At 65.5% G+C, this 57,671-nt stretch carries 48 protein-coding genes and 2 pseudogenes (1 of these 50 running past the window's edge); 24 read left to right on the forward strand and 26 right to left on the reverse strand.

Annotated elements, in window-relative coordinates; translation table 11 throughout:
* The 7 genes and pseudogenes from QQ25_RS25295 to rpmF form a co-directional block, all read right to left on the reverse strand.
* Positions 1 to 188: pseudogene (locus QQ25_RS25295) on the reverse strand (MspA family porin); the annotation flags it as partial.
* A 385-nt stretch (positions 189 to 573) separates the two neighbouring features.
* Positions 574 to 732: a hypothetical protein gene (locus tag QQ25_RS31140; protein ID WP_169748651.1), complete on the reverse strand. Its 159-nt coding sequence runs from the start codon at positions 730 to 732 to the stop codon at positions 574 to 576.
* A 146-nt stretch (positions 733 to 878) separates the two neighbouring features.
* On the reverse strand, positions 879 to 1,373 hold the full coding sequence (locus QQ25_RS25300; RefSeq protein ID WP_039324636.1) for a MogA/MoaB family molybdenum cofactor biosynthesis protein: 495 nt from the start codon (positions 1,371 to 1,373) through the stop codon (positions 879 to 881).
* An 80-nt stretch (positions 1,374 to 1,453) separates the two neighbouring features.
* A complete protein-coding gene (locus QQ25_RS25305) occupies positions 1,454 to 2,860 on the reverse strand; it encodes a S1C family serine protease (RefSeq protein ID WP_039381827.1) in 1,407 nt (468 codons plus the stop codon).
* Positions 2,861 to 3,054: 194 nt separating this feature from the next.
* Positions 3,055 to 4,578: a HAMP domain-containing sensor histidine kinase gene (locus QQ25_RS25310; protein ID WP_234711979.1), complete on the reverse strand. Its 1,524-nt coding sequence runs from the start codon at positions 4,576 to 4,578 to the stop codon at positions 3,055 to 3,057.
* 4 nt (positions 4,579 to 4,582) lie between these two features.
* Positions 4,583 to 5,269 carry a response regulator transcription factor gene (locus QQ25_RS25315; RefSeq protein ID WP_039381828.1) on the reverse strand — a complete coding sequence of 229 codons (687 nt, stop codon included), beginning with the start codon at positions 5,267 to 5,269 and terminating at the stop codon, positions 4,583 to 4,585.
* A 146-nt stretch (positions 5,270 to 5,415) separates the two neighbouring features.
* Positions 5,416 to 5,589 (reverse strand): 50S ribosomal protein L32, encoded by a 174-nt coding sequence (gene rpmF / locus QQ25_RS25320; protein WP_003885704.1) that lies wholly within the window; start codon positions 5,587 to 5,589, stop codon positions 5,416 to 5,418.
* A 245-nt stretch (positions 5,590 to 5,834) separates the two neighbouring features.
* Here rpmF and QQ25_RS25325 point away from each other — a divergent pair, with 245 nt between their 5' ends.
* The 6 genes from QQ25_RS25325 (at position 5,835) to QQ25_RS25350 (ending at position 14,289) form a co-directional block, all read left to right on the forward strand.
* Positions 5,835 to 7,577: an acyclic terpene utilization AtuA family protein gene (locus QQ25_RS25325; RefSeq protein WP_039381831.1), complete on the forward strand. Its 1,743-nt coding sequence runs from the start codon at positions 5,835 to 5,837 to the stop codon at positions 7,575 to 7,577.
* Positions 7,574 to 8,722, forward strand: coding sequence for an acyl-CoA dehydrogenase family protein (locus tag QQ25_RS25330; protein ID WP_039381832.1), 1,149 nt, complete (start codon positions 7,574 to 7,576; stop codon positions 8,720 to 8,722). Before QQ25_RS25325 ends, QQ25_RS25330 begins: the two co-directional genes overlap by 4 nt.
* On the forward strand, positions 8,719 to 10,314 hold the full coding sequence (locus QQ25_RS25335; RefSeq protein ID WP_039381833.1) for an acyl-CoA carboxylase subunit beta: 1,596 nt from the start codon (positions 8,719 to 8,721) through the stop codon (positions 10,312 to 10,314). Before QQ25_RS25330 ends, QQ25_RS25335 begins: the two co-directional genes overlap by 4 nt.
* A gap of 91 nt (positions 10,315 to 10,405) precedes the next feature.
* Entirely contained in the window at positions 10,406 to 12,343 is a 1,938-nt protein-coding gene (locus QQ25_RS25340) for an ATP-binding protein (RefSeq protein WP_039381835.1), read from the forward strand.
* 2 nt (positions 12,344 to 12,345) lie between these two features.
* Entirely contained in the window at positions 12,346 to 13,503 is a 1,158-nt protein-coding gene (locus QQ25_RS25345) for an acyl-CoA dehydrogenase family protein (RefSeq protein WP_039381842.1), read from the forward strand.
* Between the two features lie 15 nt (positions 13,504 to 13,518).
* Entirely contained in the window at positions 13,519 to 14,289 is a 771-nt protein-coding gene (locus QQ25_RS25350; protein WP_039381844.1) for an enoyl-CoA hydratase family protein, read from the forward strand.
* Between the two features lie 3 nt (positions 14,290 to 14,292).
* On the opposite strand, the gene QQ25_RS25355 is transcribed toward QQ25_RS25350, so the two are convergent.
* Positions 14,293 to 14,766, reverse strand: a complete 474-nt coding sequence (locus QQ25_RS25355; RefSeq protein WP_110812358.1) for a nitroreductase/quinone reductase family protein — start codon at positions 14,764 to 14,766, stop codon at positions 14,293 to 14,295.
* Between the two features lie 10 nt (positions 14,767 to 14,776).
* Positions 14,777 to 15,379 (reverse strand): TetR/AcrR family transcriptional regulator, encoded by a 603-nt coding sequence (locus QQ25_RS25360; protein WP_039381848.1) that lies wholly within the window; start codon positions 15,377 to 15,379, stop codon positions 14,777 to 14,779.
* Between the two features lie 61 nt (positions 15,380 to 15,440).
* On the opposite strand from QQ25_RS25360, the gene QQ25_RS25365 reads away from it, so the two are divergent.
* Genes QQ25_RS25365 through QQ25_RS25375 form a run of 3 tightly spaced genes read left to right on the forward strand, consistent with a single transcriptional unit; the run spans position 15,441 to position 18,997 of the window.
* On the forward strand, positions 15,441 to 17,636 hold the full coding sequence (locus QQ25_RS25365; protein ID WP_082017682.1) for a molybdopterin-dependent oxidoreductase: 2,196 nt from the start codon (positions 15,441 to 15,443) through the stop codon (positions 17,634 to 17,636).
* A complete protein-coding gene (locus tag QQ25_RS29845; protein WP_052236070.1) occupies positions 17,626 to 18,024 on the forward strand; it encodes a nuclear transport factor 2 family protein in 399 nt (132 codons plus the stop codon). Before QQ25_RS25365 ends, QQ25_RS29845 begins: the two co-directional genes overlap by 11 nt.
* A gap of 28 nt (positions 18,025 to 18,052) precedes the next feature.
* The gene (locus QQ25_RS25375) at positions 18,053 to 18,997 is read left to right on the forward strand and encodes an NADP-dependent oxidoreductase (protein WP_039381850.1); all 945 of its coding nucleotides are present in this window, start codon (positions 18,053 to 18,055) and stop codon (positions 18,995 to 18,997) included.
* A 7-nt stretch (positions 18,998 to 19,004) separates the two neighbouring features.
* Here the strand turns inward: QQ25_RS25375 and QQ25_RS29850 are convergent.
* Together QQ25_RS29850 and QQ25_RS25385 are read right to left on the reverse strand one after the other, a co-directional pair.
* A pseudogene (locus QQ25_RS29850) lies at positions 19,005 to 20,470 on the reverse strand (FAD-dependent monooxygenase).
* Between the two features lie 2 nt (positions 20,471 to 20,472).
* The gene (locus QQ25_RS25385; protein ID WP_039381852.1) at positions 20,473 to 21,021 is read right to left on the reverse strand and encodes a methyltransferase family protein; all 549 of its coding nucleotides are present in this window, start codon (positions 21,019 to 21,021) and stop codon (positions 20,473 to 20,475) included.
* A gap of 332 nt (positions 21,022 to 21,353) precedes the next feature.
* Between QQ25_RS25385 and QQ25_RS29860 the strand changes: the two genes are divergently transcribed.
* From QQ25_RS29860 to QQ25_RS25405, 4 genes are all read left to right on the forward strand, one after another.
* Positions 21,354 to 21,797: an ester cyclase gene (locus QQ25_RS29860; RefSeq protein ID WP_052236073.1), complete on the forward strand. Its 444-nt coding sequence runs from the start codon at positions 21,354 to 21,356 to the stop codon at positions 21,795 to 21,797.
* A 492-nt stretch (positions 21,798 to 22,289) separates the two neighbouring features.
* On the forward strand, positions 22,290 to 24,356 hold the full coding sequence (locus QQ25_RS25395; protein WP_234711980.1) for an alpha/beta hydrolase family protein: 2,067 nt from the start codon (positions 22,290 to 22,292) through the stop codon (positions 24,354 to 24,356).
* Positions 24,357 to 24,396: 40 nt separating this feature from the next.
* Positions 24,397 to 25,158: an SDR family oxidoreductase gene (locus tag QQ25_RS25400; protein ID WP_039381854.1), complete on the forward strand. Its 762-nt coding sequence runs from the start codon at positions 24,397 to 24,399 to the stop codon at positions 25,156 to 25,158.
* A gap of 97 nt (positions 25,159 to 25,255) precedes the next feature.
* Positions 25,256 to 25,837 carry a DUF1707 SHOCT-like domain-containing protein gene (locus tag QQ25_RS25405; RefSeq protein ID WP_039324661.1) on the forward strand — a complete coding sequence of 194 codons (582 nt, stop codon included), beginning with the start codon at positions 25,256 to 25,258 and terminating at the stop codon, positions 25,835 to 25,837.
* Positions 25,838 to 25,856: 19 nt separating this feature from the next.
* Here QQ25_RS25405 and QQ25_RS25410 read toward each other — a convergent pair whose 3' ends face one another.
* From QQ25_RS25410 to QQ25_RS25440, 7 genes are all read right to left on the reverse strand, one after another.
* Positions 25,857 to 26,186 (reverse strand): hypothetical protein, encoded by a 330-nt coding sequence (locus QQ25_RS25410; RefSeq protein WP_101906462.1) that lies wholly within the window; start codon positions 26,184 to 26,186, stop codon positions 25,857 to 25,859.
* 158 nt (positions 26,187 to 26,344) lie between these two features.
* A complete protein-coding gene (locus QQ25_RS25415) occupies positions 26,345 to 26,896 on the reverse strand; it encodes a hypothetical protein (RefSeq protein ID WP_131546225.1) in 552 nt (183 codons plus the stop codon).
* Positions 26,897 to 27,144: 248 nt separating this feature from the next.
* Entirely contained in the window at positions 27,145 to 28,746 is a 1,602-nt protein-coding gene (locus tag QQ25_RS25420) for a hypothetical protein (RefSeq protein WP_052236074.1), read from the reverse strand.
* Between the two features lie 727 nt (positions 28,747 to 29,473).
* Positions 29,474 to 30,937, reverse strand: a complete 1,464-nt coding sequence (locus tag QQ25_RS25425; protein WP_052236075.1) for a hypothetical protein — start codon at positions 30,935 to 30,937, stop codon at positions 29,474 to 29,476.
* 656 nt (positions 30,938 to 31,593) lie between these two features.
* The gene (locus QQ25_RS25430) at positions 31,594 to 32,271 is read right to left on the reverse strand and encodes a hypothetical protein (protein ID WP_039324667.1); all 678 of its coding nucleotides are present in this window, start codon (positions 32,269 to 32,271) and stop codon (positions 31,594 to 31,596) included.
* Positions 32,272 to 32,319: 48 nt separating this feature from the next.
* Positions 32,320 to 34,311: a vWA domain-containing protein gene (locus QQ25_RS25435; protein ID WP_039324670.1), complete on the reverse strand. Its 1,992-nt coding sequence runs from the start codon at positions 34,309 to 34,311 to the stop codon at positions 32,320 to 32,322.
* A gap of 50 nt (positions 34,312 to 34,361) precedes the next feature.
* Entirely contained in the window at positions 34,362 to 35,777 is a 1,416-nt protein-coding gene (locus tag QQ25_RS25440; RefSeq protein ID WP_407661824.1) for a sigma 54-interacting transcriptional regulator, read from the reverse strand.
* Positions 35,778 to 35,934: 157 nt separating this feature from the next.
* Between QQ25_RS25440 and QQ25_RS25445 the strand changes: the two genes are divergently transcribed.
* From QQ25_RS25445 to QQ25_RS25455, 3 genes are all read left to right on the forward strand, one after another.
* Positions 35,935 to 37,821: an LpqN/LpqT family lipoprotein gene (locus QQ25_RS25445; protein ID WP_039381858.1), complete on the forward strand. Its 1,887-nt coding sequence runs from the start codon at positions 35,935 to 35,937 to the stop codon at positions 37,819 to 37,821.
* 49 nt (positions 37,822 to 37,870) lie between these two features.
* Positions 37,871 to 38,884, forward strand: a complete 1,014-nt coding sequence (locus tag QQ25_RS25450) for an alpha/beta hydrolase (protein ID WP_039381860.1) — start codon at positions 37,871 to 37,873, stop codon at positions 38,882 to 38,884.
* 260 nt (positions 38,885 to 39,144) lie between these two features.
* Positions 39,145 to 40,011 (forward strand): type IV toxin-antitoxin system AbiEi family antitoxin, encoded by an 867-nt coding sequence (locus tag QQ25_RS25455; RefSeq protein WP_039381862.1) that lies wholly within the window; start codon positions 39,145 to 39,147, stop codon positions 40,009 to 40,011.
* A 145-nt stretch (positions 40,012 to 40,156) separates the two neighbouring features.
* Here the strand turns inward: QQ25_RS25455 and purH are convergent, their stop codons facing one another.
* The 5 genes from purH to sfnG form a co-directional block, all read right to left on the reverse strand.
* Positions 40,157 to 41,719, reverse strand: a complete 1,563-nt coding sequence (purH, locus tag QQ25_RS25460; RefSeq protein ID WP_039381863.1) for a bifunctional phosphoribosylaminoimidazolecarboxamide formyltransferase/IMP cyclohydrolase — start codon at positions 41,717 to 41,719, stop codon at positions 40,157 to 40,159.
* Positions 41,716 to 42,345, reverse strand: coding sequence for a phosphoribosylglycinamide formyltransferase (purN, locus tag QQ25_RS25465; protein ID WP_039381864.1), 630 nt, complete (start codon positions 42,343 to 42,345; stop codon positions 41,716 to 41,718). Before purN ends, purH begins: the two co-directional genes overlap by 4 nt.
* Positions 42,346 to 42,355: 10 nt before the next feature.
* Positions 42,356 to 43,861: a cell division protein PerM gene (locus QQ25_RS25470; protein WP_039381866.1), complete on the reverse strand. Its 1,506-nt coding sequence runs from the start codon at positions 43,859 to 43,861 to the stop codon at positions 42,356 to 42,358.
* Between the two features lie 60 nt (positions 43,862 to 43,921).
* On the reverse strand, positions 43,922 to 44,764 hold the full coding sequence (locus QQ25_RS25475) for a DUF5336 domain-containing protein (RefSeq protein WP_039381867.1): 843 nt from the start codon (positions 44,762 to 44,764) through the stop codon (positions 43,922 to 43,924).
* 134 nt (positions 44,765 to 44,898) lie between these two features.
* On the reverse strand, positions 44,899 to 46,029 hold the full coding sequence (sfnG, locus tag QQ25_RS25480) for a dimethylsulfone monooxygenase SfnG (RefSeq protein WP_039381869.1): 1,131 nt from the start codon (positions 46,027 to 46,029) through the stop codon (positions 44,899 to 44,901).
* A 129-nt stretch (positions 46,030 to 46,158) separates the two neighbouring features.
* On the opposite strand from sfnG, the gene QQ25_RS25485 reads away from it, so the two are divergent.
* The gene (locus tag QQ25_RS25485) at positions 46,159 to 47,007 is read left to right on the forward strand and encodes an LLM class F420-dependent oxidoreductase (protein ID WP_039381871.1); all 849 of its coding nucleotides are present in this window, start codon (positions 46,159 to 46,161) and stop codon (positions 47,005 to 47,007) included.
* Between the two features lie 107 nt (positions 47,008 to 47,114).
* Here QQ25_RS25485 and QQ25_RS25490 read toward each other — a convergent pair whose 3' ends face one another.
* Positions 47,115 to 48,641, reverse strand: coding sequence for an acetyl-CoA acetyltransferase (locus QQ25_RS25490; protein WP_039381873.1), 1,527 nt, complete (start codon positions 48,639 to 48,641; stop codon positions 47,115 to 47,117).
* 103 nt (positions 48,642 to 48,744) lie between these two features.
* Between QQ25_RS25490 and QQ25_RS25495 the strand changes: the two genes are divergently transcribed.
* From QQ25_RS25495 to QQ25_RS25525, 6 genes are all read left to right on the forward strand, one after another.
* Positions 48,745 to 49,038, forward strand: a complete 294-nt coding sequence (locus QQ25_RS25495) for a type VII secretion target (protein WP_131546227.1) — start codon at positions 48,745 to 48,747, stop codon at positions 49,036 to 49,038.
* Between the two features lie 15 nt (positions 49,039 to 49,053).
* Complete coding sequence (locus QQ25_RS29865; protein ID WP_052236076.1) at positions 49,054 to 50,517, forward strand: hypothetical protein; 1,464 nt, start codon at positions 49,054 to 49,056, stop codon at positions 50,515 to 50,517.
* 535 nt (positions 50,518 to 51,052) lie between these two features.
* Positions 51,053 to 51,538, forward strand: a complete 486-nt coding sequence (locus QQ25_RS25510) for a hypothetical protein (RefSeq protein ID WP_131546229.1) — start codon at positions 51,053 to 51,055, stop codon at positions 51,536 to 51,538.
* Positions 51,526 to 52,122, forward strand: coding sequence for a hypothetical protein (locus tag QQ25_RS25515; RefSeq protein WP_131546231.1), 597 nt, complete (start codon positions 51,526 to 51,528; stop codon positions 52,120 to 52,122). The genes QQ25_RS25510 and QQ25_RS25515 overlap by 13 nt, the downstream gene beginning before the upstream one ends.
* Before the next feature lie 332 nt (positions 52,123 to 52,454).
* Positions 52,455 to 53,069 carry a TetR/AcrR family transcriptional regulator gene (locus QQ25_RS25520; RefSeq protein WP_201774277.1) on the forward strand — a complete coding sequence of 205 codons (615 nt, stop codon included), beginning with the start codon at positions 52,455 to 52,457 and terminating at the stop codon, positions 53,067 to 53,069.
* Between the two features lie 42 nt (positions 53,070 to 53,111).
* The gene (locus QQ25_RS25525; RefSeq protein WP_039381891.1) at positions 53,112 to 54,980 is read left to right on the forward strand and encodes a S9 family peptidase; all 1,869 of its coding nucleotides are present in this window, start codon (positions 53,112 to 53,114) and stop codon (positions 54,978 to 54,980) included.
* Positions 54,981 to 55,095: 115 nt separating this feature from the next.
* On the opposite strand, the gene sucD is transcribed toward QQ25_RS25525, so the two are convergent.
* Together sucD and sucC are read right to left on the reverse strand one after the other, a co-directional pair.
* Positions 55,096 to 55,998 carry a succinate--CoA ligase subunit alpha gene (gene sucD / locus QQ25_RS25530; RefSeq protein WP_039324698.1) on the reverse strand — a complete coding sequence of 301 codons (903 nt, stop codon included), beginning with the start codon at positions 55,996 to 55,998 and terminating at the stop codon, positions 55,096 to 55,098.
* Between the two features lie 14 nt (positions 55,999 to 56,012).
* On the reverse strand, positions 56,013 to 57,176 hold the full coding sequence (gene sucC / locus QQ25_RS25535) for an ADP-forming succinate--CoA ligase subunit beta (RefSeq protein WP_039381892.1): 1,164 nt from the start codon (positions 57,174 to 57,176) through the stop codon (positions 56,013 to 56,015).
* A gap of 283 nt (positions 57,177 to 57,459) precedes the next feature.
* On the opposite strand from sucC, the gene QQ25_RS25540 reads away from it, so the two are divergent.
* Positions 57,460 to 57,671, forward strand: partial view of a M23 family metallopeptidase gene (locus tag QQ25_RS25540; protein WP_039324702.1) — the 5' portion only. It continues 904 nt past the right edge of the window; the window shows 212 of its 1,116 coding nt (coding positions 1-212); the start codon lies at positions 57,460 to 57,462; the stop codon falls past the right edge of the window.

Below are 57,671 nucleotides of genomic sequence, written 5' to 3' on the forward strand. Positions count from 1 at the left end.
AGCCGGTTGCGGTCCAGCGGAAACACACCATTGAGGAACGTATCCCACTGCTGAACGGTCAGAGTCCGGTCCTGACCATCGACCAGGCTCAGTTCATTGTCCAGACCCGCATGAGAAGTGCCCGTGCTCGTAAAAAGCGCCGCAATGGTTGCCACCATCGCGACCAGCACCCGACTGAATGCCTTCATGTTCTCCCTAGCTATATCGCCGGTAGCCCGAAGGCTCACCGTTTGTGGTCGGCGTCCCGGCCCCCGCAGACCGTATCGCCCCGCAAGACCCACATGTGACGCGGATTAGAAACCCCACACGTTGCTCTTACGTAATGCTCATCGTTGACACGAGGAACATAACGGGAGCCCACTGGGGCGGCAACGCAAGCACATATCGGCGGGGCTGCATACGATCGCTCGATCAAAATTTGCTGGAAACCGGCTGGGAGTTTGGGTACCACGCCACGACGCTGCGATTTGAGTCACGCGGCAATGCTGTGACGTCGTTCGCCTCGATAACAAACTGAGGTCAGGACCACACCGCAGGCCACACCTTTCCGGGCCTTACAGGCCATTCACCTATTCATTGGTGGTGCGGCGGAATGTTGTTCCTCAACCAGCTGTCGCGGTCGGCATCGTCGTCCGGCGAAGCGGTGTCGCGTTCGTCCGGGGCGATGTCCGGGAGGGCGTCCCCGAAAATCTTGTTAACTGCGTGGCGGGACATTTTGTTCGCTTCAGCCATCGTCCATTCCCTTTGTGACGAAGATCACAACTCATCCTAGTCGGCGCTACAACTACCGTTAACCTGCTCTTAACCAGCAGCGTCGCTCGTTGTGGCGCCCGTCTGAAACAAGAAACGGCGGCCGTTGGCCGCCGTTTCTTTGTTCGTCAGATCTCCAAACTTGATAGCTGGCCTATGACCTGGGCGGCCAGTGGCCCGAGGGTCGCCATACCGTCGCGGACCGCGGCGCGGGACCCGGCGATGTTCACCACCAACGTGCTGCCGGAGACGCCGCACAGGCCGCGGGAGAGCCCCGCATCCGGGATCCCGGCCGAAAGCCCCGATGCCCGCAGCGCTTCGGCGATACCGAGCAGCTCGCGGTCGAGGATGTCGAGAGTGGCCTCCGGCGTCACATCGCGCGGCGTCACCCCCGTCCCGCCCACCGACACCACCAGATCGACGCCGCCGATCACTGCGGTGTTCAACGCGTTACGGATCTCGACCTCGTCAGCGGCCACGACCACGACTCCGTCGACGACGAAACCGGCCTCGCCCAACAATTCCGTGACCAACGGACCGCTGTGGTCTTCCTCGCCATGTGCGGTGCGATCGTCCACCACGACGACGAGCGCCCGGCCCACCAACTCCCCTGGTTGTTCCATGCCTGCAACCGTATATCCGGCGGCAGACAACGGTGTAGCCAGACGGAGAGTGGGGATCCTGTCGGGCCCGGTCACCGTGCTCACTGCTCGGCCCTGCCCAGAGTCACCTCGACGGTCTGCGGCTTGCCGCCCTGGTCAAGGAAGGTCAACGTGACCTTGTCACCAGGAGCCTTCGACCGCACCGCCGCCACCAGCGCGTCGGCGCTGCCTATCACCCGGTCGTCGACCTTGGTGACCACCACGCCGCTGGGCAGACCGGCCGCCGCTGCGGCCCCGCCGTTGGTGACCTCGACGATCTTGGCGCCGTCACTGGTCTTGTCATTGGCCACCTGCACGCCCAGCGAGGCATGGGAGGCCGTGCCGTTCTGGATCAGCTCGTCGGCGATGCGCTTGGCCTGGTCCACCGGGATCGCGAAGCCCAGTCCGATCGAGCCGCTCTGCGCCTGAGCCGAATCCCCGCCCATGGTGGCGATCGCCGAGTTGATCCCGACCAGTTCGCCGTTCATGTTGACCAGCGCCCCGCCGGAGTTGCCGGGGTTGATCGCGGCGTCGGTCTGGATGGCGTCGAGCACGGTGTTCTGGTTGCGGGTGTCGCCGCCGGCGGCGACCGGACGGTTCAACGCGCTGATGATGCCGGTGGTGACGGTGCCCTCCAGCCCCAGTGGCGACCCGATCGCGACGACATCCTGGCCCACCCGCAGGTTGGCCGACGAGCCAAGGCTGATGGGGGTGAGACCTGAGACGTCCTGCGCCCGCACGACGGCGATGTCACTGCTGGGATCGGTGCCGACGACGGTGAACGGCTTGGTGGTTCCGTCGGAGAACGTCACTTTGGTCTGGGCGCCGGTCGGGGCGGCCCCGCCGGGGATCGGCGCCGGCCCGGGCCCGCCCGGCTTGGCGGCCTGCACGACGTGGTTGTTGGTCAGGATGAGGCCGTCGGCGGTGAGGATGATGCCCGACCCCTCCTCCGAAGCGCGGCCGAGATCGGTCTCGAGCTTGACCACACTCGGCACCACCTTGGCCGCCACCTGCTCCACCGAGCCGGGGGGCAATGCGGCGGCAGGGACGGTCGGCGCGGCGCCGAAGCCCTGGGTGCCCAGGCGCGGGTGGTCGTCGTGCACGACCGTCGCGACACCGCCGCCGATGCCCGCCGACACCACGGCCACGGCGAGCGCGCCGGCGGCCAAGCCTGCTCTGGAGCGCTTCTTGGCCGGGACGGGCTGCGGGCTGGCCGGAATCCGGTACGGGTCATACGGCGCGCGGTACGCCTGCTGCTGGGTCTGATGCTGCTGCGTCTGGTGCGTCTGCGTCTGGTGCTGCTGGGTCTGGTGTGTCGAGTGCTGCTGAGTCTGCTGCGGCTGCTGACGTGCGTAGCGCCAGTCGTATGGCTGTTGCTGGTATGGATCAGGACGCGCACCGGCGTATCCGGGGGCAACGCCGCCGGGATGCTGCTCCGGCTGCTGGGGGTACCTCGGGTGGTTCGTCATTGTGCTGCGTGCTCTTCTCTTGTAAAAGGTCCGCCGGCCGCTGACGCCGGCCCGGTCCGACCCGTTTGTCCAACCCTCGTATCTCTCACTCCGTCAAACGAAGCTGTGCTCACTCAGGTTGCCCAGATGGGCTGAGAATCCACTTAGAGATTTCCGATCCATCCATGACTGGTCCCCCGACCGATTTAACTGTCTCACCTTTTCTCCGCGCCGACAGCGTGCCCATTGCCCATCTGAGGCATATGTGCCGCATCGCCATTGGGTATCGGCTGCCCAGGCAACACCATGTGGAACGACGCCCCCGGCGGTGTGCCCCCCGGCACGGTCTCGTCAATCCGCAGTGCGCCACCGTGTTTGAGCACCACCTGCTGGACGATAGCCAATCCGAGGCCGGATCCCGGCATCGCCCTCGCGGCATCCGAGCGGTAGAAGCGCTCGAACACCAACCCGCGTTCGTGCGGCGGGATGCCTGGCCCGTGGTCCGACACCACCAGTTCGGCATGTGTCGGGTCGATCTGATGCAACCGCACGCCAACCTGTCCCCCGGCCGGACTCCACTTGGCCGCGTTGTCGAGCAGGTTGAGCACGGCACGGCCCAGCCCGGGCGCGTCGCCGAACACCTGCCAGCCATCGACATCGACATCGAATTCGATGTCGTTGCGGCGGCGTCGGACCCGTTCGAGGCTGCGGTCGACGACCTCGGACATGTCGACGGGCTCCGGCGTGATGCCGCCGGCGTCGTCGCGGGTGAGGTCGACGAGGTCGCCGACCAGAGTGGAGAGCTCTTCGATCTGGGCGATCACATCCTGCTGCAGCCCGATCATCTCGTCCTTGGGCAGCGGCGGCGCCCCGGGCGCCTGTGAGGCCATCAGCAGTTCGACGTTGGTGCGCAGCGAGGTCAGCGGCGTTCGAAGCTCGTGCCCGGCGTCCGAGACCAGCCTGGACTGTCGTTCCCTCGATTCGGCCAGCGCCCGGAGCATCATGTTGAACGCCTCGGTGAGCCGGGCCAGCTCGTCGCTGCCGATCACCGGGATGGGCCGCAGGTCGTCGGTGCGGGCCACCCGCTCGGCGGCCTCGGTGAGTCTGCCCACCGGTCTGAGCCCGGCCCGGGCCACCGCACCACCGGCCATGGCGGCCACCGCCACTCCGACGCCGCCGACGATGAGCAGCACCGTGCCCAGCCGTCTGAGCACTTGGACAGTGGGTGCCAGGCTCTTGGAGATCAGTAGCGAGCTGCCGTTGGCCAGGTGCACCGCGAGCACCCGCTGGTGGTTGGCGGTGCGCAGCGACATCAGTAGCTCGCCGGAGATGACGTCTTTCTCGGGCTTGCCCAATGGCAGCATCTGGCCCTGCTGGTTGGCCGTGTAGATGGATCGGCCCGGGATCACCAGCATCGCGTTGACGTCGGAGTAGGCCGTGCCCTCGATCGCCTTGCCGGGGTCGGCGGCCAGCGATCCGCTCTCGATGAGCAGCCGGGCGCGACTGTGCAGCTGGTTGTCGAGATCGTCGTACAGCGCGCGTGAGACGACGGCGTAGACGGCGACGGCCATCAGGACCACCACCATGGCCACCATCGACATCGCGAGCATCATCACGCGCCAGCGCAATGACAGCGAGCTGGTGTTGCGGAGGTTGGTGGCGGTTCGCCACGTGTTCACGACGGCGGGCCGTTCAGGGTTCGCGTCGGTGGGCCGTCCAGGGTTCGGGGTGAGCGCCATCAAATCAGGGGGGCGTTTCGCGCAGCACGTAACCGACGCCGCGCACGGTATGGATCAACCGAGGCTCGCCTTCGGCCTCGGTCTTGCGGCGCAGGTAGCCGATGTACACCTCGAGGGCGTTGCCGGAGGTGGGGAAATCGAAACCCCACACCTCTTCGAGGATGCGGCTACGGGTCAGCACCCGCCGCGGGTTGGCGATGAGCATTTCCAGTAGCGAGAACTCGGTGCGGGTCAGGCTGATCTGACGCTCACCGCGGGTCACCTCGCGGGTCACCGGGTCCAGCGTCAGGTCCGAGAAAGACATCTTCTGGGAATCGGTGCCGTCGTCGTTGACGGTCCGGCGCAGCAACGCCCGCATCCGGGCCAGCAGCTCCTCGAGCGCAAACGGTTTGGGCAGGTAGTCATCCGCTCCGGCGTCCAGCCCGGCGACCCGCTCGGAGACCGAGTCGCGGGCCGTCAGGACCAGGATCGGCAGATCGTCACCGGTGCTGCGTAGCTGCCGGCACACCTCCAGGCCGTCCAGCCGCGGCATCATCACATCAAGAACCACAGCGTCAGGCCGGTCATTGGAAATCGCTTCGAGTGCTTCGACCCCATCTTGGGCGAGCTCGACCGAATAACCATTGAATGAAAGCGACCGGCGCAGGGATTCGCGCACAGCGCGATCGTCGTCAACGACAAGTATGCGCACACGCCCAGTTTCAACCCGCTGTCTGAGAGAGGGCTGAGAGGCGCGCCGCAAATTCACCGAGGGTTTTGCGGGGCTCAAATGACCCTGAGCACGACAAAAAGCGCTATCACGAGTGATAGCGCTTTTTGAAGAAGTGTCCTGGGGGTCTAGCGCTTGTCGAGGTCGACAAGGCCCAGACGGGCGGCCTTGAGCAGACGGCGCGGCACCTTGTGCTGCTGACCGGCGACATTGACGCCGACGAGACCGGTGGCCTCGGCCTTCCACTGCGCGCGCCGGCTACGGGTGTTCGCGCGCGACATTCTGCGCTTGGGCACAGCCATGACGTGCATCTCCTTGCTTTGGGGGTTGCCGCGCGCATCGCAGCGGCAGACGACTGCCCTACAGAGTAGCGGTTGACCTGCGTCGGCTCCAAAACGGTCCGGCCCGGGGTTACAAAACGCCGCCTGATTCTGTCCCTGGATGCAATCTGGTTGCGTGGCCGGGGTCACCCCTTGACGTGGGACCGGCGGTACCCGCTAACCTACCGGTTGGTTGGGTGTCCCTTACGGCGTTGACGGGAGTACGTGTGCCACCAGTAGTACGGATCGGCAACTGTTCGGGTTTCTACGGTGACCGGCTCTCCGCGATGCACGACATGCTCGCCGGTGGCGAACTGGATTATCTGACCGGGGATTATCTCGCCGAACTGACCATGCTGATTCTGGCCCGCGACCGGGCCGAGAACCCCGACCGCGGTTACGCCAAGACCTTTCTGATCCAGCTTGAGCAGTCACTCGGGCTGGCACGGGAGAAGGGCGTGAAGATCGTGGCCAACGCCGGCGGGCTGAACCCCGCGGGCCTGGCCGCCGCAGTGCGGGCCCTGGCGGAGCGCCTCGGTCTCGACGTCAACGTCGCCCATGTCGAGGGTGACGATCTGGTAGCCCGGGCTTCCGAGCTCGGCTTGGGATCTCCACCGGCGGGCAGGAGCGAAGCGACCGGGGGATCAATTCTGGCGGCCAACGCCTATCTGGGCGCGTGGGGCATCGTCGACTGCCTGAATTCGGGTGCCGACGTTGTCGTCACCGGCCGCGTGACGGACGCTTCGGTGATCGTCGGTCCCGCGGCGGCGCACTTCGGCTGGTCGCGCACCGACTACGACGCACTGGCCGGCGCCGTGGCCGCCGGTCACGTGATCGAGTGCGGCACGCAGGCCACCGGCGGCAACTACTCATTCTTCGCGGAGGTCCCGGACCTGGCCCGACCCGGCTTCCCGATCGCAGAGATCTCCGCAGACGGCTCCTCGGTGATCACCAAACACCAGGGCACGGGCGGGCAGGTCAGTGTCGGCACCGTCACCGCACAACTGCTGTATGAGATCACCGGTGCCAGGTATGCCAATCCCGATGTGACGCTGCGGGTGGACTCGCTGCGGTTGTCCCAGGACGGTCCCGATGGCACAGACCGGGTTCGGATATCCAACGTGACGGGCGAGGCCCCGCCGCCGACACTGAAGGTGTCGTGCAACAGCATCGGCGGGTTCCGCAACGCCGCGACCTTCGTGTTGACGGGTCTCGACATCGAGGCCAAGGCCGAGCTGGTGCGCAGCCAGCTGGAGGCCGGCCTGAAAGTCCGCCCGGCCGAACTGGATTGGACGCTGGCCCGCACCGACCATCCCGATGCCGAAACTGAGGAGACCGCCAGTGCGCTGCTGCACTGTGTGGTCCGCGATCCCGATCCCAACGTCGTCGGACGCCAATTCTCTTCGGCGGGTGTGGAACTCGCCCTGGCCAGCTATCCGGGCTTCACCACCACCGCACCGCCGGGGGACGGTCAGGTCTACGGCGTGTTCGTACCCGGCTACGTCGACGCCACCGAAGTGCCACACGTCGCGGTGCACGCCGACGGCACCCGGATCGACATCTCCCCCGCCACCGATACCCTGGAACTGTCACCGGTTTCCGATCCGGACCTGCCCGAGCCACTTCCTGCGGGGCCCACTCGCCGGGCACCGTTGGGCACCATCGCCGGCGCCCGCAGCGGCGACAAGGGCGGCTCGGCCAATGTCGGGGTGTGGGTGCGTGACGACGAGCAGTGGCGCTGGCTGGCCCACACGCTGACCGTCGACAAGCTTCGTGAATTACTGCCCGAGGCAGCCGATCTGCCGGTCACCCGGCACCTGCTGCCGAACCTGCGGGCCGTCAACTTTGTGATCGAAGGCATTCTCGGCCAGGGCGTCGCGTATCAAGCCCGTTTCGATCCGCAGGCCAAGGGGCTGGGCGAATGGTTGCGCAGCCGTCATCTCGACATCCCGGAGGAACTTGTCAAGTGAGCATCTGGACTTCGCCCGAGCGTGAGGCACTGCGCAAGACCGTGCGCAGTTTCGCCGAGCGCGAAGTGCTGCCCCACGCAGCCGAGTGGGAGCGCACCGGTGAGCTGCCGCGCGAGCTGCACCGCAAGGCCGGCGAGGCCGGTCTGCTCGGCGCCAATTTCCCCGAGTCGGCCGGCGGTGGCGGCGGCGACGGGGCCGACGCCGTGATCATCTGCGAGGAAATGCATTACGCGGGTGCACCCGGCGGTGTGTTCGCGTCGCTGTTCACCTGCGGTATCGCAGTGCCGCACATGATCGCCTCCGGCGATGAGCGGCTCATCGAGACCTATGTGAAGCCCACGCTGCGCGGAGATCTCATCGGATCGCTGGCCATCACCGAACCCGGTGGCGGCTCCGACGTCGGACACCTCACCACCCGCGCAGTTCGAGCCGGCGATGACTACATCCTCAACGGCGCCAAGACCTACATCACCTCCGGCGTCCGCGCCGACTACGTCGTCACCGCATCGCGTACCGGCGGTCCCGGTGCGGCCGGCGTCTCCCTGATCGTGGTGGACAAGGGTGCCCCGGGTTTTGAGGTCAGCCGCAAGCTCGACAAAATGGGTTGGCGCTCAAGCGATACCGCCGAGCTGTCCTACACCGATGTGCGCGTTCCGGTGGCCAACCTGATCGGCGCGGAGAACTCCGGCTTCTTCCAGATCGCGGCCGCGTTCGTGTCGGAGCGGGTGGGCCTGGCCGTGCAGGCCTACGCAAGTGCGCAGCGCTGCCTGGACCTGACCGTCGAATGGTGCCGCAACCGTGAAACCTTCGGAAAGCCACTGATTTCCCGGCAGTCGGTGCAGAACACTCTCGCCGAGATGGCCCGGCGGATCGACGTGGCCCGGGTGTACACGCGCCATGTCGTGGAGCGGCAGCTCGCGGGTGAGCAGGGGTTGATCACCGAGGTGTGCTTCGCCAAGAACACCGCTGTGGAAACCGGCGAGTGGGTGGCCAACCAGGCCGTGCAGCTGTTCGGCGGAATGGGCTACATGGCCGAATCCGAGGTCGAGCGCCAATACCGCGACATGCGCATCCTGGGTATCGGCGGTGGAACCACCGAGATCCTGACCTCGCTGGCCGCAAAGACATTGGGGTTCCAGTCATGACCACTCTGAAATCGACCATCGACCCGGGCTCCACCGCATTCGCCGAGGCCGCCGAGGTGATGACCACCAAGCTGGCCGAGCTCGACACCGAGCACGCCAAGGCCCTGGCCGGCGGCGGGCCCAAGTATGTGGACCGCCACCATGGCCGCGGCAAGCTCACCGCCCGCGAGCGGGTCGAGCTGCTGCTGGATCCCGACGCACCGTTTCTGGAGCTGAGCCCGCTGGCGGCGTGGGGCAGCGATTTCACCGTGGGTGCCAGCGTCGTCTGCGGTATCGGCGCCGTCGAAGGCGTCGAATGCCTGATCGTCGCCAACGATCCGACCGTCAAGGGTGGCACCAGTAACCCGTGGACGCTCAAGAAGATCCTGCGCGCCAACCAGATCGCGATGGAGAACCGGCTGCCGGTGGTCTCCCTCGTGGAGTCGGGCGGCGCCGATCTGCCGACGCAGAAGGAGATCTTCATCCCGGGCGGGCAGATGTTCCGCGACCTGACCCGGCTCTCAGCTGCAGGCATCCCGACCATCGCGCTGGTGTTCGGCAATTCGACCGCCGGCGGCGCGTACGTGCCGGGCATGTCCGATCACGTGGTGATGATCAAGGAACGCTCCAAGGTGTTCCTGGCCGGGCCGCCGCTGGTCAAGATGGCCACCGGCGAGGAGTCCGACGACGAGTCGCTGGGCGGGGCCGAGATGCATGCCCGCACTTCGGGTCTCGGCGACTACCTGGCCAATGACGAGCTCGACGCGATCCGGATCGGGCGGCGCATCGTGGCCCGGCTGAACTGGCGCAAGAAGGGACCTGCTCCCGCACCGGTGGTCGAGCCCCTGTTCGACCCCGAGGAGCTCATCGGCATCGTGCCCGCCGATCTGCGAATCCCGTTCGACCCACGCGATGTGATCGCCCGCATCGTCGACGGCTCGGATTTCGACGAGTTCAAACCGCTGTACGGGTCGTCGCTGGTGACGGGATGGGCCACGCTGTACGGCTACCCGGTCGGGATCCTGGCCAATGCCCGCGGCGTGCTGTTCAGTGAGGAATCGCAGAAGGCCACCCAGTTCATCCAGCTGGCGAACCGGTCCGACACCCCGCTTCTGTTCCTGCACAACACCACCGGCTACATGGTGGGTAAGCAGTACGAAGAGGGCGGCATGATCAAGCACGGCTCGATGATGATCAATGCGGTGTCCAACTCGACGGTGCCGCACATCTCGCTGCTCATCGGCGCCTCCTACGGCGCAGGCCACTACGGCATGTGCGGGCGGGCCTATGACCCCCGCTTCCTGTTCGCCTGGCCGTCGTCGAAGTCCGCGGTGATGGGCGGCGCCCAGCTGGCGGGTGTGCTCTCGATCGTCAGCCGTGCCGCGGCCGAGGCCCGGGGCCAGGCGGTCGATGAGGCCGCCGACGCCGCACTGCGCGCTGCCGTGGAGGCGCAGATCGAAGCCGAGTCGCTGCCGATGTTCCTGTCCGGCCGGTTATACGACGACGGGGTGATCGACCCCCGCGACACTCGCACCGTGCTGGGAATGTGCTTGTCCGCCATCGCCAATGGCCCGATCGAGGGGACGTCGAACTTCGGCGTCTTCAGGATGTGAGCACCGTCATGACCTCCAAATCCCGCGTCGAAACTGAGCTTATGAGCGAGATTTCGACGATTCTTCGACCACAAGCTCAGGTTCGGTGACAATGATTACCAAGGTTCTGGTTGCCAACCGCGGCGAGATCGCCCGCCGGGTGTTCTCCACTTGCCGCCGCCTGGGCCTCGGCACGGTCGCGGTGTACACCGACCCGGACGCCGCGTCCCCGCATGTCGCCGAGGCGGATGCCCGTGTGCGGCTGGAGGGCAACAACGGCTACCTCGATTCCGCGCAGATCATCGCTGCTGCCAAGGCGTCCGGGGCCGACGCGATCCATCCCGGCTACGGATTCCTCTCGGAGAATTCCGATTTCGCGGCCGCGGTGCTGGCCGCCGGCCTGACCTGGATCGGTCCACCGGTGAACGCCGTGCAGGCCATGGGCTCCAAGATCGAGGCCAAGAAGATGATGGCCGCAGCAGGCGTTCCCGTATTGACCGAGCTCGACCCGTCGACCGTGACAGCCGATCAGCTGCCGGTGCTGGTAAAGGCATCGGCCGGTGGCGGCGGCCGCGGTATGCGCGTGGTCCGCGAACTGGCGGATCTACCAAGCGAAGTCGCCGCCGCCCAACGCGAGGCGCAGTCGGCGTTCGGCGATCCGACGGTGTTCTGCGAGCGCTACCTGGCCGCCGGTCACCACGTCGAGGTGCAGGTGCTGGCCGATCAGCACGGCACGGTCTGGGCGGTCGGCGAGCGTGAGTGCTCGATTCAGCGTCGTCATCAGAAGGTCATCGAGGAGGCGCCGTCACCTCTGGTGGAGCGCACCCCGGGGATGCGGGAGAAGTTGTTCGACGCAGCGCGGCTGGCCGCCGGGGCCATCGGCTACGCCGGCGCGGGCACGGTCGAGTTCATGGCCGACGAGCGCGGTGATTTCTTCTTCCTGGAGATGAATACCCGCCTGCAGGTGGAGCATCCGGTCACCGAGGCCACCACCGGGCTCGATCTGGTCGAGCTGCAGATCGCGGTAGCCGATGGCGTCCGGCTCGATGCCGAGCCGCCGGCGTCCCGCGGTTCGTCAATTGAGGCCCGCCTCTATGCCGAGGATCCGGCCAAAGGCTGGCAACCACAGGCGGGCACCGTGCACCGGTTCGAGGTTCCGGGGCAGGTGCGCGTCGACACCGGTATCGAGGACGGCTCGGTCGTGTCGATCTTCTACGACCCCATGCTCGCCAAGGTCATCTCGTTTGCACCGACGCGCCGGCAGGCCGCGACGGTGCTCGCCGACGCATTGGCGCGCACCCGGATTCACGGCCTGCGCACCAACCGCGATCTGCTGGTCAATGTGCTGCGGCATCCGGCGTTCCTCGACGGGGCCACCGACACGGCGTTCTTCGACACGCATGGGCTCGACGCGTTGGCCGCACCGCTGGCCGATGCAGGCGTGGTGACCCTCTCGGCAATCGCGGCCGCGTTGGCCGCTGCCGCCCACAACCGCAGCAGCGCAAAGGTTTTCGCCGCCGCACCCAGCGGTTGGCGCAATCTGGCCTCGGGCTACCAGGCACGGAACTACCGCGATGCCGCGGGTGACGACGTCCCCGTGCGCTACCGGTTCACTCGCACCGGTGTCGAGCTGCCCGACGATGACGGGGTTTCCCTCGTGTCCGCGACCCCGGATCGGGTGGTGCTCGCCGTGAACGGTGTCGACCGCTCGTTCGACGTGGCCCGGTACGGCGATCAGGTTTTCGTCGACTCCCCGCTGGGCCCCGTGCAGCTCACCGCACAACCCCGATTCCCGGATCCGGACGACGCGGTGGCCCACGGATCACTGCTGGCGCCGATGCCCGGTTCGGTGGTGCGCGTCGGTGCTGCCGTCGGCGACAACGTCACCGCCGGGCAGCCGCTGATCTGGCTGGAAGCCATGAAGATGGAGCACACCATCGCCGCCCCCGAGGACGGCGTTCTCGCAGAACTCAATGTCGCCGCGGGCCAGCAGGTCGAGGTCGGCGCCGTACTTGCTCGCGTAGAGACCCCAGAACCAGAAGGAGAATGACCATGAGCTTCATCGAGACCGAGGAACAGAAGGCCCTGCGCCAGGCGGTGGCCGCGATGGCCGCCAACTACGGGCAGGACTACTACCTGGAGAAGGCCCGCTCCGGCCAGCACACCACCGAATTGTGGAACGAGGCAGGGAAACTCGGATTCATCGGGGTCAACCTGCCCGAGGAGTACGGCGGTGGTGGCGCCGGCATGTACGAGCTGTCCATGGTGATGGAAGAGATGTCGGCGGCCGGCTCGGCGCTGCTGATGATGGTCGTCTCCCCCGCGATCAACGGCACGATCATCTCGAAGTTCGGCACCGAGGAACAGAAGAAGCGCTGGATCCCCGGTATCGCCGACGGGTCGATCACCATGGCCTTCGCGATCACCGAGCCGGACGCGGGCTCCAACAGCCACCGCATCACCACCACCGCCCGAAAAGACGGTAGCGACTGGATCCTCAAGGGTCAGAAGACATTCATCTCCGGTATCGACCAGGCGCAGGCTGTGCTCGTCGTCGGCCGAACCGAGGATCACAAGACCGGAAACCTCAAGCCGGCGCTGTTCGTCATCCCGACCGACACCCCGGGCCTGAGCTGGACCAAGATCGAGATGGAGATCATCAGCCCGGAGAGCCAGTTCCAGGTGTTCCTCGACGACGTCCGGCTGCCCGCCGATGCGCTGGTGGGTTCGGAAGACGCCGCGATCGCGCAGCTGTTCGCCGGGCTGAACCCCGAACGCATCATGGGTGCGGCCAGCGCGGTGGGTGTAGGCCGGTTCGCCATCAACAAGGCGGTCGACTATGTGAAGACCCGCCAGGTATGGAAAGTCCCAGTAGGTGCACATCAAGGTATCTCGCACCCCCTGGCGCAGAACCACATCGAGGTGGAGCTGGCCAAGCTGATGATGCAGAAGGCCGCGACACTGTACGACGCCGGCGACGACTTCGGTGCGGCCGAGGCAGCCAACATGGCCAAGTACGCCGCCGGTGAGGCATCGGTGCGGGCGGTCGATCAGGCCGTGCAGTCCCTCGGTGGCAACGGTCTGACCAAGGAGTACGGCATCGCTGCCGCGGTAACGGCTTCCAAGCTCGCCCGCATCGCGCCCGTGAGCCGGGAGATGATCCTGAACTTCGTGGCGCAGACCTCGCTGGGCCTGCCCCGCTCATACTGACGGGCCGTACTGACGATGACATCCTTGGTGCACTACACGGTCGACGGCAACGTCGCCCGGCTGACACTGGACTCCCCGCACAACCGCAACGCGCTGTCCACGGCACTGGTCGAGCAGTTGCTCCAGGGCTTCTCCGACGCTGCCGCCGAACCGGGAGTTCGCGTGGTGGTGCTCGGACACACGGGCGGAACCTTCTGCGCCGGGGCCGATCTGAGCGAGGCCGCCGGCCAGGACCCCGGGGACGTCGCGGTGGATCGGGCACGGGAGATGACCAAGCTGCTGCGGGCCATCCTGGAGTTGCCGGTTCCGGTGATCGGCGCGATCGACGGGCATGTGCGGGCCGGCGGGATGGGACTCGTCGGCGCGTGCGATCTCGTCGTCGCCGGGCCGCAGAGCACGTTCGCACTCACCGAAGCACGTATCGGCGTTGCTCCGTCGATCATTTCGCTGACCCTGTTGCCGAAGTTGTCGCCGCGGGCGGCAGGACGCTACTTCGTCACCGGTGAGAAGTTCGGTGCTGCCGAGGCCGCCGAGATCGGGCTGATCACGCAGTCCGCCGACGACGTCGAGGACGCGGTGGCCGCCCTGGCGGGTGAGATCGCGAAGGGTTCGCCGCAGGGGCTGGCGACATCGAAGTCGCTGACGACTGCGTCGATCCTGCGCGGGTTCGATCGGGATGCGGAAGACCTGACCCGCCTGTCCGCGCAACTGTTCGTCTCCGACGAGGCCCGTGAAGGCATGATGGCGTTCCTGCAGAAGCGCCCGCCAAGCTGGGTGACCGGCTGAGATTCAGGACTCCGGCCAGAGTTCGACGCGGATGAGCACGCGGGTTTGCGCCGCCCGCGTGAGGTCATCAGCGTCGAACTGCCCGAGTGCACTCCGCCGCACGTGGTGAAACCGTGCATCGCGCGGCCTGGCCGCCAGGAAACTCTCGATTACCGCCGTGTTGGCCACGCCGGTCGACGCCTCGGCATACCCGCCGAAACGCTTCCGCTGCAACAACACCGTCACATCGGCACCGCCACGTAGGTTCTTCCACCAGGCGTTGTCGATGCCCGTGAGACACACGACGACAGCGCCGTCAGCGACATAGCTGATCGGGATCTCGTAACGCCTGCCGGTCCGACGGCCCGTCACGGTGAGGATCATCATCGAGCCGCTCAGACAGCGGTGCGCCGGGGACCGCAGCACGGCCTTGACCAGTGGGGTGACGGCCCTGACTGCCAGTCTCAAATACGCGGGTGGAGCGGAACTTTCCCTCATCCTCTGCGGATTACCTGCTCTGGGTAGTGATGCCGTTGAGCAATCTCTCAAGGGCGGCAATCGAATCCCGGCTCTCTCGCTCGGGATCCGCGGACCGGGCGACGGTCATCGCGGCCTCGCACATCGCTCCGTGGATGAGGTGCGCCAGCGGTTCGACGCGTTGCTTCGGAAGGTGCCCGTCGGTGATGACCTGGGTCAGACCCAGCCGTAGCAGCGACGTGACGTGCTCGTCTTCGAGGTCACGCATGGCCGCCCAGCCCAAGACCGCGGGCCCATCGATCAACGTTATGCGTTGCACCCCGGGATCCAGCACGGCGTCGAAGAACCCGCGGCACCCCCGCAAGAACCGCTGCCAGCTGTCCTTGGCACCCCGCGCCGCGTGCGTCACCGCCTCACCGATCGCGCGCTGCTCGTTTTCGAAGACCGCGGCGAAGAGCCCACGTTTCCCCTCGAAATGGTGGTAGAGCGCGCCTTTGGTCATGCCGGCGCGCTCCGCGACGTTGTCGACGAAGGTGTTGTCGTAACCATCGGCGGCGAACAAATCGCGTGCCACCACCAGGATCTGGTCGATGGTTGCGCGCGTGCGTTCGGCCTGGGTGCGCGGTCCGGGCATGTCGCCAATCTACACGATTCATACTTGAAGTACATACTTCACGTATGTTAATACTCGAGGTATGCAAGTTCGACGTCACGTCTGCCCGCTCTGCGAGGCGGGGTGCGGGCTTGAGAGCAGCGTGGAGGCCGGTGAGGTCATCGCCATCCGGGCCAACCGCGATCACGTCTTGAGCCGTGGCCACCTGTGCCCGAAAGCGATCGGCCTCAAAGAACTTCACTCAGATGCCGACCGATTGCGCACTCCCCTGGTGCGCGCACGAGATGGTCGACTCGAACCCGCATCATGGGACGATGCCTTCGCGGTGATCGATCGGCGCCTCACCTCGATCATCGATCGTCACGGCCCGGATGCGGTGGCGGTGTATCTGGGCAACCCGGTCGCGCACGATTTCGCGACCACGCTGTACGCAAGTGCGTTGATGCGGATCCTGGGGTCCCGCAATGTCTACACGGCCAACACCGTCGACGCGATGCCGAAGTTCGTCTCCTGCCAGCTGATGTTCGGCGGGATGTACACCGTCCCGCTTCCCGACATCGACCGCTGCTCGTATCTGCTGGTACTGGGCGCCAACCCGCTGGTCTCCAACGGGAGCCTGTTGACCGCGCCGGGGATGCGTGCCCGCCTCCGCGCATTGCGGCGACGCGGAGGACGGCTGATCGTCGTTGATCCGAATCGAACGCAGACCGCACAGGAGGCGGACGAGCACTTCGCCGTTCATCCCGGCGCCGACGCCCTCCTCCTGATGGGCCTGATACAGGTGCTGGCCGGTGAGGACCTGATCAATCTCGGGCGGCTCGGGCCGTACGTTGCCGGGGTCGAGACCGTCACCGCACTGGCGCACGACTTCGCACCCGAAGTCGTTGCACCGCACTGCGGAATCGCCGCCGAGGCGATCCGCCGCATCGCACGCGACCTGGCAGCGGCACCGACGGCCGCCGTGTACGGCCGCACCGGTACCTGTACTCAGCGGTTCGGCACGGTGACGAGTTGGCTGATCGATGTGCTCAACATCCTCACCGGCAATCTCGACCGGCCCGGAGGAGCCATGTTCGCCCGTCCGGCAGCCGATCTGCGACTGTTGAACGACCGGCCGGCCACCGCAATCGGGCGGTGGCACAGCCGGGTCCGGCAGGCACCCGAGACACTGGGCGAACTCCCGCTGGCCTGCCTTGCCGAGGAGATCGACACACCGGGATCGGGACAGGTGAAGGCCCTCATCACCGTGGCCGGCAATCCGGCGCGGTCCGCTCCCGACAGCGCGCGTCTGATTGCCGCGTTCGACCAGCTCGACCTGATGGTCAGCCTGGATCTGTATCGCAACGAGACCTCGGCACACGCCGACGTCATCCTGCCTGCGCCCTCACCACTGACGAAGCCTCATCACGATCTGTTCTTCGGCCACTTCGCAATCCGCAACACCGCGACCTTCTCACCACCGGTACTACCACCCGAACCGGACGCCCGGTCCGACTGGCAATCCTTACTGCGGCTGATCGGAATCGTTGCACGGCAAGGCACCTCGGCCGACCTCGACGCGATCGACGATATGGTTGCCGGGTCGCTGGCCTCGGCCCTCGGTAGCGCGTCGGATACCGTACCTGCTTCGTCGCGTGGGCCCGAACGTCTCCTGGACCTACTGCTGCGCGCCGGCCCCTATCGCGACGATGGTGAGCCGCTGACCGTTGCGCGCCTGCGTGAGTATCCCGACGGGCTGGATTTCGGCCCCCTCACTCCGCAACTGCCCGACGTGCTGAACACCCCATCCGGGCTCATCGAGTTGGCCCCGGACCCGTTGGTAGAGGACGTCGCCCGGTTGCGTTCCACCCTTCACGCGCCGCACTCGAACGGCATGGTGCTGATCGGCCGGCGTCATCTGCGCTCCAACAACTCGTGGATGCACAACTTGCCGACGTTGGCCAAGGGTCCAGACCGATGCACGCTCCACGTCCATCCCGCCGATGTCACACGATTGCGCCTCGGTCCGTATGCGAGGGTGACGTCGCGTACGGGCGTGATCGACGTCCCGGTGGAGGTCACCGACACCGTCAGCCCTGGTGTGGTCTCCCTTCCCCACGGCTGGGGACACGACGAACCCGACGCATCGGTGCGCCTGGCCGCGCAACGTCCGGGCGTCAACAGCAATGTCCTGGCCGACAGCACGGAACTCGATCCGCTGTCCGGAACCGCGGTGCTCAACGGCATTCCGGTACGGATCTGCACCGCACCGATGAGAGGAGAGTTCGATGAGCACTGACCAGGCAGACGCACCGGCAGACTCGGCAATCGAGGCGTTCGTCGCGGGCTGGACACGATTCTGGGCGGCACCAGGGGACGCGAGTGGGGTCCACGATCTCGTCACCGACGACGTAGTCCTGCACTGGCCGGGAGGTACCGAACCGTATCGCGGACGTGATGCGTACGCAGGCCAACTGGCTGCCGCGGTGCACCTGATTCCGGATCTGACGTTGTCTGTGGTCGACTTTGCTCATCGCGGCAGTGTTCTCCTGCTCGCGTGGCAAGGCCGCGGCACGATCGGCGGGGAGCTGCGTCGGTGGCCAGGCGTCGACCGCTTCCGGCTGAGCGGATTCCGAAGCGCCGAAACCACTGTCGTATTCGATACCCGGGCCGTACTGCCCAGCTGACCGACCATCATTGACCAAGGAGGCTTTGATGCGCGCCATCATCCAGAACGAGTGGGACGGACCGGACTCCGTGCGCCTTGCCGAAGTACCGGAGCCACATCCAGCGCCCTCTGAGGTGAAGGTCCGAGTCCACGCCGCGGGAGTCAACCCGGTGGACTACTACACAAGCCGGGGCCTGGCCTACAACCGGGTGCTCGATCTGCCCTTCATCCACGGTTGGGACGTAGCCGGGGTGGTTGAGGAGGTCGGCTACGGTGTCAGCCGATTTCAGGTGGGAGATCGCGTTTTCGGCATGCCGTGGTTCCCCCGGCAGGCCGGCGGCTACGCAGAGTTCGTCACCGCGCCGTCCCGCCACTTCGCCACCATCCCAACCGGTCTGGGTTTCACCGAGGCGGCCGCGCTGCCACTCGCGGGGCTGACCGCATGGCAGATGCTGGTCGACGTGGCCCACGTGACAGCCGGCCAGCGCGTGCTGGTTTCGGCGGCCGCGGGCGGCGTGGGTCATCTCGCGGTGCAGATCGCCAAGGCACGCGGCGCGTACGTCATCGGCACCGCACGCGCCGCCAAGCACGACTTCGTCCGCAGGCTGGGTGCCGACGAAGTCGTGGACTACACGACGACTCCGGTCCACGAAGTGGCCAACGACGTGGATGTCGTGATCCAGATGTTCGGCGGCGAGGCCGGACGGGAAGCGTTGAACTGCCTGCGCCCGGGCGGCATTCTCGTCAGCGCTCAAGCCGCATGGACCCCAGGCCTGTTCGAACGGGCCGCTGAGTTGAATGTTCACGCGTACGACTACCTGGTCGAGCCCGACGCCGCCGGCATGCAGTCCCTGGCCGAGCTCGTGGCGAGTGGACGACTACGGGTTCGCATCGCCGCCGAGTACCCCTTGACCGAAGCGGCTCAGGCGCTGAAGGTGATCGGCGAAGGGCGCACCGCCGGCAAGATCGTGCTCACCGTCGAGCAGTCGTAAGGGCCGCTCAGGCGATTTGTTCTCCTGCAGAGGACATTCCGAGGGTTTTGCCGAGGCAGTCCTGAAGCTCTGTGACGGTGCAGTCGAGCAGTGCGAGATAGCCGTCGGGACGGACGAGTGTCAGCCCGGCACCGTCCACGTCGGGGTCGCACCGGACATCGATCAGCTCCGTGTACGGCGCGACGGCGCGGTCTAGCCCGCGCGGCTGCGGCCCGGAATGCAGCAGCGTGTACCTGGACGGGTGCAGCACGCCGACGCGCGGGTACCGGTCACCGACCGCAGGCACGGTGTCATTGGTGCCGCCGGAGCCGTCGCGATACGACACATCGAGCTGGGTCAACGCACGCTGCAGCGTCCGCTGCACCCCGGCACGGGCGGTGATGTGCGGAGCGACATGGCGGCGAGCGGCGGCAGCAACAGGATTGCGCAGCAGGGTCATTCGAGTCGCGCGGCGGGTGCCCTTCACCAGGCGGCGCGCCACCGGGGAGCGTTCGGCCGCGTAACTGTCCAGCAGCTCACGCGGCGCCTGCCCATGCACCACCGCCGACAGCTTCCAGCCCAGATTGAACGCGTCCTGGATGCCGGTGTTCATACCCTGACCGCCCACCACCGAGTGCACGTGCGCGGCATCGCCGGCGAGAAACACCCGGCCGACAGAATGTCGGGCGACCTTGCGCTGATTGATGCGAAACCTACCGGCATAGGCGATCTCGGCGACGCGTGCACCGGCCGGCGCGCACCTGTCCACGGCGCTCTGTAGTTCGTCGAAAGTCACGTCGCCGACCGGGGACTGGCCGGGTCGGTAGGCGATGGTGAGGCGGTGTAGGCCGCCGGGCATCGGGAAGTACGCGACGAATCGGCCCCGGTTCAGGAACGAATAGAAGACGTCGTAGGGCAGCGACCAGTCCATGCGCACGTCGGCGACGGCGAAGTTCTCCTCGAACGCCGCGCCCATGAACGGCACCCCGAGTTGATGCCGCACCGTACTGTGCGCACCGTCGCAGCCGATGACCCACGGCGCCTGCACCTGTTCAACCCGTCCATCCCGATGCCGCAGGCTCACCCGGACCTCGCCGGGCGACTGGGTGAGCGTGGTCAGTTCAACACCACGCTCCACCGTGACGCCGATGCCCGCAAGCCGGGCCGCCAGCAGTGCCTCGACTTGCGGTTGGGGCGCCATGAGCAGGTATGGGTGCGGCGTGGCCAGGCCGTGAATATCGAGGTGTAGGAACCTTTTCCCTCGCTGAACACGTTGAACTCGGTGACCGGAACGCCGATGGCCACAGCCGCCTCCGCAAGGTCCAGCTTCTCGAACAGCTCAAGTGTTCTCGGTTGGACGCCGAGTGCGCGGGTCTCGGTTGTCGGCGCAACGGCGGCATCGACGATGCGGACGAGGACGCCACGGCGGGCCAGTTCGACCGCCATGGTGAGCCCGGTCGGCCCGGCTCCGACAATCAGCACCTCCGACGCCATCGTCACTTGCCCTGCGCTGCTGCGGAGTCCGCGGCGAGATACCCGGGAACCCACGCGGTCGGCCGCGGAATCCACCGTGGGACGTTGCGCCGGAACTCGTCGTACTGCGCTCCGAACCGCCTGCGTAGGTGCGGTTCCTCGAAAACCGGGATCGCTATCACCACGAGGGTGCAGAACAGTGCGAACCAGCCGTACAGCCACGGCGAGGCGGTGGCGACCGCGGTCCCGAGCTGGATGCAGAACACCGCGGTCATCATCGGGTTGCGGACGTGCCGGTAAGGCCCTTCCACCACCAGGTTGACCGGTGATCCGATAGCCAGCGCCCCCTTGCCGATGCGGTCGAACAGGATCACGGTCCACACCAAGAACCACAGGCCGAAGGCGATCAATGCCGCGCCTGCGATGGCGAGCAGCAGGCCCGATGTCGTACTCAGATCGGGAGCGTTGACGTCGGCGGCCGCGATGATCACGGCCGGGATGAACACCGTCATCGTCGCTGGAGCGATCAACACCGAGATCGTGTGCCGCCACCAGAGTCGTCGTTGCGCCATCTCGAAACCTCCTTCTTCAACGGTTGTTGAACTTTGACGGTACGCCGCGGCCGGCCAATAGGTCAACGCTTGTTGAACTAAATTTTCGGCAAGGCTCCAAGCGCCTCTGATCCAGCCCGGAGCTCTGGTTCAAGCCCGAATGGCTAAGCGATTCTGATGCGCCTCCCCGCGCTTTTGATGTCAACTGCACAGGTCAGCCACTACCCATGCGGCTGCTGGTAATTGCCAGCAGTAGCACCCGCAACCGCATGCCTGTCGGATCTCCGGCAGCGGCTCTACCGTTTCCCTTGCGGACGTCCTCTGCCGTGCGGTTCCTCCGAAAGGCCTGAATCATGGCCGATGATCAGAACAAGGCGATTTCCCGACGCGTATGGGAGGTATTTGCCTCCGGCGACCTCAACGAGCTGGACGATCTCGTCGCTCCCGGTGCCGCCTTCCACGACACCCAGGATCCGTTCGGCGACCAGCGCGGCCCCGAACACATGAGAAGTCTCATGGGGATGTATCGGAAGTCGTTCTCCAACATGAGATTCGACATCAAGATGCAACTTGCCGAGGGTGACCATGTGTGCACGATGATCGAGGCGCAGGGCGACAACACCGGCGAGATCATGGGCCAGCCCGCCACCGGCAAGCACAGCCGGATCAATCTGACCGATGTCGATCGCATTGAGGACGGCAAGATCGCCGAAAGTTGGGTCACCTGGGACACTCTGGGCATGTTGCAACAGCTCGGCCTGATCCCCGCCGGCGCGGAGCACAAGACGCCCGCCTGAGCATTTCCCCCGGACGGGTCCAGGGCCGGCCGCGGCCCTGGACCCGCACGTTGGGTGTGGTCGCCATTGCCCGATGGATAGTTACCCTCCCCAGCTAATCCCTGGATCGGATCGAGAAGATCCTTCGCGGTCGTCGGCCGACGGCCCATGGGTGACAGCCGACGAATCCATGAACCTCCCGTCTGGACCCTGAGGTTCGTGGCACGTCGGGCGGCCGCGACCAGAGAGCCCAGCATTTCCTCGTAGCCCTCCAGCCACCACAACACCAGCAGACCGGCGTCCGCGGATCGAGTTGCCGCGACTCCTGGTTGCACACTGACCGAATCACTCCGCCCAGCCCACATGTCGATCTGGCGACGACGAATTCCGTAGCACGCACGACCGGCTTTTGCGTACAAGATCGCTATCTTGGCAAATTTGCCGTGCGCGAAAATCCAGTTGCTAAAGTGTGCGAGCACTTGTCAGCCACATCACAATTCAAAGGCGGCGCGCTTGTTGTCACAGCCCACTCCTCCCCGTCTGCACAAAGCCAAGACAGCAGCCACCGCGGCGGCGATCGTCGCGACCACGGCAGCGTTGACCGCGGGAATCGTATCCTCCGCGCCGGAGGCGTTGGCCGCCCACAACCGCAGTGTGCAAGCGGATGTCGAGCTGGTCGCTGATGCCGGCCAGATCCCCGACATCGTCGGGATCTACGGGGTGGGCCCGATCTTCTGGACCGCGCAGGCTCTCGGGATCACACCCGAGAATGTGATCCAGGCGGCCGGCGGCTTGACCGGCAATACGGCGTTGGCCGACACCGTCATTGGGCTGCTGAACCTGCTCGACGCCATTTCACCGATCGAGGCCGGCGTCAAGGGTCCGATGCCGAGCGACGTCTATGACGCGGTCAATGGGCTGACCTACACCACTGACGCCCTGGCCCAACTGCTCGGCGTCCGCGACGGGTCCGTCATCGACAAGATCGTCGACTGGCTCGTCGGCAACGCTCCCATCCTGAATCAGCGCCGTGCCGTCATCTTGTCCGAGAGCCTGGGCGGGCTCACCACGTCGCTGGCCTACCGCGACATGATCGATGCGGTCCAGTCCGACGACGCGGGTTGGAAGGTCGGAGTCACCGGCCAATGGCTGATCATGATCAACAACGTCAGCCGCCCCGGTGGTGGATTATTCGCACTGGCAACGCCTTTCACCAATCTCTTCGGGGTCGACCTCACCACGCCGGACGCGGGCAGCTACACCAATCCGGACAAGACCAAGGTCCTCAATACCTCGATCCTCGACATCACCTGGGCCTACAACCCGCTGTCTGACGCGCCCACCACCTTGAACCCGCTGGCTTGGGCCAACTCGGCTGCCGCCGGGGTGTTTCTGACGTACCTGCTCCCCGATGAGGACAACAACATCGGCAACCATGTCCTGCCGAAGTTGATCGCCGGCATAGCCGACGGCGTGAAGGTGATGGTCGATCCCACTGGCGGTCAGGGGACTTCCCTGATTCCGGGGCTCGGCAAATTGCTCGACAGCCTCAACATCAAACTCCTCGACTTCCCCGGCAAGGCCACCTACATCACCTACGACTCGGGCAACCTCCCGCTGCTCGAGCCGTTCCGCGTCGTCCCCCATCTCGCCAATCTTGTTCCAGGCGTTCATATCCCGACACCGCTCACCGACAGCGTCGAAGATGCGCTGCGCAAGTTGGTGAACATGGGCTACCAGGACGTCAACCCCGCGAACCTGGAACGCACCTACGCCGAAGCCGGCAATCAGGCCTACCTGTGGCACTCCCCGCTCACCCCGACACAGCAGCTGGCCGCCAATGAGATCGTGTTCGATGCCCTCATCGACGGCATCCAGAAGAACGCCCTGAACCCGGACGCTTGGGTTCCGGAGCTCCCGGGCGGCGCGGACTTCGAGCCGATCGTGAAGAACGCCGCGACGGTGGCAGCCGCCAAGGCCATGAGTGACGCTCTGGAAGCTGTGCAGAAGGGCGCCCATCCGGTCTTCGACGCCGTCGAGAAGGGCCTGGCTCCGGTCACCCACGCTCTCGATGACTTCAACGCTCAGGTCGAGGCCGCCATCGACGGCATGCTGAAGGTCAACGGGTCCACGGCCAACAAGCAGTCTCCGAAGGCGGCCATCACCTCCGGCCCGTCGGGCGACAGCGTGCTGAAGACGCTGACCCTCGACGCGCCCGCCGCCGATACAGAAGGCACGAAGGCCGACGACACCGACGCCAAGCCCGCCCCCGGCAAGGACGTCCTCAAAGCGCTTGGTGTGGACAAGGAATCGCTGCAAACCAAGGCGAAGGCACGAGCCAAGGCCCGCCACGCCGCCGACGCGAACGATCCGATCAAGAAGTCGGTCAACGAAACCGTCGCCAAGGTGCGCGGTGCGGTGGATGACGCGGCGAAGGACATCAAGGGTGCCGTCGATGATGCGGCCAAGGATGTCAAGGACGCCGCCGGCGCCACCAAGAAGGACGTGAAGAAGGCGCAGAAGACCAAAGCCCAGAAGAAGACGGAGAAGAAGGACAAGTCGACCAACGCTGCGGCGTAATCGCTGACAGCCCCGGGGGCGCGTCGGTAGCGTGGCGCATATGCCACGCACTGTGCTCGTCACCGGGGCGACCGGCACTCTCGGGCACCACGTGGTGCCCGAGGCGACCGAGGCCGGTCATCACGTCCGCGCGCTGAGCCGTCGTGACCGGGTCGGCTACACGGGCGTGCATTGGCACCAGGCGGACCTGCTCAAGTCCGACGGGTTGGACGGCGCGCTCGACGGCGTCGATGTTGTCGTTCACTGCGCCACCCAGCCCACCGGCAGCAAGGACGTCAAGGCGGCCAGGAATCTGATCGAGGCTGCGCGGCGCAAGGGCGTCGGCCATCTGATCTACATCTCGATCGTCGGGATCGACGACATCCCGCTTCCCTATTACAAGACCAAGTTGCGGGTCGAGCAGGCGCTCGAGACATCGGGTGTCGGGCACACGATTCTGCGTGCCACCCAGTTCCACGAGCTAATCGAAAAGTCGTTCTCGTTGCAGCGGTTCTCACCCCTTTTGTGGACGCTGCGCGACGTCAGATTCCAGCCCATCGACACCCGCGATGTCGCGACTCGACTGGTCTCTTTGATCGATACAGAACCGGCCGGGCGGGTGCCGGACATCGGTGGTCCCAGTGTTCACAGTCACCCAGAGTTGGGACAGATGTATCTCTCAGCACACAACAGCGTGCGGCGCGTGGCCAGATTCACCATCCCGGGTCGCATCGTCGCGGGTTACAGGTCGGGAGCCAATCTGACCCCGGAAAATGCGGTTGACGGCGCATCGTTCCAGGATTATCTGGGTGTCGGCGGATAGGCCGTCCGCGCCGAGCAGCGTTCATACTCGCAACCATGCCGACACAGTTCGGCCATCGGTCTTGCATGTGACAGCGATCGTCGTAGGCTCGACAGCGATGAGCACTTCAGCGCCGCAGGGCAGGTCGATGCGGGCTGCCGACACCGACCGCATTCAGGTGGCGCAGCTGCTCACTGATGCTGCCGCCGCGGGCCGGCTGCCGATGACCGAGTACGAGGACCGGCTAGCAAAGGCCTACGCGGCTGAGACCTACGACGATCTGGCGCGGCTGAGTCGCGACCTTCCTGGCGCGGTGAACTGTTCGGCCGGCCACTGTCGCCCTGCCCCGTCGACGCTGCTGCTGGCGATCATGAGCGGGTTCGAGCGCCGCGGCCGTTGGAACGTGCCCAAGAAGCTGACGACGTTCGCACTCTTCGGTGGCGGAGTGGTCGACCTTCGCTACGCCGATTTCACCGCACCCGATGTCGATGTCCGCTCCTATTCGATCTTCGGCGGACAGACCATCCTGGTGCCGCCCGAGGTCAATGTGGACCTTCACGGCGTGGGCGTGATGGGGAACTTCGATCAAAGCGTCCAAGGCGACGGCACGGCCGGCGCTCCGCGCGTCCACATTCGCGGTTTCTCGCTGTGGGGCAGCGTCAGCGTCAAACGCAAGAAGCGTCGTAACCAGACCGACTAGTCTCAGGCGCCAAGCCGGATCAGGCGGGGGTCTTCTGCGCTGAGGATCGCGCGACCGATTTGAACTCGCCGAGCACCGACGCAGCGGATCCGTCCGGCAAGACGGCGACGATTTCTTCGGCGATCCGCGCCAGCTTTTTGTCCGCAGGGTTATCCACCGTGATGAGCAGCAGATAGCTGTTGGCCTGCCGCATGCCCTCGGCGCTGAGCAAGTCTGATGCCAGGACATTACCGGCGCGTGTGGGTGGACGGTCCGGCAGAGACTCGAGGAAGGGCCTCAGCCCCGCCAGCACGGTCTCCTCCTGGCCATCCAATCCACCGTCGAGCGGTGGCGGAACCTTCAGCGTCACGGCCCATGTAGTCATCGCTGTCCCCTCCCATGCGTTTGGTCGGTTCGACGCTATGACCCGGACACCATGTCGAGCGCGCGTAGCCCGCTACCTGGATTTCGATGGGTGCCAACGGAAAAGGGCGGGCCCGAAGGCCCGCCCTTCCATGCATAAAACGATCAGTGGTTGCAGCTGGAGGCTGCGACGCAGGTCAGAGATTTGTTCGAGTTGGAGGGCTTGGCGCTCGACACCTTGGCGGTGGGTCCGTCCCCGGCGATGGCCTTGGGCAGGGTGCCCGGCAGGTCCTTCTCGTCCGGGAGGATCTTGTTGCCCAGGTACTGGTTCGAGTACTTCTGCGTCTGGTTGTAGTAGTACTTGCCGGCGTTGACGTTGAGCTCCCCCTGGATCACACCGTTGGTGCCCTTGCTGGGATCGTCGTAGTTCGCCTTACCGAAATTGACGTGGTAGGCCTCGCCCAGCGGGCTGTCGTCGAGCGTCTTGTTGACGCCGGGTGTCTGGTTGAACACCTTGTCGCCGACGGCCTGGGCCGCCCGCACTCCCGGCGCGGGGTTGTCGAAGGCCGGTCTGCCCACTGCGTCGCCCGACGCGCTGGAGTCAGCTGACGCCAGCCCCGTGGGCAAGGCCACCGCCAACGCGCCGCCCGCGATGACACCCCCGACCAACGTCCGCGCCCGCACCGACCGAACGGACAACTTCCGATGTTTTGCCATGCCTGTAAACCTCTCGTGATTGGCGTTGCGCCGCAGCTAAATTGGGCCAAACCAGCTGACATTGCCGGTGGCCCGCCAGCGAACCTAAGGCACCGTCGGCAGCAGCGATAGGCAGTGGCGGCGTTGTTCATTTGCTGTTCCGCACACGATCACGGGAATTCACAGCTCGTACACAACGACCGCACAATCAGCGTGAAAACGCAACGGCCCCCTCCATTTTGGAGGGGGCCGTTGTGTGAGGTCAGGTGTTACTTGTCGCTTCCACTGTCCTTGTTGTCCTTGGTGTCGCTGTTGCCCTTGTTGCCATTGGTGTCGGTGCCGGCCTTGGCAGCAGATGTGGTGTCGCCCTTGGCCTCATGCTTGTCCGCACCGGCCTTGGTGGTGGGCTTGAAGGCCTTCTCGAGGTTCTTCGTGGCGTTCTCGACGAACTTCTCGCCGGCAGTCTTCTTGCGGTCGGTGGTACGCGACTTGGGCGCGAACTTGTTCGGCGTCTTGCTGGTGGCGGCGGTGGTGGTACCAGTGGTGGTACCGGTGTCAGCCGACTCGGCGTCTGCGGACTTCTCTTCGGACTCCTCTTGCGCCGCAGCCTCTTTGACTTCCTTGACCTCTTCGACGGTGGCCTTGGGGGTCAGGTTCAAGCCCAGGTCCAGCTTCGGAAGCTTGGGCAGCTCGAACTTCGGAGCCTCTGGCTGCGAGATTTCGACGGCGGGCGTGGTGACCTCGGTGCCGCCCTCGACGGTCTCGTCGACCGCGCCTTCCTCGTCTTTGACCTCAACGGTCTTGACGAGCTTGGACTCGGCAGGTGCTTCGAGCTGCGCCACGAGCTTCTTGAACGGCGACTCGACGTCGAGCTTCGGCGTCGGCAGGCTCAGCAGCTTGCTGAGGTTCGGCAGGCTTGTGGAGGTGACGGAGTCCGTTGTGGTTTCCGCCTTCTCCGCGGTCTCCTCCTGCGCGGACAGCAAGCTCACGTCGGCGGTTTCTTCGGCCACACCACCGGGTACCGGATCCAACGTCCCCTGCGTGATCGCGTCGACGACGTAGGTGACCGCGGCGGTGATGCCGGTGTTGGCCCCGTAACCGAAGAAGAACGAGTTACTCAGATTCTGGGCGAAACCACCATCGGGCAGGTTGTCGTTCAGGATGCTCCCGACGACCGTTGCGGCCCCGCCGCCGAAGAACTCATCAACGCGCTTCGACAGCTGCAGACGTTGTGTCGGGTCGAATGAGTCGACGACGGCAGCCGCGACAACTGAACCGAGATAAGCGAATTCGTTGAAGCCGGCTTCGAAGAAGATGTTGTCGACGACGTCGAGGGGCAGGATGTTGTCGCTGAGGTAGTACGCCAGGCCGGTGAATCCGTCCTTGCACACCGAACCGGACGCGGAGCAATCACCCGGGGCGTAGACGTTTTCCTTGGAGACGTTGCCGGCCCCGTCGTAGAACACGACGCCGTCCTTTATGTCACCGACGGTGGCGCGGGTCGTGGCTTCCGCGTCGACGTAGATCGGCTTGCCATCCCTGCCGACGAGTTCGGTGGTCGCCGGGGTGTCCTCGTCCGGATATTCGAGGAGGTCATCGTCGTTGAGGATGTAGCCGGAGGTCGGGGCCGAGACCACGCCCTGGTAGTAGTAGCCGCCATACCCCTGGGTGAAGGACTGCCACGCGCCCTGCAAGGACAGCGCCACCAGGTTGATCTGCTCCGCGGTCATGGTCCGCTGCACCGGAGCTTCCGTGCTCGAGGCGGCAACGGTGATCTCGTCCCGGGGAACGAACAGCGAAGGGGTCCCGGCAACAAGCGCGCCAGCGCTCAGGAGGGCCACACCAGTGGTGACGAGCGGACGGACTGCCATATGGGTGTGGCCCCTTATCTCGAGCGTGAGCTGGATTCCTGAGAACCCGCGCCAGGTACTTGCCTAGAACCTTAAAAGTCCTTGAGAAGGGTAATTCCCGTCACCACCTCCCGCAAGCTGCATCTACGCGGGGTGCAAGCCCTTGACACGGCACGGCGGAACTCATTTCGCACGGCGGCTCCGACAAATATTTCGATGCAAGACGCGGCTTTTCCCGAGGGGCCCTGAGCCAGCTAATTTCGAATACCGTCGCCGTTGATCCCGCTGAGCACAAACGTACGGGTGAGCGACTGCGGAATCCGTGGTCGACCGACCGGAAGTACCGATCCGGCACACTCGCGCGTGCCGTCATCCGACTCGGTCAGACCACACCACAACTCTCCCCAAATCGGGAGGTCAGGCGGATGGGCACTCGCCGCAGGCCGCCGCCGATTCATCGGCCATTCAGCTCGATACGGCTCGGTCCCCCCCACATGAGTCCGGACGCTGCGGCGTCGGTCCGCTGGGCCGCCAGAAACCAACGTGTAAGCCGGAGCTGTTTTCGGCGCCAGAGGGACTGCGGCCCCATTGATTCAAATAACCGCCACCAATATGAACGTCACCGGGAAAGCGCGGACGGGCGCCGACTTACGCCGGGGACAATAAGACCAGGTCACGGGCTCGAGCGAACATTTCGGGCACCGTCAGAACCTGAGAAAACCCTGAGGCCACGCTCAGGTACGGGACGCTATTTCTCGCCGCCGTCTTCCGACTCCTTGTCGGCGCCGGTGGCGTCCTTGACCGCCTCGCCCAGCTTCTTCAGGAACTTGCTGCCGTTGGACTCGCCCTTCGGCTTGCCGTCGCCGAAGAGGACCGGGGGCGTGACCTTGTTGCCGGTCTTGGTGTCGACGCCCGCGTTCGCGCCGTCCGAACCTTCTTCCGCCGCAATCTCTTTCTCTTTGACCTTGACGGTGCTCGTGGGCTCGGGGTCGAGCTTCAGCTCAGGCACCTTCAATTCAGGCGCCTTGGGGGCCTCGAACTTCGGGACTTCCAACTTCGGGAGCTCGAAGCCCAGGGGCGTGGTTCCAGTGCCGCCCTCCACCGGGCTCTCGGTGCCGTCCACGTCCGGTGCGGTCGCGTCAAGATCTTCGACGGGGTTGGCTTCGGCGGGAGTCTCCAACTTCTCCGTGAGCTTCTTCCACGGCGATTCGACGTCGCCTTTCGGCGTCGGCAAGCTGAGGAGCTTGCTGAAGTTCGGCAGACCGGTGGACGTGAGAGTGGATTCCGTCGGCGTCGTGCCCTTGGCGAGCATCAGGGTGTTCTCATCGCTCGAGTCGAGGGTCTGAACCTGATCCTCAGCAGGCCCGAGCGGATTGAGGAAGTTGGGTTCAGGCGTCGGAGTGCCCTGCGCGATGGCATCGACAACGTAGGTGATCGCGGCAGTGATACCCGTGTTGGCGCCGTAACCGAAGAAGAAGGAGTTGGTGAGCCCGTAGGCATAGCCGTCCTGCGGCAGGTTGTCGAGAAGCAGATTGCCGACGAGTTGCGTTGCGCCGCCTTCGAAGAAGTCGTCGACACGCTTGGTCAGATCCAGCCGGCCGGTGGGATCAGCCTCATCGATCGCCACGGCGACGGTCCGGATGGCAACGTGGGCCAGTTCGGTGAAGCCGCCCTCGAAGAAGATGTTGTCGATGGGGCCGAGCGGCAGCAGGTTGTCGCTGACGTAGTACGCGAGCCCGGTAAACCCGTCCTTGCAGACGGCGCCGGTGGCTGTGCAGTTGCCGGGGTCGTCCTCCAGGACAGGTTCGCCGTCCGCGTCGTAGAACTGGATGGGATCGCCGTCTGGACTGAGATCCCCGGTGGTCGCCGGAGTTCCGTTTTCTTGGTAGAGCTGGTTGCCTTCCGCGTCGTACAGCAGGCCGACGCCGTTCTCTACATATTCGGCAGGTTGAGTGCCGGCCTGGTCGGTGTAGGCAGATGCGGGTACTTGGCCCGGAACGTAATAGCCGCCATACCCCTGGGTGAACGATTGCCAGGCGCCCTGCAGTGAGAGGGCGAGCAGATTGACCTGCTCCTGCGTCATCTTGGCCGGCGCGGCTGTTGCGGCGACAGTGATCTCGCTCCGGGGAACGAACAGCGCCGGAGTCGCGGCGACGAGAGCGCCGGCGCTCAGGAGTGCCGCACCAGTGGTGACGAGAGGACGTACAGCCATGCGGTGAGCCCCTTATCTAGAGGACGAAACGGCCGTTTCCCAGAATCCGCACCGATGCTTCAGCGGCGACTTAGAAACTCCTGAGAATGCTATGGGGCTATATGTCCTCCCGCAACCGATAACACCAATAATCATTAGGCAATCGAGTCGCTTGGGTCGTGACTGCCCCGACGCGACAGGCGGAACGTAGCGACACAAAAAGGTATTTACAAGACCGGCAATTTTTCTAATCGATTAGGAGGGGCTCGTCGGCTCAGGCAGACTCGACCTTCGCCACGCTGCCCACCGGCTCTTCCCAGGTAGACCGGCACCTGCCCGGCCAGGCCCAGCCTTGGCGCGGCGAGCACGACGGGTTGAACAAAATGCGACGCCGATATTGACTGCCGCCGAAATGAATCGAAATACCACCGGCCGGGCAATTCCAGTTGCTCGGCGCAACAGTTGTATCGATGAAGCGTTGTGCCCGCACCGCCGGCCGGTGACACACCGAGAAGCCGCCTGCGACGGCGCTCAATTCATTGCCGATGCAATCAAATAACGGAGTCATAAATGCAGCCGGGAATTGCGTGCCTGTTTGCTTCTTGCCGTCGCCTCTCAGCCCAGTTCAAATGAGCACAAGCCGGCCGACGCCAAACCCCAACATCACCAAATCTGGATCAGCGAGGCGTGGCGATGCGCAACCCGGCCAGCATCACCTGGGCATCAGCCATGTAGGTCTTGTTGTCGGGTGCGGTGCTCTGCGCCAGCGCCACCACGTTCCACACCCTCGACCCCAGCGGCACCATCACCGTCACCCCGGTCACGTAGATCGTCTTGCCGCCGGCGTCTGGCGGCACCGTGTAGTTGGCCATCAGCGCCGGAAACCCACAGATCTCCGCGGGCACCTGGGTGATGTTCTGGCCGCCACCGGCTTTGAAGCCCTCGACGCTGTCATTCAGCAGATCCCTGGGCGACCTCTCGCCATCGGTCGCATCCCCGGTGGCCACCGAGACGGCCGGATTCGTCACGCCGTCACTGAGCGACACATTGCGGAGCACCAATTTGACTGCGTCCTTTGCCAACTCAGGCACTGGGTCCCACCCCGGCGGCTGCGCGATGCGCACCCTCGGCTCATCTGGGGCCGTGACCGGCAGCTCGATCCAGCGATCTGAATGCAGCTGCTCGCACGTCTGCGCCTTGTATCCGGGCGACGCGGGCGCCGTCGTGTTGTTCGAGCCCGCCGAGTGCGCCGACGGTTCGAACCCCGCCGTCGCGGTGCCCGCCGTCGTCTGCGTGCACCCGCTGAGAATCAGTCCCGCCGCCAGAACGGCCACACCACGCTTCGTGTCCCCCATCGCAGACAGAGACTACGCGAGCCCGCTTCGCGCCGGGCGCGACACAAACTAGCGCCGTCGCGAGTGCAGGTAGTCGCCGACCACCGCCGCACCCAGCCCGTCGAGGTCCGGAACCACCACCCTGCCCTGCACCCGGCGGGCCACCTGGTCGATGAATCGGGCCAGGCCGGGATCGGTGCCCAGCCGGAAGATCGTCACCTGTGCGCCCAGCCGGGCCACCTCGTCGAACCCACGCACCGTGTGGGCGATGGTGCGCGGGTGTGGCGGGTAGTCGAAGAACACTTCAGAACCGGCCCCGTCGCCGAAATCCTCCAGGTGCGCGGTGGGCTCGCCGTCGGTCACCACGAGCACGACGGGTTGGGCGTTGGGGTGACGACGCAGATGCCGGCTCGCCAGGGCCAGCGCATGGTGCAGATTGGTGCCCTGCTCGTAGACCCCCTCGAGCCCGGTCAGCTCACCTGCCGTCACGGTGCGCGCGTACCTGCCAAAGGCGATGATCTGCAACTCATCTGAGCGGAACCTGGTGCTCACCAGATGGTTGAGGGCCAACGCCGTCCGCTTCATGGGCAGCCAACGGTTCTCCATCACCATGGAGAAGCTGGTGTCGACCAGCAGCGCCACACAAGCCTGGGTGCGAGTCTCGGTCTCGGAGATCTCGACGTCCTCGACCGCGAACCGGATCGGCCGCTCGACGGTGCCCGTGCCGGCCTGGCGCAGCACCGCATTGGTCACCGTGCGGGTGACGTTCCACGGCTCGGTATCACCGAACTGCCAGGGGCGGGTGGCCCCGGTCAACTCGCCGGCCGCGCCGGCCCGACGAGTGTCCCGCTCACCGTGACGACCCGAAAGCTGTTGCGCCACATCACGCAACGCGGTCTGGCCGAGCTGGCGCATGGCCTTGGGCGACAGCCGCCACTGGCCGTCGGAGCCACGGTCGATGAAACCCTGGTTCACCAGCGCCTTCTCCAGCTCGGACAAGGTGCGGGCATCGATCGCCGCGTCATCACCGAGCTGACGGGCAAGCGCCTCAAGGTCCACGTCGTCCATCGAAGCCCCGGAATAGCTCTGCGACAGTGCGTCCGCCAACTGCTCCAACTCGGCGATGTCGGACAGGGCCTGAGCACCCTCTCCCATACCCAGTGGATCGCCACCGGAGAAGCGCTCCGAACCGGTCCAATCCTCGCCCGGCCGTGCGGCCTGCAAGTGCGCATCGAGACGACCCAGCGCATTCATCAACGACGGTGAACCAAAAGCCTGCTGTGCCAAGGAATCCAGCTCGGCACGCTGCTCGTCCGACAGGCTGTTGCGGAACCGCTGTGCGGCAGCGGCCCGCTTGGCCAACGAGTCCAGCAGCTCATCGATGTTCTGCGGGTCCTCCGGGAAGAACTCGCGATGCTTGTCCATGAACTCCTGGAAATCTTGTTGCGAGTCCTGTCCATTCGCATGCTTGTCCAGCAGATCATTCAGGTCGTCGAGCATTTCGTTGACCCGCTGCCGGTCCTCGTCGGTGGCGTTCTCCAGCGCCTCCTTCATGCCGGCGAAACGCTGATCCAGCATCTCGCGGCCCAGCAGATCCTTGATCTGCTCGTACTTCTGGCGCGCCTCGGGGCTACGCCAGTCGTAGTCAGCCAGTTCCTGAACGGCCTTGGCCGGTGACGGCGAGAGTGCCTCCATCTGCAGTTCGCCGAACCGCGCGTCATCGTCGAGGGCGCGGGCCAACTCCTTGCGCTCGGCCAGCACGGCCTCGTCGAGCAGCTTCTTGATCTCCTGCAGCGTGCCGTCGAGGTTGTGCCGCTGCAACAACTCCCGACGCTTCCGGTTGGCTTCCGCTGCCAGCCGGTCAGTGCCGCGCATGCCCTCGGTGCCACGACGCATCAGCTCAGACAGCGCACGGCGCGGCGAGCTGCCCTCCATGACGTTCTGACCGATCTGCTCGAGCGCGTCGCGCAGATCGATCGGTGGTGCCAGCGGGTCGGGGCCACCGGTGTACCGCGAATACCGCGAGGTGTGCCCGTGCCCCCGGCCGGGATCAGGTTTCATGGCCGCACTCCTCAACGCGGCTCGTACCTCGCCGCTTGATCGTCGCACGGCTAGCCATAGACCGTCTCGCCCTCCCCCGTCACCTTGTCCACACGCTTGGCCAGATACAGGGCCTCCAGGGCCAATTCGACGGCCGCTGCCCGCTCACCGATCGAGACGGCACCCAACCGGGATGCCAGCGTGTCCACGACAGCCAGATCGGGTAGCGCGGCCAGGACATCCTTGGCCGATACCCGCTCACCGGTGGTCACCGGCGAGCCTTCCTCGACCGCGGCCACCAGGGGCGCGACGTCGATGCCGCCCAGCAGCCGCTGCGCGGTGTCGGCGGTGGCACGGCGCAGCAGGTGCTCCAGCACCGCCTGCTCGCGCCCCTCCTCGCCCGTCTCGAACTCCAATTTGCCGCGCAGCACGTCGATCACGGTCCCCAGGTCGACCACCCGGGCCACCGGGTCGTCCTCGCCCAGGATCGCCGAACGGTGCCGCGCCGACGCCGCGACCGTCTCGGCAGCGGCGATCGCGAAGCGCGCCGACACACCGGAACGCTGGTCGATCGAGCTCGATTCACGCAGATTCCGGGCGAACCGGGCCAGCACGCCGAGCAGGTAATCCGGAACCTCGGCGGCCAATTGGGCCTCCTGGCGGATCACCCCGACCTCGTCGTCGATCTCCAGCGGGTAGTGCGTGCGGATCTCGGCGCCGAACCGGTCCTTGAGCGGGGTGATGATCCGGCCGCGGTTGGTGTAGTCCTCAGGATTGGCGCTGGCCACCACGAGCACGTCCAGCGGCAGCCGCAATGTGTAGCCGCGGACCTGAATGTCGCGCTCCTCCATCACGTTGAGCATCGACACCTGAATCCGCTCGGCCAGATCGGGCAGCTCGTTGACGGCCACGATGCCCCGGTGCGCCCGCGGAATCAGCCCGTAGGCGATCGTTTCCGGATCCCCCAGGCTGCGGCCCTCGGCCACCTTGATCGGATCGATGTCGCCGACGAGGTCGGCCACGCTCGTGTCCGGGGTGGCCAGCTTCTCGGTGTACCGCTCACTGCGGTGACGCCATTCGATCGGAAGGTCGTCGCCGGAATCGGCCGCCCGGCGGATCGACTCCGGCGTGATCGGGCTGTACGGGTGCTCGCCCAGCTCCGAGCCGGCGATCACCGGCGTCCACTCGTCGAGCAGCCCGGTCAACGCCCGCAACAGCCGCGTCTTGCCCTGGCCGCGCTCACCGAGCAGCACCACGTCGTGCCCGGCGATCAGCGCCCGCTCCAGCTGAGGAATCACCGTGTCCTGGAAACCGAGAATCCCTGGCCAAACATCGCGCCGGTCGGCCAGCGCGGAAAGCAGGTTCTCCCGGATTTCGGTTTTCACGCCCCGCTCACGATGGCCGGAGGCACGTAGCTCACCGACGGTACGGGGCAGATCGCCGGATCCGGCTGGCCGGCGACCATCGTTTTTGGGTTGGCTCACCACTCCACGCTACGACTGAACACCCGCGCGCACATCGCCACCCGCCAGACTCGGGCGTCGAGACGGCCCCGCCGCCGCAGGCCAGCTAGCACCCGGCACGTGTGAGCAAGTCCCCCGGCATAGTCGTTGCGTGAGCGTCGCGACCGGTAGTCTGCGCTCCATGCCGTTGGCTAGCGGTCAGGAATTCGCAGGGTTCACCATCGTGCGGTTGGTGGGCACTGGTGGCATGGGCGAGGTCTATCTGGCGTCCCACCCGCGGTTACCCCGCGAGGACGCCCTCAAAGTGCTGCCCATCAGTGTCAGCTCGGACAACGAATTCCGCCAGCGGTTCATCCGCGAGGCCGACATGGCCGCCACCCTGTGGCATCCGCACATCGTCGGCGTCCACGACCGCGGCGAGTTCGAGGGCCGGTTGTGGATCTCGATGGATTTCGTCGACGGGCACGACGCCGCCAAGCTGCTGCATGACCAGTACCCGAAGGGCATGCCGGCCGAAGACGTGGTCGAGGTGGTCACCGCCGTCGGCGACGCACTGGACTACGCGCACCAGCGCAAGCTCCTGCACCGCGATGTGAAGCCGGCGAACATCCTGCTGACCAGCAAACAGAATTCCAAACGGCGCATCATGCTGACGGACTTCGGTATCGCGCGGCGCGCGGACGAGGTCAACGGACTCACCTCGACCAACATCACCGTCGGCTCGATGTCTTACACCGCGCCCGAGCAGCTGATGGGTCAGCCACTCGACGGCCGGGCCGACCAGTACTCACTGGCCGCCACCGCCTACCGCTTGTTCACCGGCACCCCTCCGTTCGCGCACAGCAACCCGGCGGTGGTGATCAGCCACCACCTGAACTCTCCACCGCCCAAGTTGGCGGACACGAAACCTGAACTGGCCGTGTTCGATTCGGTTATGGCCAAGGCGCTGTCCAAGGACCCCAAAGACCGGTACGCCACGTGCCATGACTTCGCCGTCGCGCTGGCCGAGGCGGCCGCCGGGACCACCGCTGACCTGCACACCGCGCAGCCGGTCGTCGATCCGGCACTGCCCACGGCGCCGCTGGTGATCCCGAAACCGTTGAGCCCGCCGCCCGCCCCGCCCTCGCCGTCGAATCCGCGGCCCCTGCAACCGGCGGAACCGCCGGTGTTCACCTCGTCGTGGACGGGCAACGAGACCTCCTCCAGCAAACCAGTCGCCGGAGGCGCGCAGGTCGGCATGCCGGCCCACGGACCGGGTGGACCCGGTGGTCCCGTCGGGCCGGGTGGTCCGGTCGGGCCGCCGCAACAGACCAACTTCGGGCCGCCCCCACTGCCGCACACCCCGATCCCCCACAAGTCGGACAACCGGCGCAAGCTGATCTTGGTAGCGGGCGCGATCGGCGCGGCGATCCTGCTCGTCGGCGGCATCACCCTCGCGGTCAGCTCCGGCGGCGACAACGGCGGAGGCGGGAGCGAGACCACCTCCGCAGCAGAAGCCACGGATGCGGCCGGTTCGGAGCCCACGTCCTCTCGCAAGCCGCCCGCGCATGCCTTCACCATCGCCGACTACATCAAGCAGACCGGCATCATCGAAACACCGGTCCATCGGGGCGATCCGGGCGCACCGGTGTTCACCATGCCGACCCCGCCGGGGTGGATAGACGCGGGCCCGCGCACGCCGGGCTGGGCCTACTCGGCCATCGTCAACGACCAGATCAACCCGCCCGAGCCGCCGTCGGTCACCTCGCTGATCTCCAGGCTGGTCGGTGACGTCGACCCCAACAAGTTGCTCGAATTCGCCCCGAGCGAGCTGCAGAATCTGGCCGGCTACAAGCCGACGGGTGAGGTGACCCGCGGAAACATCAGCGGATTCCCCACGGTCCACCTGGCAGGCACCTACGCCAAGGGCGACCAGCGCCGCGCCATCAGCCAGACCACCGTGGTGATCCAGGCCCCCGGCAACGTCTACGTGCTGCAGATCAACGCCGACGCCACCGAGCGCGACAAGGCGGCACTGACCGACATCAACAAGGTGATCGACGCTCAGGCCACCATCACTGTGCCCTGAGTCGGGGCCAGAGTCGGGCGGACGCGCGGTACCCAGTACCCTCGGTACCGTGAATTCGCTTGATTGGCGTACCCGGCCGGCCACCGTGCACTTCGGTCCCGCATCTCTGCAGTCCAGAGCACTCGGCTGGGCCACCGCGATCTTCATGCGCCCATTGCTGGGTCTGCTGACCCTGATCGGACTGGGCATCAACCGCGTCGCCCCCGCCCTGATGCAGCGCGCGCGCCTCGACATCATCGACCGGCCCCTGCGGGTCATCAAGCCACTGCCCGGCACCGAGGTGACGCCGGTGGCGCTGCCCCACTGCCCGGCCGAATGGGTGATCGCCCCCGAGGCCCGCGACTCCGACCTGGTGATCGTCTACCTGCACGGCTCGGCGTTGGTCACGCTCGGCCTGAATTCTCACCGACGCTTTGTGTCGAAGCTGTCCGCCAGCACCGGTGCGCGCGTGCTCAACGTCGGCTATCGGCTTGCCCCGCAGGCCGACATCGAGGACGCGGTTGCCGACGGCCTTGACGGCTACCGCCTGGCACTGTCGCTCGGGTTTTCACCCAATCGTATTGTCCTGGCCGGTGATTCAGCCGGCGGACTGTTTGCCGCCGATACCGCTCTGGCCGCGCGCGACGCCGGGCTGCCGGTGCCCGCCGGTCAGGTGCTGCTCTCACCGTTGACCTCATCCGACATGGACCTGAAATACCGTGCGCTGCAGGAGCATCGGGACGTCATGTTCCCGTTCATGACGGTGAAGTTCATCTACGACGTGTTCGCGACGGTCAACGGCACCAGGCCCACGCCGGTGATGCCGCCCGAGGCCGACCTGCACGGGCTCGGACCGTTCCTGCTCCAGGTGGGCACGCACGAGATGCTCCTGAACGACGCCTTCGCCCTCGCCGACAAACTTCAGGCCGCCGGCGTTCCGGCGTGGGTTCAGGTGTGGGACAGGGCAATGCACATGTTCCAGCTGAGTTTCGACATCAACCCCGACGCCCGACGCGCGGTCGAGGAGATCACGGCGTTCATCGCGCACGCGACCGCGGAGGTCGAGGACGAGGCGACCGCATAGGGCTCGTAGTTGGGCCTTGCCGGGCGCCGTTTTGCCGGGTGCGCCTCGCCGGGCGCCGATTTCCACCCCAGGGCTGCCCGTCGCGCACCGCCACGACCCACAGGTAGGAGACCGTGAGCCACTGCGGCGGCTGAGCCACTGCAGCCCTTGAGTCACAGCGGGACAAGCGCTATCCACAGCGCACGGTTCATCCCCAACCTCAGCAGAAGCGCGCCCGAGCGCCGCCAATCTGTCGGTGATGCCGCTGATCGTCGGTGCCCATGGATATCCCGTTCATCGGACCCGAAGCGCTCGCGGCGGGCAGCCTCACCCGCGGCCAACTGCGATGGCGGTACGCCTCGGCGCACCCACGTGTCTACCTGCCGAAGGGCTCCGTCCGAAACCTGAGCGCCAACACCATGGCCGCATGGCTGTGGACCGGCCGTCGTGGAATCGTCGCCGGCCGGGCCGCCGCCGCGCTGCACGGCGCGCAATGGGTCGATGACGATGCCCCGATCGAACTGATCACCGAGCACGGGCGTCGCCGACCCGGTGTGATCGTGCGCGAGGAGCGCATCCGGCCCGACGAGATCTGCCAGGTCGGCGATTTCACGGTCACCACACCGCTTCGCACGGCGCTTGATCTCGCGCGCTTCCTTCCCCGTGACGAGGCGGTTGCTCATCTCGACGCGCTGGCCATCGCGACAGGAGTCGACGCCGAGCGGGTGCTGGAACTGGCGGCGCGGTACCGCGGGCTACGTGGAATACGAAGCGCCCGAACAGCACTCGATTTGATGGACGCCGGTGGTCAGTCTCCGCGGGAAACCTGGCTGCGGCTACTGCTCATCGACGCGGGCTACCGGCGCCCGCAGACGCAGATCCCGGTGAGTGACGGCTTCACCAAGGTCTTCATCGACATGGGCTATGACGACGTCAAGGTCGGATTGGACTACGAAGGTAAACACCACGCCACGGACCGCTCGCGTGTCGTGCACGACATCGGCCGCAATGAACTGATCGAACGCGAAGGATGGATCGACATCCGCGTCGTGGTCGAGCACAGCAGGGCGTTCATCCTGCACAGGGTCCGCGAGGCATTTGCCCGGCGTGGGGCTTCACCGTTTCCTACGTCCGGGTCGCGATCCTAAGTCAGCCACAACCCAGGCGTGGAAACCGTGCAGGCACGCGCGATAAGCGGTGCACCGTTTTCTACCCCAGGGTCGCCAAACCGCACGATCACAGCCCAGGCGTAGAAAACGGCGCTCGCCACCACCGCACAACCGCGCAAATTAACTAGTGCGCGAAATGCCTAGCACCGGTGAGGTACAGCGTGATCCCCGCAGCCTCGGCCGCCGCCGTCACCTCAGCGTCACGCACCGATCCACCGGGGTGCACGATCGCCTTGACACCGGCATTCGTCAAAGTCTCCAAGCCGTCCGGGAACGGGAAGAACGCATCGGAGGCGCCGACCGAGCCGGCCACGCGATCACCCGCACGCTGCACGGCAAGACCCGCCGCGTCGACGCGATTCACCTGCCCCATACCGACGCCCACGGTCGCGCCGTCCTTGGCGATCACGATCGCGTTGGACTTCACCGCGCGGCAGGCCCGCCATGCGAACGCCAGGTCGCTCAGAGTCTGCGGATCGGCCGGCTCACCGGTGGCCAGCGTCCAGTTCGCCGGATCGTCACCCGCTGCGTCGAGCGCGTCGCGCTGCTGCAGCAGCACCCCGCCACTGATCTGGCGCAGCTCGACGCCGCCGACCAGCGGCTCGGATGCCACCAGGATGCGAATGTTCTTCTTGCGGGCCAAGATCTCGACGGCGCCGGGCTCGTACGCCGGGGCGACGATGACCTCGGTGAAGATGTCGGCGACGGTCTCGGCCATCTCGACACTGACCTCGGTGTTGGAGGCGATGACGCCACCGAACGCGCTCAGCGGATCGCACTCGTGCGCCTTGCGGTGCGCATCAGCCACCGACTCCGAGGAGATCGCGATGCCGCACGGGTTGGCGTGCTTGATGATCGCCACGCAGATCTCTTCGTGGTCGAACGCTGCCCGCCACGCCGCATCGGCATCGGTGTAGTTGTTGTACGACATTTCCTTGCCGTGCAGCTGCTCGGCCTGGGCCAGCCCCGGCCATGCGGAGTCGTCGCGGTACACCGCCGCCTGCTGATGCGGGTTCTCGCCATAGCGCAGCACGGCACTGCGGTGCCAGGTGCCGCCGAACCACTGCGGCAGCTTCTGCGCGGGCTCTTCGGGCGCCAGCGTCGACCCCATCCAGCTGGCCACCGCCACGTCGTACTCGGCGGTGTGCCGGAATGCCAACGATGCCAGGATCTTCCGCTCGGCCAGCGTGAAGCCGCCGGCCCGCACCGCGGCCAGCACCCCGTCATAGCCGAGCGGATCCACCACCACGGCCACACTCGGATGGTTCTTGGCGGCCGCACGCACCATCGACGGCCCGCCGATGTCGATCTGCTCGACGCACTCGTCCACCGATGCCCCGGACTCCACGGTCTCGGAGAACGGGTACAGGTTCACCACCACGAGTTCGAATGCCTCGACCTCGAGTTCTTGCAGCGCAGCAACGTGTTCGGCCTTGCGGGTATCGGCCAGCAGACCGGCGTGCACGCGTGGGTGCAGCGTCTTGACCCGGCCGTCGAGCACCTCGGGAAAACCCGTCACCTCTTCCACCGGGGTGACCGGAACACCGGCAGCGGCAATGGTTTTGGCGGTCGACCCGGTGGAGACGATGGCTACGCCTGCCTCATGCAGGCCGCGGGCCAGATCGGCCAGGCCGGTCTTGTCATAGACACTGATCAGCGCTCGCCGGATCGGTTTCTTCTCGCTCACCCTATGGTCGCCTTTCGTCCAGTCCAGGTCACGCCGCGGATTGCCAGCGCGGCCAACACATCCACGAGCAGTCGACGTTCGACCACCTTGATGCGCTCATGCAAAGTCTCTTCAGTGTCATCATCGAGCACCTCGACGGCCTGCTGGGCCAGAATCGGCCCGGTATCCATACCGGAGTCCACGAGATGCACCGTGCAACCCGTCACCCGCACGCCATAGGCCAGCGCCTCGGGCACCGCGTGCGCACCGGGGAAAGCGGGCAGCAACGCCGGATGGGTGTTGACCACGCGGCCGGGAAAACGGGAAAGGAATTGGCCGCCGAGAATTTTCATGAACCCGGCCGAGACCACCAGGTCCGGTTGGTGTTCGGCGGTGGCCGCGGTGAGCGCGGCATCCCAGGCGTCGCGGTCCGAATAGTCGCCCAGTCGCACGGTGTAGGACGGCACCCCTGCCGCTGCCGCGATGTCCACCGCGGCACACTTGCGGTCGGTTCCGACCGCGACGACCCGTGCCGGATAGTCGTCGGCGGCGGCGGCCAGTAGCGAGGCGAGCAACGACCCTGTCCCCGAAGCCAGCACTACCAGCCGTGCCGGTGCACTCGGAGGCACATGTAACGGTTGCTGCACGCGCAGCAGCCTAGTCGCCCGCACGGCGCGACTGATCGCCGGTCACTGGGTCGTCGGGCATGTCGTCGACGATGAAGTGCTCCTCGGGATCGTCATCGAGGTCTTCATAGCGCGGGGGGCGGGGTTCGTAGACGGTTTCCTGCACGTCGCCGTCGTAGTCGTAGTCGTAGTCGTCGTAGTAGTCGTCGGATTCGCCCGGCACGGCTTCCGCTTCGACAGGCTCGTTCGCGGTCGGTTCCCCGGCCGACCATGACACCAGCGGTTGGTCAGGTTCGGGCTCGGGTTCGGGATCGCCCTCGTCTTCGAACTCGACGTACTCCGCCTCATCCTCGGGTTCAGGCTGGGCTTCGGGTTCGGGTTCGGGTTTGGGCACGACAACAGGGCGGGGCTTGCGGGTGAGGCCACCGGACATCGCCATGGTCAGCCCGCCGATCCCGGCGAACCAGAGGAACACCGCAGGCGCGAACGTCGACTGATCCACTCCGACGTCGCCGAAATTGCCCAACCGGCCGCCACCGGCGTAGCCGAGCAAAGCCATCGTCAGCGCCGCCGAAACCGACGCCACCAGCAACTTGCCCGTCGCCGCCCCGATCGGCAGCGGACGCCGCGCGCACTGCTGGCCCAACGCCACCGCCGAGGCTGCGCCCACGATCAGCAGCGCCACCCAGATGGGGCCCAACGGCGGCGTGGGCACCGCGGCCAGCACCGGCACCGCGGGGATGTCGCCGCCGAACACGGTGAACGAACTGAAGGCGGCCAGCCCGACATGGGCGCTGGATCCGACTGCGATGGCCGAGGCGCCCACGATCACGTTGGGGATGTAGAGGATCGACAGCAGGGTCAAGCTGAGCTGGCCGAACAGGCTGTCGGTGATCGCGAACAGGTCGTGCATCGTGCCCCAGTGCACCACCAGCGACACGGCCGTCACCGCCCCGGAAAGACCGAACAGGGCCAACACACCGGCGGTCGCGGCACGGAACGCCTCGGGCAGCCAGCCCGGCAGCGGCGAGGCGGCGAGCGTGCGCTGCCCGACCTTCGAGCCCACGCCGATCAATGCGCCGATAGCGTGCACGATCAGCACGCTGCAGAACGCGCGCAGGGCGCTGGGGGTTTGCAGTTCGCTGATCACCGATGCCGCGTCATGGATGACGGCCAGCAGGATGGCCGCGATCAGAATCGGCCCACCCAACGCTGAGGCGATGACCCAGCGGGTGACGAACCAGGAGGAATTGGGGGCAGTGGCCGCAGCCGTCGTACGCGCGGTACCCCAGATCATCGCCAAGACCGGCAGCAGGGGCATCACCCCGAGTTCACGGCCGCCGATCGACACCGGCACCTGATGCACGCCCAGCCACATGCTGGCGGTCGCACCGAACGCGCCCGTCATGTCGCTGTTGGCGATGAGCAGTTGCAACAGCACAACGGCGGCGATGACCACCAGCGCTACGACGGACGGCCCGAAGGCGACCCGGAGCAACTCACGCGCCTGGCGGGTGCCGACTGGCCGGTTACTCACTTGCTGGGCTGCTCCTCGCAATGATCGGCGCGTGCGCGGGAAGCGCACGCGCCGATCAGCTTACGACGACGAGGGGCCAGATTGCTGTGAAGGCGACTGCTGTGCCTGCGGCTGTGCCGGGACGGCGCTGGTGGGCGCCGACGAGCCCGACTGCTGCTGCGGCTGGCCGTAGGTGGGGTAGCCGGTCGGAGGGGTCGGCGGGCCGCTCGGCTGCTGGCCCTGCTGGCCCTGAGGCGACTGAACGGGGAACCCGCCGGTGTTCGACGAACCCGAGTACCCGCCGTACTGCGACGGGAATCCGGGACGCTGCGGCTGAGCCTGCTGGTAGGGCTGGCCGCCCTGCTGCGGCTGGTGCTGCTGACCGTAGTACTGCGACGGGCCACCGTACTGGCCGTACTGCGGCTGCTGGTCGAACTGCGGCTTGGGCGCCGGAGGCGTGATGACGCCGGCATCGAACAGCAGCGCCGTGATGGCGGCGCCGGCCTCGATCAGGGTCAGCACCAGAAGCGCGTACAGCGTCCAGTCGGCATCGCTGCCGGCCGCCACCAGGAGCGTGATCGAGAGCAGGAACGCCAGGGTGGCAAGGACGGACGCCACGGCGCCGCGGTTCTTCTGCTTGGGCAGCAGGCTCACCCCGGCCAAGAGTCCGGCCACCAGGGCCAGCGGCACGATCAGGGTTCCGAGGACGACCTGAAGCTCGAGGGCGAAGCTGACGAAGTAGGTGAGCAGACCCGCAACGGCCACAACGGCCAGCAGGATCTCGGGCAACTTGTTCTCACCAGGTGCGGCATTGGCCGGAGCGGCGGGCGCAGGAGCGGGTACAGCCTTGGCGAACTGCTGGGTTGCGTCGAACTGCGAACCCGGCTGCGGCGGGTATCCGGGGTTACTGGGCGGGTAGGTCATGACCTCTCCTGTGCTATCGAGCTTCGCGACGTGTGTTCACGCAGGCATGAATACCGACCACGTGAGCGATTCGAGCTTCCACGCTAGCGCACCCAGCTGGGTGCTGGGCGTGCGTGCGTGGTGTCAGCGCGGTCTCAAGCCGATACCAGGACGGGCGTGTCGGCGGAATCTGTTTCGTTGGACTCGATTTCACGGACCAGCGGCAGAACGTTGGCGCCGAAGTACTCGATTTCCTCTTGGAAATGCAGGAATCCGCCGAGGATGAGGTCCACGCCACGTTTGCGATATGCGGCAATGCGTTCGGCGATCTGCTCGGGCGTGCCGATCAACTGCGTGCGGAAGCCGTCGTTGTACTGCACCAGGTCCTCAAAGCTGGAATCGGCCCACATGCCCTTCTTGTCACCGGTGGAGTTGCCGGCCTGCTGCACCGCACCGCGGAAGCCTTCGACAGCGGGCTTGTTGGCCTTGGCGATGATTTCGCGCAGCGTCTCTTTCGCCTCTTTCTCTGTGTCCCGGGCGATGATGAAGCCGTTCAGGCCGACCTTCACCTCACGGCCCGCGTCGCGGGCATGGTCGCGGACCTCGACAACCTGCTCGGTGATGCCCTCGAAGTCTTTGCCGTTCGAGAAGTACCAGTCCGCGTAACGACCGCCGTTGCGCCGCGCGGCGGTGGAGTTGCCGCCCTGGAAGAGCTCGGGGTTGGGTCGCTCGGCGGTGTTGAGGGGCTTGGGCTTGAGGGTGAAATCGTGGATGCGATAGAAGTCGCCGCGGAAATCCACGTCGTCCTCGGTCCAGATTTTGCGTAGAACCTGCAGGAACTCCGCACTACGGCGGTAGCGCTCGTCGTGTTCGAGCCACGGTTCGCCCAGGTGGGTGAACTCGTCCTTGAACCAGCCCGAGACCACGTTGACGGCGAAACGGCCGTTGCTGAGGTGGTCGGCGGTGGCACCCAGCTTGGCCAGCACCGCCGGCTGCCACAGGCCAGGGTGCACTGCGGCGATGACCTTGAGTTTCTGGGTTGCCAGCAACAGCGCGAGGCTGAAGCTGGTGGACTCATGCTGGTACTCCGCGCCGTAGCTGGCCTCATAGCGAACCTGACTGAGCGCATACTCGAAGCCGTTGTTCTCCGCGGTCTGGGCCAGCTTCTTGTTGTACTCGTAGTTCCAGTCGGTGCGCTGCTCGATAACGCTGGTGACCAGGCCGCCGCTGACGTTGGGCACCCAGTAGGCGAACTTGACGTGGTCGGCGATGCGTTCAGTCGTCATGTCGAGGATCCCAGCAAACGTGTGGGCACCCGTCGCGGGTATCGCTCGCGGTGAAGTTTTCTCGATTTCGGCGACCCAACGAGACGGACCGTCTTGCTACTCGGACTGAAACACGTTCTAATTCTGGGCATGGACTATGGGCTCGTTCTCTTCACCAGTGACCGCGGCATCGCCCCGGCCAAGGCCGCCAAACTTGCCGACGATCACGGCTTCACGACGTTCTACGTGCCCGAGCACACCCATATCCCCATCAAGCGGGAGGCCGCTCACCCCACCACCGGTGACGAATCCCTGCCCGACGATCGCTACATGCGCACCCTCGATCCATGGGTGTCGCTGGGCACCGCCTGCGCGGTGACCTCGCGGGTGCGGCTGTCGACGGCCGTCGCGTTGCCCGTCGAGCACGACCCGATCACCCTGGCCAAGTCCATCGCCACCCTGGACCACCTGTCCGGCGGTCGCGTGTCGTTGGGTGTCGGATTCGGTTGGAACACCGACGAACTCGCCGACCACAAGGTTCCCCCGGGCCGCCGCCGCACCATGCTGCGCGAATACCTGGAAGCCATGCGGGCGCTGTGGACCGAGGAAGAAGCCTCCTACGAAGGCGAATTCGTGAACTTCGGGCCGTCGTGGGCCTGGCCCAAGCCCGTGCAGTCACACATCCCGGTGCTGGTCGGTGCGGCCGGCAACGAGAAGAACTTCAAATGGATCGCCAAGTCGGCCGACGGCTGGATCACCACTCCGCGCGACTTCAACATCGACGAGCCGATCAAGCTGCTGCAGGACACCTGGGCCGCCGCCGGGCGCTCCGGCGCACCCCAGATCGTGGCGCTCGACTTCAAGCCGGACCCCGAGAAGCTTGCGCACTGGCGTGAGCTGGGTGTCACCGAGGTGTTGTTCGGGCTGCCCGACAAGTCAGAGGCCGAGGTGGCCGGTTACGTCGAGCGGTTGGCGGGCAAGCTCGCCTCGCTCGTCTAGTTCTGGGTCGGCGTCTAGTTGGCGCCGTCTCGCCGAGATCGACACCAGGGTCGTAAAGTTCGAGGGGAACGACCCTGGTGTAGATCTGGCGGTCAAGACTGGCGTTTCTACGCCAGCGTCGCGGTGTTCCGCTTCTCCCCGGATTTCACGATGGTCGACGCGCCCAGCGGCTCACCGTCGGAGAGCAAGTCCACCAGCGCCTCGTCGGTAGTGGTCGCCAGGAACCGGCTGCCGTCGGAATCCAGGCGCCCGATGATGATGCCGGTGCGCGGCGTCCAGTCATAGCGGACGGTGTAGGTCTCGATAGTGGCCGGCCCGTCGGCCTTTTCGGTGATCACCACGCGGTCTTGCGTGTTGAATTCCTCCTGCAGAGCGGCGCAGCCGTCGGCCACCCAATCGGCAGGCTCGGTGCTGTAGATACCGACCGAGTACTTGCTCGCGATACCGCCATTGCCACCGACAAGCGCGAATCGCCCCGGCTTGTCGCGCATTTCATTCACAGCCTCGGCAATGCCGTGCATGGAGTAGTTGTTGCCCGGGCCGCCGAAGAAGGGCAGGCCACCCGTGAGCGTCAGGCCGCGCTCGTCGTCGGGCGCCAAGCCGGTGCCGTCACAGATGTTGAACACCGGGAAGGGGAAGCAGCTGTAGAGGTCGAACGCCGCGACATCGTCGAGGGTGATGCCCGCGACCCGAAGAGCTTCGTTCACCGCGATCACCGCGGCGTCGCTGTAGCCGAGTTCGGTGCGCTCCAACAGCTTGATTTCCTTCATGTCGGCGTGCCCGCGGAGGTAGACCCACTTCTCCTCCGGCACACCGAGTTTCCGTGCCGTCTCCACCGACATCAGCAACACCGCAGCGCCTTGGTTAACCTGATCGCGGGCCACCATCATGCGCGGGTACGGGTCGCAGATCATCCGGTTGCTCTCGGTGACGGTGGCCAGCTCCTCGGCTGAACGCTCCACCGGGGCAGACGAATACGGGTTCTTCGCGGCCACCTTGGAGAACGGTGCGAACAGCTCGGCCATCGCCTGCCGGTAGTCGGCCACCGACAGCCCGAGCCGGGCGCGTCGCGCATTCTCCAGCAGGCCGTACTGCACCGGGGCGCCGATCAAACCGTGCTTGACCGTGTACTCGTCGAAGATGCCGTCGTAACCGAAGCCACGGTCCTCCAACTGACCCTCGATGGTCTCGGAGTGATCGGGCTTGTCGTCGCGCTTGGAGAAGTGGCGCAGCGTCGAGGTGTTCTCCGAGCCGAACAGCAGCACCACGTCGGCCTCGCCCGCGGCGATCGCAGCGGAGAACTCCGTCACCAGATGTTGCGGGCTCTGGCCGCCGATCACCTCGAGGATGGCGCGGGCCGGCTCAGCACCGACGTTGCGCGCCACCGAGCGGGGATAGTTGTTGGATATGCCCAGGCTTGGCGTCTGCGGGCCGGAGATCTCGAACTGCCGGGTACCCGCCACGGTGTCGATGGCTTGCGCCACGGCGGCAGCGTCGGCTCCGCAATCGTGCAGAGCTGCCTTGGCCGCCTCGGTGGCCAGCTCGACCGAGGACATCCCGCGGTAGCCGTCGAGATCGATGCGTTCGGTGAACTGTCCGACGCCGACGAGGACGGGGGTGCGCGGATCGACCATGACAATCTCCTTGACGGGTGTTAATTCGCGAGGCTAACCGATTGGCGTTTCGAGAGTGAAATCGGTGCCCATCTGGCCTTATCAGGGGCATTAGGGTGGACGGGTGACGCAGCCGTTGAGAGTCGATACCGCGGCGCTGAAAGGGGCTGCCCGAGAGTTGGCCGCGATCAGCGACGAACTCGGAGATTCACTCACTCACGAATGGCAGCCTCCGGCCAACCAGCCCTCAGCCAAGGCCACGGTTGCCGTCACCGCGGCCACCAATCACGTGATGAGCGAATGCTCGGCCAACCTGCTCAACTTCGCCGACAACATCGCCCAAGCCGCGCGCTATTACGACGCGACCGACTCGGCCAGCGCTCGAGCCGTAATCAACTCGATGAACCCGCCGAAGTAGGAGTGCCGAGTCGAGATGCTGACGCGTTCTCGTATCGAGGGATGGACGACCGGACACCTGCAATCTGCGTCGCTCGGGTGGGAGCGCGCCGCCAGCATCATCGATGAGCAATACGGCAAGGCACAGACCACAGTCGGCGGCGTTCCCTGGACAGGCCCGGCATCCGACCGCGCCAACGGAAAGTTGTCCGAAAATCTGGCCACGGTTCGGGCATCGCTCGATCTCATGAGGCAGGCTGCCGCCATCGCCAAGGCGGGTGCGGAATCTGTCGGCGCCGCGAAGAACGATGCAGTCAACGCGATCAAGAACACTGAGGATCAGTTCTTCTCGGTGAGTGAAGAATTGGCCGTCACCGACCGCTTGCCGTGGATCATCAGCCCTGCGCTGGCCCTGATGCGAAAGCTGAAGGCGAATCACGCGCAAGCCGATATTCGCGCCAAGGCAACGGTGTTGGAATGGACCGATCAACAGGTCGCCGACCAACTCGACGGCATGACCGCAAGCCTGCGCGAGTTCGATCTGGAGGGCGGCAAGGGCGAAGCTCCAGGGACCGGCAAGACGGGGGATCCGCAAATCACCGGCCTGCCTGGGCCACTGCGGCCGTACGGCACACAGGGAGATTTGAATTCCACACTTCCTGGGACTGGCATCGAGATCAGCGGCGACGGGCGAACTGGCTACCCCACGTTGAACGGCGAAAAGAATCCGTTGGAGATAGAAGCGAACCAACCTTCGCCGGAAAATCCGGACGGGGAGGACAAGGTCCGACCGCTTCCGACCGGCACGATTGTTGGTCCTGACGGGAAGCAGTACGCGCTCTACAGCGAAGTCCCTTATGAAGTGGACGGGAAGGCCAATCGTGAATATGCAACCGCCGATACCACCGTGGTGGATCTCAATGACCCGTCAAAGAGTATCGGCGTCCTGCCCGGGATCGCCCAAGCCAGTGGCGCGTACGACCCAAAGACCAACCGAATGATCGTCGTGGGAAACACCGGTCCACATCCTGGAGACCGGACCAGAATGCTGTATGTGTCCGACCCCATCGACCCCGCCAACCCGAACGGCTGGATGCAAACCCTCAAGCCCCAGGGTGAAATCCAGGGATTGCCAGGTGACCGCGAGAGCCAACTCGTCGCGCTCAAAGGTGGCGGGTTCATGCTCGTCGGATCCGACAACTTCAATCCGGATATTCCAGGCGATCAACCGATCAGTGCGATCACCGCGACCACGCCAGAAGGGTTGCTGAAGGCACCGGCGACTCCACTATTCCCTCCTGGGCAGGGAACTTGGCCAGGCGGAGGGACTGGGGCTCCGTATGGTCCTACTGTCGTCGACACAACATATGACCCCGTTACCGGTCAAGAGACGGTACAACTGCGCGTGAGCACATGGGAGGATCCGCTGGGCTGGGATGGAACCGGTGACAAACCGTACAACCCTAAGACCTACCAGGCCGAGATCACCGTCCAGCACTAACGCGATGGGAGAAAGCCATGAGTAGCGTGCACCTACTGCGCCGGGTCCTCGCCGTGCCCGCAATGGTTGCCGCCCTTGCAGTTGGCCCTGCAGTGCCATCGGCGGAGGCACAGCCACCTGGTTTTCCCGATCTCAATGCGTTTACAGAAGCGCCGGCCAACCTCGACTTCTCGCGCCCAGACCGTTGGGCGAACGGGTACGCGTTCTTTCGCACACCTGACGGTCTAAGTTGCATGATCGGTGGCGTCAGACGGTGCAGTGGACCCGTACCCGGCCTGCCCGTGGAATACGGCGAATGTGCCGTAGTGCTGCAGACCCACGAGGAGTCCAGTCGCTCAACACCTTTTAGATTTGAGAAGTCGGTCGAGGGGTGCCCGCCACCTGCCGACGAGCTTCTCAACGTGGGCCAGAAGCTAACACTCACGGCTAACAACACCACGACGTGCGTGGTCGGGGAAGACCGATTAACCGCGTGCATTGACGGTAACGGGAAGCATGGCTTCGTGCTGCAACCGTCCGGAAGCTGGGTGTTCTGATGCGGCTGGCGCGGTGCGTCGCAGTCCTAGTTCTCGGGCTTACGGCGTGCTTGTCGCCAACGGAGTTACCTGCTCCGCCAGAGGGTTTTCCTGACTTGAACGCGTTCAGACCCGTCGACCGAAAAGACTTCAAACTCGGAGGTACGGCATTCGTCAGTCCGGAACAAATCAGTTGCCTGCTCGACTACGGACCGCACAAATCGGTCGTGTGCGGTGGCAACATCGACGGCATCGCCGATTCGGTAACAGGTACCGGTTGCCCTGAGGTGCGCAAGCCAGTGGACGGACCGAGCGACGCACCCTACGTCATCTCACGGCCGGATGGGGATTGCGCCTCCGCGAGGTTTAAACCCATCACCGTCGGCAAGAAACTCGTCGGCAACAACAGCACCTGCGTCGTCGGAAAGAACAACTTGGTCGCGTGCATCGATGCCGACCACAAACACGGATTCGTCCTACAACCTTCGGGCAGTTGGACGTTCTGATGCGCGCTGCCTCGGCGATCGTCGCTGCGGCGCTGATGGCAACGCCACTGTGCGGATGCACGTCAACCCTTGAGGGCCAGGCGGTTTCGGCCCCAGCTTCGTATCCGTCTCCCCCGCCCGGCACTTTTCCCGATCTCGCAGCCTTCAAGGTGGCCGACCTCGCGTCGTACACCAGCACCAACTGGCACCGCGACACCCTCGTCTCGTTCAGGGCGAAAGACGTGACCTGCCTGGCCAATGTGTACGGCCAGACGACAGGGGTCGACGGGCTCGGGATGATTGACTGCAGGGCCTCACGCCTACCCGGTTTCCCGAAGGATGCCGGCGGGCAAGACCTCCCCGGAAAGGCGCCGGCTTGGGAGACCGTCATGCAAACGGTGAGTGAAACCGCCGATGGCGGCTTCGAATTCACGTACGCGGGCGGCGGGCAGTGGAGCAAGGACCTCGAACTCCGAGAACTGCCCGCGGGACACAAGCTCGTGGTCAATGACTCCGGCTGCGCGGCCGGAGATGACTTCGTCGCGTGCTACACCGCCTACCGCCATGGCTTCGTGATCTCACCGCGCGGGAGTTGGGCTTTCTAGCCGTCGCGCCTCGCCGCTTTCTACACCTGGGTCGTTGAAGGCGTGTGGAGCGACCTCGGTGTGGAAAACCGCGCGGCGGAAAACCGCGTTCACCAGGAGGCCGTCACCGCTTTCTGCACCTGGGTCGTTCGACGCGCCTGGAGCGACCCTGGTGTGGAAATCGGCGGGAAATCGGCGGGCTGGGAACCGCCGGGATAACCGGCGGGCAGCCGGCAGGGAAGCCGCCGGAAAACCAGCCAAGAACCGGCGCTCACCAGCCCACCTTGACGACTCTGTCACTTAGTGACAAAGTGAAGCTGTCACTAAGTGACAGAGTTCTGGAGGTGAGGGCAATCGGCGAGAAACAGGATCAGGCGCGTCTCGCCGTGTCGCGACATGCCTGCAAGCTGTTCTGGGAACGCGGCGTCAACGGCACCAGCGGTGACGACATCGCCGCGGCGGCAGGGCTTTCCACCCGCACGATCTGGCGTTACTTCCGCGCCAAGGAAAGCTGCGTCGAACCGGTGCTGGCCAAATCCGCCGACCGGTTCATCGACATTCTCAACCGGTGGCCACATGACCTGTCGTTGGCCGAACACCTTGCCGCCGACGGAATTTCGCATCCGATGACGCCACAAGACGTCCAGGACGAGATCAGCGCGATGCGAATCGCCACCATGACCTCGTCCGAGCCTGCCCTTCGGACGGCGTATCTGATGGTGCACGACCGGATGGAACAGGGCTTCATCCCGGTGATCGCCGAGCGACTGGGCCTGCCGGAAACAGATCTCACCGTCCGGCTGTGCGCAGCGGCCGTCACCGGCGCGTTCCGTGTTGTCGACGAAGACGTCAGCATCGCGGTGATCGTCGAAGGCAAGAAAGTCACCGAAGAGCAGGCACTGTCGCTGATCGATCGGGCAATCCGCGACGCGACCAACGGCCGTCTCGGTGGGCCCGTCACTTCCTGACAAACCCCGAAAGAGCTTGTCCACAAACGACAAAGGAGCGTCATGGCGTTACCCGAACTCATCTCGGTAGAGGACTTCTTCAGTCCGCCTGAGCGCGCCGGCGCCAGGATCTCGCCGGACGGAACCAAAATCGCCTACCTGGCTCCGTGGAAGAACCGCCTCAACGTCTGGGTGCAGGACCTCGACGGCGATGCACCGCCGCGTTGCGTCACCGCGGACGAGACCCGCAGCGTCTACATCTATTCCTGGACCGACGATCCGCGTTGGCTGCTCTACATGCAGGACAGCGGCGGTGACGAGAACTTCCATGTGTATCGCATCGACCTGGACAACCCGGACGCTGCCGCAGTAGACCTCACACCGTTTCCAGGCGCCAGGGCGAGTTTCGACCTCCCCAAAGGGCGGCCCGGCAAAGCGATCGTGCAGACCAACAACCGCGACCCCCAGCTGATCGATGCGTACGAACTCGACATCGCCACTGGCGAACTCACGCTTCTGGCCGAGAATCCCGGGAACGTCATCACCTGGTTGTGCGCCCCCAACGGTGACCTGTTCACCAACACGCTGACGGTGGACGGCGATGTGGAGATATCGCAATGGGACTCGGCCACAGCATCATTGCGTTCCATCAAGGTCTACGACGGCACCGACTACCCGTTGGGAATCTTCCCTCTGGTCATCTCCCCGGACGGCACCGGCATCTGGTTGGGATCGAATGAGGACAGTGACCGCACCCGACTGGTCCGACTCGATGTGGCCACCGGCGCCGAGACCGAGGTGGACAGCCACCCGGCCTTCGACCTCGGCAATCAGATGGTGTTGCCGTCACCTTTCATCCTCAGCGAACGCACGGGGGAACTGATCGGCGCACGCTACTACGGGGAACGCCAGGTGATCCATGCCCTGGACCCGGATTTCGCCGACATCCTGGCCAAACTCACCACACTGTCGGACGGCGACCTCGCCGGCATCTCCTCCGACGACAGCGGAAAGCGCTGGGTGGCCCAGTTCACCCACGACCGCGATCCCTGGGCGACTTACCTCTACGACCACGCCACCGGCGAGAGCCGGCTGCTGTTCCGGCCATATCCGAATCTGAACTCAGATTCACTAGCGCCGATGACACCGGTGACCATCACCGCCCGCGACGGGCTGGAGCTGCATTCGTATCTGACCCTGCCGGTCGGGGTCGAGCCCACCGACCTGCCGTTGGTGCTGCTGGTGCACGGCGGCCCGTGGGCTAGGGATTGCTGGGGGTTTCAGCCCGACGTGCAGATGCTGGCCAACCGCGGATATGCGGTGCTACAGGTCAACTTTCGTGGCTCGACGGGCTACGGCAAGGCGTTCACCAAGGCTGCGATCGGTGAGTTCGCCGGCAAGATGCACGACGACCTGATCGATGCGGTGGACTGGGCGGTCAAGCAGGGCTACGCCGACCGCGACAAGGTGGCGATCTTCGGCGGCTCGTACGGTGGCTACGCCGCGCTGGTCGGGGTGACCTTCACGCCAGACGTCTTCGCCGCCGCCATCGACTATGTCGGCATCTCCAGCCTGGCCAACTTCATGCGCACCCTGCCGAATGTGGCGCGTCCGTTCCTGGCCACGAACTGGCATCTGTACGTGGGCAACCACAACGATCCGGAGCAGGAAGCCGACATGCTGGCCCGCTCCCCCATCACACGAGTCGATCAGATCCGCACACCACTGCTGGTCATCCAGGGTGCCAACGATTCTCGCGTGGTCCAGGCCGAATCCGACAACCTCGTCGAGGCGCTACGCAACCGCGGCGTCGAGGTCGAGTACATGGTCAAGGCGGACGAGGGCCACGGATTTCTCAACCCGGACAACCAGATCGACATGTACCACGCCGTCGAGCGGTTCCTCGCCGAGCACTTGGGCGGTCGCGTCTAGGCCATGCGTCGAGCGTGCGTTCAGATCGCCAAAAATCGCCAGAACGCGATCTGCTTGCACGCTCGGCACAAAAAGAAAGGCCCCCGCCGTGGCGGGGGCCTTTCTGTGTAGAGACTTACAGGCTCTCGAAGAGCTCGCGAGCCAGCTTGGCGGTCTCGGACGGCGTCTTGCCGACCTTCACACCCGCAGCCTCGAGGGCTTCCTTCTTGGCCGAGGCGGTGCCCGACGAGCCCGACACGATGGCGCCGGCGTGGCCCATGGTCTTGCCCTCCGGAGCGGTGAAGCCCGCGACGTAGCCGACGACCGGCTTGGTGACGTTGGCCTTGATGTAGTCGGCGGCACGCTCTTCGGCGTCGCCACCGATCTCGCCGATCATCACGATGATCTTGGTCTCGGGATCCTTCTCGAACGCCTCGATGGCGTCGATGTGGGTGGTGCCGATGACCGGGTCGCCGCCGATGCCGATGGCGGTGGAGAAGCCGAGATCGCGCAGCTCGTACATCATCTGGTAGGTCAGGGTGCCCGACTTCGACACCAGACCGATCGGGCCCTTGCCGGTGATGTTGTTCGGCGTGATGCCGACCAGCGACTCACCGGGGGTGATGATGCCCGGGCAGTTGGGGCCGATGATCCGGGTCTTCTTGCCCTTCTCGACGTTGTAGGCCCACGCGTACGCGCTGTCCTGCACCGGGATTCCCTCGGTGATGACCACCAGCAGCGGGATCTCGGCGTCGATGGCCTCGATGATGGCGTCCTTGGAGAAGGCCGGCGGCACGAAGGCGATCGACACGTCGGCGCCGGTCTCCTTCATGGCCTCGGCGACCGAGCCGAACACGGGGAGTTCGACGTCGTTGCCGTCCTTATCCACGTGCGAGACCTTGGTGCCGGCCTTGCGCGCGTTGACGCCGCCGACGACCTGCGTGCCCGCCTTCAGCATCAGGGCGGTGTGCTTGGTGCCCTCACCGCCGGTGATGCCCTGGACGATGACCTTGGAATCCTTGTTCAGGAAGATAGACATTCTCGTTGGCTCCCTTACTTATTCGCCAGCTCGGCGGCCTTGTCGGCACCGGCGTCCATGGTTTCGGCCTGGATCACCAGGGGGTGGTTGGCCTCGGCCAGGATGCGACGGCCCTCTTCGACGTTGTTGCCGTCCAGGCGGACGACGAGCGGCTTGTTGGCCTCGTCACCGAGGATCTGCAGTGCCTGCACGATGCCGTTGGCCACCGCGTCACACGCGGTGATGCCGCCGAACACGTTGACGAACACGCTCTTGACCTGGCTGTCGTTGAGGATGACGTCCAGACCCGCAGCCATCACGGAAGCCGAAGCGCCACCGCCGATGTCGAGGAAGTTGGCCGGCTTGACGCCGCCGTGCTTCTCACCGGCATAGGCGACCACGTCCAGCGTCGACATGACCAGACCGGCACCATTTCCGATGATGCCGACCGCGCCGTCGAGCTTGACGTAGTTGAGGTCGTTCTCCTTGGCCTTGAGCTCCAGAGGATCGGTCGCGTCCTTGTCCTCGAACTCGGCGTGGCCGGGCTGACGGAAGTCGGCGTTCGCATCGAGGGTGACCTTGCCGTCGAGCGCCAGGATCTGATCGTCGGGCGTGCGCACCAGCGGGTTGACCTCAACCAGGGTGGCGTCCTCCTTGACGAACACCTCCCACAGCTTCTGGATGGTCACCGCAGCGGCGTCGAGCACCTCGGCGGGCAGGTGACCCTGCTCGGCGATGGACCGGGCGAAGGCCAGGTCGACACCCTTGACGGCGTCGACGGGCACCTTGGCCAGCCGCTCGGGCTTGGTGGCGGCGACTTCCTCGATCTCCATGCCACCCTCGACCGAGCACATGGCCAGGTAGGTGCGGTTGGCGCGATCGAGCAGGAAAGAGATGTAGTACTCCTCGGCGATGTCGCTCGCCTCGGCCACCAGCAACTTTTTGACGACGTGACCCTTGATGTCGAGACCAAGGATGTTCTGCGCGTGCGTGATGGCGTCATCGGGGGTGGCTGCGTACTTCACACCGCCGGCCTTCCCGCGGCCGCCGACCTTCACCTGCGCCTTGATCATCACGGGCTTGCCGATTTCGGTGGCGATCGCCTTGGCGTCCTCCGCCGAGTCGGTCACCCGGCCCGGGGTTGTGGGGACGTTGTGCTTGGCGAACAGCTCTTTCGCCTGATATTCGAAGAGATCCATGTGCTTCCTAGATAGGCGTGGTCTGTCTGCTTCGGCTTCGAACGCGCTTCGAAGCTGCCCAGTCCGGTACCTTTGGACGGGCCCGGGGGAACTTTATCCATCCCCCAGTGATGGATTGGCACCGCCTCCGGCTCATGTGGTAGATCTCACCGCCTGCCCGAGGTGATACGGATCACATTCCGACGCGGAATAGACCCATAAGTTGCCACCATCATTGGGATTTGGTTAACGTGCCTCTGGTCCAGATAACGTTCAGGTCACGACGAAGAAGGATTCTCGAGTCTTGCCGCAGCATCGTTCGTCCGCAGCCCCGCGAGGGGTGACGACGGACGCGCGCCGCCGCAGGCGCCGGGTTTCGCCTGATGAGCTGGACGCTGCCGAGGTCACCGACGTCATCCCCTTCAGTGCTTTCGAAGCCTTCGATGACTGCTCCGGACCGGACCAACGCGAGTCGGATGACCGCGATTCCATCGGTATCTACGCCGCCGAACTCGA

Origin of the sequence: Mycolicibacterium setense, assembly GCF_000805385.1 — a bacterium.
In the GTDB taxonomy this organism is placed as follows: Bacteria; Actinomycetota; Actinomycetes; order Mycobacteriales; family Mycobacteriaceae; genus Mycobacterium; species Mycobacterium setense.

Bases quoted from the DNA above. Each gene is read 5' to 3' on its own strand.
- QQ25_RS29845 (WP_052236070.1), top strand. From the start codon at position 17,626: ATGAGCACTGACCAGGCAGACGCACCGGCAGACTCGGCAATCGAGGCG.
- QQ25_RS25350 (WP_039381844.1), top strand. From the start codon at position 13,519: ATGACATCCTTGGTGCACTACACGGTCGACGGCAACGTCGCCCGGCTG.
- QQ25_RS31140 (WP_169748651.1), bottom strand. From the start codon at position 732: ATGGCTGAAGCGAACAAAATGTCCCGCCACGCAGTTAACAAGATTTTC.
- QQ25_RS25475 (WP_039381867.1), bottom strand. From the start codon at position 44,764: ATGACCTACCCGCCCAGTAACCCCGGATACCCGCCGCAGCCGGGTTCG.
- QQ25_RS25405 (WP_039324661.1), top strand. From the start codon at position 25,256: ATGAGCACTTCAGCGCCGCAGGGCAGGTCGATGCGGGCTGCCGACACC.
- QQ25_RS25300 (WP_039324636.1), bottom strand. From the start codon at position 1,373: ATGGAACAACCAGGGGAGTTGGTGGGCCGGGCGCTCGTCGTCGTGGTG.
- QQ25_RS25490 (WP_039381873.1), bottom strand. From the start codon at position 48,641: ATGGTCGATCCGCGCACCCCCGTCCTCGTCGGCGTCGGACAGTTCACC.
- QQ25_RS25360 (WP_039381848.1), bottom strand. From the start codon at position 15,379: ATGCCCGGACCGCGCACCCAGGCCGAACGCACGCGCGCAACCATCGAC.
- QQ25_RS25445 (WP_039381858.1), top strand. From the start codon at position 35,935: ATGCCGTTGGCTAGCGGTCAGGAATTCGCAGGGTTCACCATCGTGCGG.
- QQ25_RS25375 (WP_039381850.1), top strand. From the start codon at position 18,053: ATGCGCGCCATCATCCAGAACGAGTGGGACGGACCGGACTCCGTGCGC.
- QQ25_RS25400 (WP_039381854.1), top strand. From the start codon at position 24,397: ATGCCACGCACTGTGCTCGTCACCGGGGCGACCGGCACTCTCGGGCAC.
- QQ25_RS25430 (WP_039324667.1), bottom strand. From the start codon at position 32,271: ATGGGGGACACGAAGCGTGGTGTGGCCGTTCTGGCGGCGGGACTGATT.
- QQ25_RS25345 (WP_039381842.1), top strand. From the start codon at position 12,346: ATGAGCTTCATCGAGACCGAGGAACAGAAGGCCCTGCGCCAGGCGGTG.
- QQ25_RS25435 (WP_039324670.1), bottom strand. From the start codon at position 34,311: ATGAAACCTGATCCCGGCCGGGGGCACGGGCACACCTCGCGGTATTCG.
- QQ25_RS29860 (WP_052236073.1), top strand. From the start codon at position 21,354: ATGGCCGATGATCAGAACAAGGCGATTTCCCGACGCGTATGGGAGGTA.
- QQ25_RS25310 (WP_234711979.1), bottom strand. From the start codon at position 4,578: ATGGCGCTCACCCCGAACCCTGGACGGCCCACCGACGCGAACCCTGAA.
- rpmF (WP_003885704.1), bottom strand. From the start codon at position 5,589: ATGGCTGTGCCCAAGCGCAGAATGTCGCGCGCGAACACCCGTAGCCGG.
- sucC (WP_039381892.1), bottom strand. From the start codon at position 57,176: ATGGATCTCTTCGAATATCAGGCGAAAGAGCTGTTCGCCAAGCACAAC.
- sucD (WP_039324698.1), bottom strand. From the start codon at position 55,998: ATGTCTATCTTCCTGAACAAGGATTCCAAGGTCATCGTCCAGGGCATC.
- QQ25_RS25455 (WP_039381862.1), top strand. From the start codon at position 39,145: ATGGATATCCCGTTCATCGGACCCGAAGCGCTCGCGGCGGGCAGCCTC.
- QQ25_RS25385 (WP_039381852.1), bottom strand. From the start codon at position 21,021: ATGGCGCAACGACGACTCTGGTGGCGGCACACGATCTCGGTGTTGATC.
- sfnG (WP_039381869.1), bottom strand. From the start codon at position 46,029: ATGACGACTGAACGCATCGCCGACCACGTCAAGTTCGCCTACTGGGTG.
- QQ25_RS25510 (WP_131546229.1), top strand. From the start codon at position 51,053: ATGCGGCTGGCGCGGTGCGTCGCAGTCCTAGTTCTCGGGCTTACGGCG.
- QQ25_RS25335 (WP_039381833.1), top strand. From the start codon at position 8,719: ATGACCACTCTGAAATCGACCATCGACCCGGGCTCCACCGCATTCGCC.
- QQ25_RS25305 (WP_039381827.1), bottom strand. From the start codon at position 2,860: ATGACGAACCACCCGAGGTACCCCCAGCAGCCGGAGCAGCATCCCGGC.
- QQ25_RS25340 (WP_039381835.1), top strand. From the start codon at position 10,406: ATGATTACCAAGGTTCTGGTTGCCAACCGCGGCGAGATCGCCCGCCGG.
- QQ25_RS25355 (WP_110812358.1), bottom strand. From the start codon at position 14,766: ATGAGGGAAAGTTCCGCTCCACCCGCGTATTTGAGACTGGCAGTCAGG.
- QQ25_RS25425 (WP_052236075.1), bottom strand. From the start codon at position 30,937: ATGGCTGTACGTCCTCTCGTCACCACTGGTGCGGCACTCCTGAGCGCC.
- QQ25_RS25420 (WP_052236074.1), bottom strand. From the start codon at position 28,746: ATGGCAGTCCGTCCGCTCGTCACCACTGGTGTGGCCCTCCTGAGCGCT.
- QQ25_RS25525 (WP_039381891.1), top strand. From the start codon at position 53,112: ATGGCGTTACCCGAACTCATCTCGGTAGAGGACTTCTTCAGTCCGCCT.
- QQ25_RS25365 (WP_082017682.1), top strand. From the start codon at position 15,441: ATGCAAGTTCGACGTCACGTCTGCCCGCTCTGCGAGGCGGGGTGCGGG.
- QQ25_RS29865 (WP_052236076.1), top strand. From the start codon at position 49,054: ATGCTGACGCGTTCTCGTATCGAGGGATGGACGACCGGACACCTGCAA.
- QQ25_RS25485 (WP_039381871.1), top strand. From the start codon at position 46,159: ATGGACTATGGGCTCGTTCTCTTCACCAGTGACCGCGGCATCGCCCCG.
- QQ25_RS25415 (WP_131546225.1), bottom strand. From the start codon at position 26,896: ATGGCAAAACATCGGAAGTTGTCCGTTCGGTCGGTGCGGGCGCGGACG.